Consider the following 57,671-nt stretch of genomic DNA (forward strand, 5'->3'; position numbering starts at 1 on the left):
CCTTCGATTGACGAAACGCCGTTATCGACCGTCATGATCATCTCGGCACCGAGAGCGATCGCTTGTTCAACCACTTCAGGACTTAAACCGTAACCATCTTCAAAACGATTGGGTACTAAATAGTCGACGTTACGGCACCCGAGCATTCGAAGCGCCAAAACCGAAAGCGCTGAGCTCGTCGCACCATCGGCATCAAAATCACCAACGATAATAATCCGTTTCTGTTGTTCTACTGCATGAAACAGCAGCTCTACTGCTTGCTCAATGCCATAGAGCTTTTGATAGGAATGTAAGCCACGAGCACTTTTTTCCAATTGAGCCAAATCCGTCACCCCTCGACTCAAATAGAGACGACGTAGCAGCTCTGGAATGGAATCGGGTAGCAGTGACAGTTCTGGCTCTGGTCTTCTTTGAATTTCAATCATACTTCTACATCGCCTCTCGTCACCGAGAGGCTAAAATCCATTAACGATTATTGCTGTTGCAAGCGAGCTAACAACTGTTGTGGTGGAATGTAACCACCAATCATTTCACCGTTAGGCAAGAAAATCGCTGGAGTGCCATTCACCCCCAATTCTCTTCCTAATTGATAGTGGTCGGCGACTTTTTGCTTACACTGCTCAATATCGCCTTCCGCTTCTGGAAGTTTGTGATCACGTTTCGCCACATTCATCGCTTCTGCTGGATCTTTAGCGCACCAAATAGAGGCCATCTGTGTTGCCACTTGACCGACAGGTCCTTGACGAGGGAAAGCCAGATAACGCACGGTAATCCCCGCATCGTTGTACTCTTTCATCTGACTGTGCAGTTTCGCACAGTAACCACACGTGATATCAGTAAAGACCGTGATGGCGTATTTTTCGTTTTTCGCTTTGTACTCAATCATATCGTTACGGTATTGAGCAATTTTCTTCGCATTCAGCGGTGCTTGGCGTTTAGCCAATACATCCACGTATTGACCATTTTTGTCCATGCCGTAAAGCGTACCAGCGATAAACTGTTTACCATCTGGCGTAGCGAATACCACGCCACCATTGGTATGAACTTCAAGTAAGCCAGCAATATCCGACGCTACCACATCGGTCACTTGTAGACCCAATTGACCAAAACGCGTTTTGAATAAATCAAGATCCACCGCAGGAGCTTTGGCTTCAGTCGTGCTTGGTGATGAAGCAGCTACTGCTGCTGTCGTACCACCAACCAACGCCAATATAGGTAAGGTCAAAAGCAGTATTTTTCGCAATAATTTCATTAAAATCACCTTGTTATTAAGCCCTTGGATGGTGCTCATGATGGAGTTGTTTCAGTCGCTCAGTGGCAACATGAGTATAAATTTGTGTTGTAGACAAGTCACTATGACCTAATAACATCTGGACCACACGCAAATCTGCACCGTAATTTAATAAGTGCGTTGCAAAAGCGTGACGTAACACGTGTGGTGAAAGCTTATCCACATCAATGCCCGCAATAACAGCATAATGTTTGATTCGATGCCAAAAAGTTTGTCTGGTCATCTGCTGGGCACGCCGACTGGGGAAAACCACATCAGAGGTACTTTCACCAAGGAGTTCAGCGCGTCCAGTGTGGATAAAGGTATCAATCCAGTCCACCGCATTTTCTCCCATTGGCACAAGACGCTCTTTGCCCCCTTTACCAATAACACGAACAACGCCTTGGCGTAAGCTAATGTTTTCCATGGTAAGTGATACCAGTTCAGTAACACGAAGCCCAGTTGCATATAAAAGTTCGAGCATCGCTTTATCGCGAAGTTCAATCGGATCGTTGGTGTCCGGCGCTTCAAGTAAGGCATCTACTTGCTCTTCACTTAAATCTTTCGGTAACCGCTTGGGCAGTTTAGGACTCACTAACAACGCACTAGGATCGTCAGCGCGAACTTTCTCTCGATGTAAATATTGGAAAAGACGGCGGATAGCAGAGAGCATTCTTGCTCGAGAGGTCTGTTTGTAATCGCAATCCACCAGCCAAGATTGAAACTCTTGCAGCCCTGAAAAACTAATAAAATCTAAACGATAGTTACGTTCTTGCATCCAATTAAGCAGCTTAGTTAAATCATTACGATAAGATGCCAATGTATTTTCTGATAATCCCCTTTCCATCCACATTGCATCTAAAAACTGCTCTACCATTCCTTGGTCGGGAGAAAAAACCTCTGTCACATGTGCCTCGATACCGTTAGGTTATATATGAAGTAAATACCATAAATCGTGAATACACCCAAGCAAGAGCCGAATAAAGCACTGCTGAGAGCCAAGTGTGCCACGTTTTCATAGGCAAACCACCCAAAGTCTGCCTCCCTTTTATTGGATAAGGAATGCAACTGAAGACAATTTATGGTTAGAATTCACCACTCAGCTCGATTAATGAAGAAAAAATGATGAAGATAGGTTTGTTTTATGGCTCAACGACGTGTTACACCGAAATGGCCGCTGAAAAAATGCGCGCTATTTTGGGTGAAGAGCTAGTGGATATCTATAACGTCAAAGAAACTCCCCTCACCCAAATGAATGACTACGATTTTCTGATCCTCGGCATTTCAACTTGGGATTTTGGTGAAATCCAAGAAGATTGGAGCGCTATTTGGGATCAATTGAGCAACGTAGACTTAAATGGCAAATATGTCGCTCTCTTTGGTTTAGGCGATCAAGAAGGCTATGGCGAGTGGTTCCTTGATGCCATGGGGCTGCTACATGATGAAGTCTGTAAAGTCGGCGCTCACATTCTGGGCCATTGGCCAAATCAAGGCTACGATTTTGAAGCGTCTAAAGCGCTACTGCCTTCAGGCACTCATTTCGTAGGTCTAGCATTAGATGAAGATTCTCAGTATGAAGAGAGTGACGAACGTATCGCCACTTGGATTGAACAGATTCTAACGGAATATCACGACGCCCTTTAATAACGATGCTTCATCCCGGATTGCATAAGGCCACGACGAAATCTAGGCCAATCAAAAACTAATCCGGGATCCGTTTTACGCAGTGGTGCAATGTATTGATGGCCGGTAATGCGTGGCAATGTCATCTGTGGATAGGTTGCCATCAAGGCTAATGTTACTTCGGTTAGCGCGACATACTGAGCTTCGGTATAAGCGACAAAATCCGTTCCTTCCAATTCAATCCCGATCGAATAATCGTTGCAGCGCTCTCTTCCCGCAAAAGAAGATTTCCCTGCATGCCAAGCTCTGGCATGAAACGGCACAAACTGCACGACTTCCCCATCACGCCGAATAAGACAATGAGCCGACACGCCCATTTGATGGATGACCTTAAAAAAAGGATGCTCATCTGGGTTTAATTGGCCTTGGAAAAACTGCTCAATGTACGGCCCGCCAAACTTTCCTGGCGGCAAACTAATATTGTGCACAACAAGCAATGAAATATCCGTCGCATCGCTACGCTCATCAAAAAATGGTGAAGGGACATGCCTTGCATTCGTAAGCCAACCGTCTTTTATCATCTTGAACATCTTCCTTTTTTCCTCTGCTATGATTCTACTGCGTCATTGAACAAAATAAAGACTGTATTTGCTGTACAGTGACGGTATGATTCATCACCTCTATCAATCGAAGACTGATTATCCATGAAAGAAACCCATAACAGCCAGCAGCGACTAGAGTATTTAAAACAACACCTTACCCAAGATATTACGCGTGCAGTCCGTGACACTTTAGCCGAAGACTTAGGTGGCTGTGTTGATGCAACTCGTGATATCACCGCCAGCCTAATTCCCGAAGATACGCAGGGACAAGCTAAGATCATCACTCGTGAAGAGGGGATTTTTTGCGGTCGCTTATGGGCTGATGAAGTATTTAATCAATTGGGCCAAGAGGTCACGATTGAATGGCATGTCAACGATGGCGATGTTCTTGTCCCGAATCAAACACTTTGTACATTAAAGGGCCCCGCACGCACATTACTTACCGGGGAACGCAATGCGATGAACTTCATCCAAACGCTCTCTGGCTGTGCAACAACTACCGCTCGTTATGTTAAAGAGCTGGAAGGAACCGATTGCCGTTTATTAGATACGCGTAAAACCATCCCAGGTTTACGTAGTGCTTTGAAATATGCGGTTGCCTGTGGCGGTGGATATAACCATCGTATCGGCGTGTTTGATGCCTACCTCATCAAAGAAAATCACATCATGGCCTGCGGTGGAATAACCAAAGCGGTTGCAATAGCAAAACAGCTTAACCCAGGCAAACCTGTTGAGGTCGAAACCGAAACCTTAGCCGAACTGCAAGAAGCGATCGATGCGGGCGCTGATATCATCATGCTCGATAACTTTGATCTAGAGATGATGCGCAAAGCTGTCGAGATCAATGCGGGACGCGCAGCTTTAGAAAACTCGGGCAATATTACGTTAGAAAATCTGCGTATTTATGCTCAGACTGGCGTTGATTATATTTCAGTCGGTGCATTAACTAAGCACATTCGCGCTTTGGATCTCTCCATGCGTTTTGTGTAACTCGCTTGGCTTCGTTAGGGCGAAATTGACGCCCTAACTGCTATGCCTATTTGCGTCGTCACTCGCAAAACATATTGTCATATACGACCTTTTCCCAAGGGGTTTCTTTAACCCTCTCGCAACACGCCTTTTCTCTACTAGGCAATTATCTATACCCTTTTTAGCTTATCTGCTCCAAAGCAATCTGGAGTATGTATATGTTGCCCAGTCGAAATCGACGATTAAACCGCGGCTTTAGTCTTATCGAACTGATGATCGTGGTGGCGATCATTGCGGTCGTATCCGCGATTGCCGTTCCTTCCTACCGGGATTATGTGGCGAAAAGTCAGCTCACTGCTGGCATTGCCGTACTAAAAGGATTAACCGCGCCAGCGGAACTGTATGTACAGCAAAATGGGGCGCTCAATAGCAACTCTGATCTCGCCATGTTGGGCATCAAAGCGGATAGCTCTCGGCTGGGTACGCTTTCCATCGAACATGAAAGCTTGGTGTTTCGTTTCCATTCACCAGATGGTGCGATTGCCATTCTCTCCCGTGATGAAACGACAGGTTGGCAATGTCATATGACCTTACCGCATGAGATGGACAACAGCCTAAAACCGGTGAGTTGCCTATGAATACCCCACTTTTTACACTGTTAGCTCAAGCGCAATTACTCTCGCCAGAACAAGTGATATCGCTAGAAAAGCGCTGCAAAACTCAAAGACTCAATCCAATCGATGCGCTTATCAGCTCTCGGATTATCACCGATGACCAGCTTTGCACAGAGCTAAGTGAGCGACTTACATTGCCAAGGGTTCATTTAGAACAATATGACTGGCTAAGTCACAATCAAGCCTCTCCGTTAAAATCGCTGTTATTGCACTACCACGCAATTCCTATTCAAACCACGCCGACACAAATCACCATCGCCGTATCCGATCCAACTCAGTCACAACTAGAACACGAGTTTCAATTTGCTTCTGGGCGCAGAGTTGTCATGGTATTAGTGCCACATGAAGAGATCACTCAAGCTTTAGCAACACTTTTTGGCAGCATTAAAGAACCCCCTAAACGCTATAGCCTCGATGCTCCTTGGGCAGAGGAATCAGAGAACAGTGAACAAGAGGAGCTTAACAATGCAGCGTCTCCGATTGCCACGCATTTACATCAGTTGATTCGCAGCGCTTACGATCACAAGGCCTCAGATATTCACTTTGAACCTTACAAAGAGCATTACCGAATTCGCTTTCGCTGTGACGGCATTCTGAAGGAAGAGCAGCGTTTGCCTGCACATTCTCAACGGCGTTTTTCAGCAAGACTCAAGATCATGGCGCAGTTAGATATTGCAGAACGTCGTTTACCGCAAGATGGTCGCATTCATTACCCTCTTACCGCAGATACTTGGCTCGATATTCGTCTCTCTTCCATTCCCACCCAGTGGGGCGAGAAAATGGTATTACGCCTACTGAATACACAAGTAAAACATGCTTGTTTAGCCGATTTAGGTCTTTCAAAAGAGCAACAAACATTATTTCAGCAGGCATTACACCGTCCGCAAGGGCTAATTTTAGTCACAGGTCCTACGGGCAGCGGTAAAACCCAAACCTTATATACCGCCCTGCAGTTGTTAGATAAAGAGACTTTGAATATCTCAACCGCCGAAGATCCAATTGAGATCGCTTTGGACGGAATCAATCAAATAGCCATTAATAGCAAGATTGGTCTCGACTTTGCCCACGTTCTGCGCGCCCTACTTCGCCAAGATCCTGATGTGATGATGATTGGCGAAATTCGTGATTTAGAAACCGCACTCATTGCCGTCAAAGCCGCTCAGACCGGTCATTTAGTGCTGTCGACCTTACACACGAACTCTGCAGCGGAAACGATACTGCGCTTACAACAAATGGGCATCGAACCTTATCATCTTGAGGCGTCATTAAGCTTAATTATTGCTCAACGGTTGGTGCGCAAACTGTGTGGTCACTGTAAGCACCTTAGCCTTGCATCGCCACAAGCCCAACAGTTATTGCAGTTAGCTCCTGAGCACACTCTTTATCAAGCGCACACGCCAGGTTGCTTACATTGTCACAACGGTTTTGCTGGTCGAATCGGGGTATTTGAACTTCTACCAGTTTCAGCCCAACTGAAACATCATCAGCAAAATAACACCGCTATTGATTCGCTGGCTAACGCGGCAAAACAGCTTATCTTGGCTGGAGAAACCACATTGGCAGAATGTTTACGAGTGGTTCCTGATCTCTTTATCCCGTTAGAGAATCATTCATGAGTTCAGCCCCTCTTATTTGTTATTGCTGGACCGGACAGGATAGCAATGGCTCTCCATGTCAGGGGAAATATCTTGCACGAAGTGAGCAAGAAGTTATCACTTATCTCAAACAACGTAGTATTCAGATTACATCGATTCATAGTCGTAAGATTGGCTTAGTCGTTAAATGGAAACATCGCGTGACGACTAAAGATATTCATCTTTTCACGCGCCAATTGGCAACACTACTCAGTAGCGGCGTCCCATTAGCAGAATCGATTTGCTTAATTCGTTTACATCATCAAAAAGCCGAAATGCGCTCATTATTGGCTGAGATCCAACACACTATTATTGCTGGCACACCACTCTCCACCGCTTTAAAACGGTCCAGTCACTTTTTTGATTCACTCTATATCAGCTTAGTGAAATCGGCCGAGCAGCATGGGCAACTCGCTGAGGTCTTCGCTAAACTCAGCCAGTACATGGAACAGAAAGAACAATTGCGACAAAAAATGCTCAAAGCGATGATCTATCCCATTATGGTGCTATTGGTCGCGATCATCGTCTGCTACATCATGCTGGTGTTGGTCATTCCTCAATTTGCTGACCTTTTCCATAGTTTTGGCGCGAAACTGCCTTGGTTAACTCAGCAGGTTATTTCACTCTCAAATTGGTTAAGTCACTCAAGCCTTTACCTACTGTTAGTGATCATTCTGGGGGCGATAAGTTTTCGCATTAGCCAAGCTAAGTGGCCAAGAATCAACTACTATTTAGCCAAGGTCGCACTTTCATTACCCATACTAGGGCGAGTATTGTTGCGCAGTGAGCTAGCAAGATTCTGCTCAACGACAGCGACCAGTTTACGAGCCGGCGTTCCCATTCTTACTGGTTTACAGATGGCGATGGACAGTGTGAGTAATCGTTATTTACTGAGTCTATTTCCCGATGTCATCACTAGGATCTCGAGTGGGGAAACATTGCACCAATCATTACGACGCCATCCTTGTTTTCCTGAAACTTTGATCCAATTAACCATGATTGGTGAAGAGAGTGGCAAGCTAGAAGAGATGTTGTTTCGAGTGGCACTGATCTACGAACAAGACGTTACACAGCGGCTCGAAACGTTGGAAAAATTGATGGAACCCGTCCTAATACTGTTACTCGGCTTGGTGATTGGCGGTTTAGTGATCGCTATGTATCTTCCTATCTTTAATTTAGCTAGCATCTTGAGTTAGTATGGCCTCACGGTTGAGGAGGGCTAGAGCTTAAGCTCATAGAGACTCTTCATTACTATCATGATTCATTACTAACGGCTAACTGCGGCTTTCAGAGGAAGTTCTCTTCACGCATGGACATATTCATTTATTACCCTTGGCTCTTCACTCTGTTTGCCACCCTCTTTGGCTTAATTATTGGTAGCTTTCTGAATGTCGTTATTCACCGCCTACCCAAGATGATGGAACAAGAGTGGCGCCAAGAGTGTGCAGAAAGTTTCCCTGAGTACCATATTGAACCGCCTAAGCAGACACTTTCTCTTAGCAAACCCCGTTCTCGCTGCCCAAAGTGCCATACGCAAATTCGCGCTATCGATAACATTCCAGTGCTAAGTTGGTTGCTACTTAAAGGACGCTGCCATCACTGCCATGAACCGATTTCCGCCCGTTACCCTTGTGTCGAAATCATTACCGCACTCGCGTGTTATCTGTTAGCCGACCGGTTCGGTTACAGCCCTTATACCTTAGGACTGATGTTTTTTACCTTTGTCTTAATCGCGGCCACGTTTATCGACTTTGATACTTTGCTTTTGCCGGATCAATTAACCCTGCCTTTACTTTGGGCGGGATTAGCTATGGCATTATTGGGCCTGACTTCGGTATCGCTCACCGATGCCGTGATCGGCGCTATGGCCGGATATTTGGTGCTTTGGTCTCTCTACTGGGCATTTAAGTTGCTCACAGGCAAAGAAGGGATGGGTTACGGTGACTTTAAACTGTTAGCTGCATTAGGTGCTTGGCTAGGTTGGCAACAATTGCCGATCATCATTCTCCTTTCCTCCTTAGTGGGACTGTGCTTTGGTTTAGTGCAACTAAAACTCCAAAAGCAAGGGCTAGAAACTGCGTTTCCGTTTGGACCTTATCTTGCTATTGCCGGATGGATTAGCCTTCTTTGGGGTAACTCGATCATTACTTGGTATTTGCGTTCATTTTTAGGTTGGTAACATGTCTTTGATTGTTGGATTAACAGGTGGTATTGCCAGTGGTAAAACCACTGTCGCAAATCTATTTCATCACCATTTTGCCATTGATCTGGTCGATGCCGATATTGTCGCTCGCCAAGTTGTTGAACCAGAGTCGGCTGGTCTAAACGCGATCATGGAACATTTCGGTTCTGATATCGTCACTAATGACGGCGTGCTTAATCGCCCTAAATTGCGAGAGATCATCTTTCATGATGAGCAACAAAAGCAGTGGCTCAATCAGCTTTTGCATCCCATGATTCGCCAAGAAATGCAGCGACAACTGGCACAAGTCACTTCTCCATATGGTTTATTGGTCGTGCCTTTACTCGTGGAAAATCAGTTGCAATCGATGGCGGATCGTATTTTAGTGATCGATGTATCTGAACCGATCCAAATTGAACGTACCATGATGCGAGATCAAGTGAGTGAAAAACAGGCTCGCGCGATTTTGGCGTCGCAAGCAACTCGAGAGCAGCGTTTAGCCATTGCTGATGATGTCATAAGAAATGACGACAAAAACCAAGAACTTTTGCCGCAAATTGCAGAATTGCACCAAAAGTACCTAGCATTAAGCAGGGAAAATCGGTGAGAATAGGGCCAAAGAAACATAGGCTAGCTAGATGACTACACATAAGTTCGAACATCCGCTCAATGAAAAAACGCGTATTTATCTTCGTGTAGAGGCATTACTCAACCAGATGCTTCAAGCATCGCAGTTCCGTGACGCGATCCAGCACCAGCTGTTTTTCCGATCATTGTTTGATCTGTTGGAAATTTTTGAGCAAATTCAGTTAAAAAGTGAATTGGCTAAAGATATCGAAAAACAGAGACAAACCTACCGAAGCTGGCTGAACGTGGATGGCGTTGATCAAGAGACTCTACTTCAGTTACTCCGCGATGTTGATGGGGTCCACCGCACTCTGATGAATGCGGAACGATTTGGACAATCGCTTAAGGAAGATCGTTTCTTAAGTGCGATTCGCCAACGCTTTAACTTGCCTGGTGGATCTTGCTGTTTTGATCTTCCAGCACTGCATTACTGGCTTCACCAAAGCTTTGAACAAAAAGTGAATGATGCCAGTGAATGGATGAGCACCTTAAAACCCTTATCAGATGCTTTGAATCTTTGGTTGAAACTGACCAGAGAAACGGGTTATTTCAAAGATAAATTGGCACAAGCCGGCTTCTATCAAGGTGATGCTGTTGATGCCAATATCATTCGTCTTGCGATCCCTATGGAGTTCGGTGTTTACCCGATGATATCTGGGCATAAAAACCGCTTTGCCATCAAGTTCATCGACTTCAAATCGGGTCAAGCGAGCACACAAGACATTACCTTCCAGTTAGCCGTTTGCAGCTAATTGATTGAAGCGAATCAGCAATAAAAAGTAATAGGAAATTTCATGTCGAATAAACCTACTGTGGTGAAATGCCCACAATGTGGTTCACCTGTTGAATGGAGCGATAAAAGCCCTTTCCGTCCATTTTGTAGTAAAAAATGCCAAATGATCGATTTTGGCGAATGGGCAAATGAAGAAAAAACCATTCCTGGCGCACCTGATCTTTCTGATGCTGAAGGTTGGTCAGAAGAATCTTAATCTTTATTGTCACTATTTGTCCTCTGCCATCGTCTAAACTATCAACGATAACTCGCAGAGGACAATTATGCAGACCACATCCCCTTTAGACGACTCTCCAGAGAGTAATCCACTCAATCACTTTTCAGGACTTGAATTCGAGCAACTGCGAATTCAGATGCTGAAGTTCGCTATTCTGCAAATCCAAAACGAAGCTCTTGCAGAAGAAGCCGTGCAAGAAGCCATGCTGGCTGCCTATCAATATCGAGAAAAATTTTCACGCCAAGCCGCTCTTAAAACTTGGGTGTTTGCCATATTGAAAAATAAGCTGATCGATCTACTGCGTAAGGAAAAACGTTTCACAGCCGCGGAAGATCTGGCTGATGGTTCTGGCTTACACGGTGATGCACTGCTCGAAAAACTGTTTGATGAACGTGGTCACTGGCACAAACATGAACGACCGATAGAATGGCATGATCCAGAGAATCAAGCCGAGAATCAGCACTTTTGGCGCATATTTGATACCTGCTTACGCATGATGCCTGAAAAATACAGCAGACTTTTTATGATGCGTGAGTTTTTGGAACTCGATAGTGAAGAGATTTGCAGTAACGAAAACATCAGTGGCAACTACTTAAATGTCACCCTATATCGTGCGCGTTTACGCTTGCGTGAATGTTTAGAAATTCGTTGGTTTGAACAGGAGCAGCCCTCATGATGAACTGTAAACAAGCAACTCGCCTGCTTTCAGAAAGCCAAGATCGATCATTAACCACCAAAGAGAAAATGACGCTTAAACTGCACATCACCCTTTGCAGTGCTTGCCGTCGCTTTGGTCAGCAAATGCATCAAATTCGAGCTCTTTCAAAAGCTTATTCCAATCCTGAATCCACAGACAACGACCAGCAGAAAAAAAAGTAACTTTTTTTTCTTTGCACTGTAATTCCTCACTCATTCGGTACGACTAATGAAGGTAAACCAAACTAACCAATGAGTGAGGAAACACCCATGAAACACAACACAACTACTTTAGCTCTTGCTTTAACGTCAGCCCTTGCACTATCAGCCGTCACCTTACCCGCACAAGCCGCCGCCAAGGAAAAATGCTACGGCGTTGCTTTAGCCGGACAAAATGATTGCTCAGCTGGCCCAGGAACATCCTGTGCGGGTACAGCCAAAATGGATTACCAAGGTAACGCTTGGAAGTTAGTCAAAAAAGGCAGCTGTATGAAGATGGAATCTCCAACCTCAAATACAGGTTTTGGCCAACTAAAAGCATTTTAATCCATACAGGGGCAAGAAGATGACCACACTAGATTTGAGTAAACATCGCCGTCAGTTTCCCAAACAAAGTGGGGTGAGCTTCAAGCCCCAATATTTCTCTGCCCTGATTGAGCAAAAACCGCAGATAGGCTTTGTGGAAATACATGCCGAAAATTACCTTTCTGCAGGAGGACCACTTCGCCATTATTTACAACAAGTTCGCCAAGATTACCCAGTGACTGTTCATGGTGTCGGATTATCTATCGGTGGAGAAGCACCTATCAACAGGGAACATCTTGAGCGGGTTGCCAATTTAGTGGAGCGCATCGAACCGCTGGTTTTCTCTGAACATTTAGCCTGGTCGAACTATGACGATGCTTTTCTTAATGATTTACTCCCCATTCCTTACACTAACGCGCATTTAGAACGGACTTGTCGCCATATAGATCAGATCCAAGAGCGCCTTGGTCGGGTATTACTTATGGAAAATCCATCTACTTACGTAACGTTCACTCAGCAAGATTACAGCGAAACTGAATTTATAAGTGAAATGGTGCGCCGCACTGGCTGTGACTTGTTACTCGATATCAACAATGTCGCGGTGAGTTGTTTTAATCATCACTCAGATCCCGCAACCTATCTAGCCCATTTTCCATTGCACGCCGTTAGCCAAATTCATCTAGCAGGGTATCACCTCGATATTCAACCAGAACTCACACTACGAATTGATAGTCATGACACTCCAATCCAAGCGGACGTATGGCAGCTCTATCAACAAACGCTCTCATTAACCGGTGACATCGGCACTTTGATTGAGTGGGATAGTCAACTTCCTCCTCTGGATGAGTTGCTTTCACAGGCCTATCACGCCGACCGGTATCGTCAGCTACATCAAGAGAAGCAAAAACATGTACTCGCTCTTTAAACAATCGGTTTGTGATCGTCATTATGAGCTTCTTTATCCACTGCTATCAGGAAACACCCAACAAGAAAAACAGCAACGGATCAATGTGTATCGCAACAATGTGCATCGTTCATTGCTAGAAGCACTCAATGCTATTTTTCCCAAATGTGCTCAGTTAATGGGAGAAGATATTTTTCATACGGTTGCTTTAGCATTTATCAAAGAGTCGCTACCACAAAGTCCGATATTACGTGAATATGGCGGCCAATTTCCTGCATTTATCGATCAAGTGGAATTGCCAGATAATCTTAGCTACATACCCTTACTTGCCGCATTGGAGTACGAGTTGTTGCAGCTGACACACGCAGCAGAGGAGCCGGTTTTTAGCTCGCAGCAACTGAATGCACTACTTAGTCAGTCGCAATCCATCATGGAGCACCGATGGCAATTAAGTTCAACGGTTAAATTGTGGCACTGCCCAATTGCGATAGGCGCGCTTTACCACACACTAGAGCAAGACATCAACACACCGATTCACGAACCTAATTGGCGCAAAGAAGAGTATTTGGTATTGCACAAACAAGAGTGGTTTGGATGCTGCAGTGTTGTCAGTGAAAATACCTTTTCACTGCTGCGCGAGATCAAACAGGGACATTCACTGGCACAGGCTAGTCAACAGCTTGAGGCTAACCAGCTAGAACAGGCTCTTAGAGAATTTCTCTCTTTACCCATTATTCGACAAATTGGAGATACCGCATGCTAAAACTTAAGGAGCGTTCAATAGAGACGGTTGTACTACTGATGTCTCGCCTTGCTTTAGCCTCTGTATTCTGGCTTTCTGGACAAACCAAGGTTGAAGGTTTTGCGCTAAATATCCTTTCCGGGCAATGGCAATTGGGGATTCCGCATCTAAAAGACACTACGTTATTTCTCTTTGAATATGAGTATGCCCTGCCAATCATCAACGCAACGTTGGCTGCTTACCTCGCCACTGTTGCCGAGCACCTTTTGCCGATAATGCTGTTGTTAGGTGTTTTAACACGCTGGGCGGCTTTAGGCATTGCCATCATGACCTTAACCATCCAACTCTTTGTTTATCCTAGTGCTTACGCAACGCATCTAACTTGGCTAAGTTTGGCAGGACTATTAATGTGGAAAGGCAGTGGTACGTTTTCCATCGACCACTATTGGCGAAAAAGAAAAAGCTAGATACAAAAAAAGTGGAGCGCATCGCTCCACTTTCTCTTTACACAGTGAACGGTTAAACCGTTACTCTTCTTCCGAAGCCGTCGTGTCAGACTCACCAATTTCAATCGAGGAGACACGTTGTAAACCGCGAGGTAACAAGCCACCACGGCGACCACGCTCACCACGATAGTTATCGAGGTCAGCCGGTTTCAAGCCCAGTTTACGTTTGCCTGCATACAAGGTAATGGAAGCGCCTTGAGGGATAACAACCAAGTGCGAGACCACTTCTTCACGAGATTTGGCTTTTGCAGCAGGAATGTTGATGATCTTGTTCCCTTTACCTTTGCTAAGCTGAGGCAAATCTTTAATTGGGAACAGCAACATACGACCTTGGTCAGTAATTGCTAAAATTTCATCTTCATCAATGCGTTGAATTGGCTGAGGTGTCAAGATTTCCGCATTATCAGGCAAGTTGACTAACGCTTTACCACTACGGTTCTTCGACAGCAAATCAGTGCCTTTACATACGAAGCCATAACCCGCATCAGAACCCACTAGCCATAACTGCTCTTCTTCACCCATTACAACTTGGCGAATTGAAGTCCCTTCAGCCAAATTCAAGCGACCCGTGATCGGTTCACCTTGGCCGCGCGCCGATGGCAGAGTATGTGATTCCAGTGAGTAGCTGCGACCATCACTCGCAAGGAAAATCGCTTGCTGGTTACTCTTACCACACGCATGCGCCAAATATTGGTCACCCGCTTTATAGCTTAAGCCCATGTAATCCACATCATGCCCTTTAGCATGACGCACCCAACCTTTGTCGGAGATGATCACTGTAATAGCTTCATTAGGTAGCAAATCACGTTCAGTCAACGCTTTTGCTTCTTCACGTTCAACCAGAGGAGAACGGCGATCATCGCCATACTTCTCAGCATCTTCTTTAAGCTCTTTTTTCAGCAGCGTATTCATGCGGCGCTCAGAACCTAGCAATTGCTCCAGTTTCTCACGCTCTTTTTCCAACTCATCTTGTTCGCCACGAATTTTCATCTCTTCCAATTTGGCCAAGTGACGTAACTTGGTATCCAAAATGGCGTCAGCTTGAATATCACTGATCCCAAAGCGTGCCATCAGCACTTCTTTCGGCTCATCTTCATGACGGATGATTTCGATGACTTCATCGATGTTTAAGAAGGCAATTAACAAACCTTGCAAAATATGCAATCTTGCCAATACCTTATCTAAACGATGTTGCAAACGTGCACGAACAGTATTGCGACGGTACACCAACCACTCAGAAAGAATTTGTACTAAGCCTTTCACTTGTGGACGACCATCTAAGCCGATCATGTTGAGGTTCACACGGAAGCTTTTTTCAAGATCCGTTGAGGCAAACAGATGACTCATCACCAAATCGCAATCCACTCGGTTTGAACGTGGCACAATCACGATACGAGTTGGGTTTTCATGATCAGACTCATCACGTAAGTCTTCGATCATTGGTAGTTTTTTCGCGCGCATCTGGTTGGCAATCTGCTCAAGCAACTTGGCACCAGACACTTGATGTGGCAATGCGGTAATCACGATGTCCGCATCTTCTTTATGCCAAACAGCACGCATTTTCACGCTACCACGACCAGACGTATAGATCTTTTTCAGCTCAGCCTTAGGCGTAATGATTTCCGCTTCTGTCGGGAAATCAGGCCCTTTAACAAACGTCATTAGATCACGTAATTCAGCCGCTGGGTTATCGATCAAATGGATCGCCGCTTCAGCCACTTCTCGTACGTTATGTGGCGGAATATCCGTCGCCATACCTACCGCGATACCCGTTACCCCGTTAAGAAGAATATGAGGTAGACGCGCAGGCAGCATCTTCGGCTCTTTCATTGTGCCGTCAAAGTTCGGCTGCCATTCAACAGTGCCTTGCCCCAACTCACTCAACAATACTTCCGAAAATTTCGATAATTTCGCTTCGGTATAACGCATCGCCGCAAACGATTTTGGATCGTCTGGCGCACCCCAGTTCCCTTGACCATCAACCAATGGGTAACGGTAAGAGAATGGCTGAGCCATCAGTACCATCGCTTCATAACAAGCAGAATCACCATGTGGGTGATACTTACCTAATACGTCACCGACGGTACGCGCCGATTTTTTATATTTTGCTGAAGCAGATAGCCCCAGCTCAGACATCGCATAAATAATACGGCGTTGTACGGGTTTTAAACCATCGCCGATATAAGGCAATGCACGATCCATGATGACGTACATTGAGTAGTTTAAATACGCGTCTTCAGTAAAACGGCGTAGAGGTAACTGCTCTACACCTTCAAAACTCATCTCTGTTGACATTCACTACACCTCAACTTCCGCCAAATCACCATTACTTTGCAGCCACGCACGACGGTCATCTGCTCGTTTTTTACCTAGCAGCATATCCATCATCTCTTCGGTAGCTTGCTCATCATCGATCGTTAACTGCACCAAACGGCGCGTATTAGGATCCATGGTGGTTTCACGCAGCTGAATTGGGTTCATTTCACCCAACCCTTTGAATCGTTGGACGTTAATTTTTGCTTTCTTGGTGCTGAGACGATCCATGATGCTGTTTTTCTCTTGCTCATCCAGCGCATAATGAACCTCTTTACCGCAGTCGATACGGTACAAAGGTGGCATGGCGACATAAACATGCCCTTCAGCAACCAACTTATTAAAGTGGCGAGTAAACAGCGCACAAAGCAATGTTGCGATGTGTAGACCGTCAGAGTCCGCATCGGCCAAGATACAGACTTTACCGTAGCGTAAACCGTCGAGATTGTCGGTGTCTGGGTCAATACCCAGCGCAACAGAAATGTCGTGAACTTCTTGCGAGCCAAGCACCTGATCGCCAGCCACTTCCCAAGTATTCAGAATCTTACCGCGCAGCGGCATGATGGCCTGAAACTCACGGTCGCGAGCCTGCTTAGCACTACCGCCCGCTGAGTCACCTTCCACAAGGAAGAGTTCAGTGCGGCTTAAATCTTGTTGTGAACAGTCGGTCAATTTACCCGGTAGCGCAGGACCAGAAGCGACCTTCTTACGCACCACTTTTTTACTGGCACGCATACGTTTATGAGCGTTCGCAATACACGATTCAGCCAATAATTCCGCCAGTTGTGGACGTTCGTTAAGCCACAAACTAAAGGCATCTTTCACAACATTAGAGACAAAGCCCGACATTTGACGTGAAGACAAACGCTCTTTGGTCTGTCCGGCAAACTGTGGATCTTGCATCTTAACCGATAGCACATACGCACAACGGTCAAAAACGTCTTCACCCGTCAGCTTCACACCACGCGGCAATAGGTTACGGAATTCACAGAACTCGCGCATTGCATCCAACAAGCCTTGGCGCAAACCGTTAACGTGCGTACCGCCTTGTGAGGTCGGAATCAAGTTAACGTAGCTTTCAGTGATTAAATCACCACCTTCTGGTAGCCACAGTAATGCCCAATCCGCCACTTCGGTTTCTGAACCAAAATGACCAGTGAAAGGTTCTTCTGGCATTAAAGTAAAACCTTTAACGCCTTCTGCTAGATAGTCTTTAAGGCCATCTTCGTAATACCAGCGATACTCTTTGTCGTTCACTTTGTCGGTAAAGGTAATCTCTAAACCAGGACATAGAACGGCTTTCGCACGCAAGTTACTGATAAGACGGCTTACAGAGAAATTAGGTGAATCGAAATATTTCGCTTCAGGCCAGAAATGGACACTAGTACCACTATTGCGGCGACCGCAGGTGCCAGTCACAGTTAAATCTGAAACTTTATCACCGTGTTCAAATGCAATTTCATACACCTGACCTTCACGGCGCACAGTGACTTCAACACGATTAGATAAGGCGTTTACTACGGAGATACCTACCCCGTGCAAACCACCGGAAAACTGATAGTTTTTATTAGAAAACTTACCACCAGCATGCAATTTACAAAGGATAAGCTCCACCCCAGAGACTTTTTCAATTGGGTGAATATCCACTGGCATTCCTCGGCCGTCATCAATGACTTCGAGAGATTGATCAGCATGGAGAATGACCTGTACCTTAGTTGCATAACCGGCCAACGCTTCATCGACACTGTTGTCGATGACTTCTTGCCCTAAGTGGTTAGGACGCGTGGTATCCGTATACATCCCAGGTCGGCGACGTACTGGCTCTAAACCATTAAGAACCTCAATGGCTCCAGCATTATATTGTTCTGTCATAATACGGAATGCTTTTATCGATAAATTATGAGTAACTTTACCACCCTATATTCAGAGCAGTAATCATTTTTACTTTGCGACACGCTTTAGCAGCACGTCACAGTTACTGTGAAATAGCTCAGTAAAATGATGAAAGTCTAAGGGAGACATAGTCTGGATAAGACCTAATGATGTCAAGAGGCATCATTAAGCGATGATTAATTTTATGACGTTTCCCGCAACGGCATCCTATAGATTTAAGAACTGGACGATTTTTTCAGGGTAACGCTCAAAATTGACAAAGCTATGATCACCACCTTGCTCAACAGTTTGAACTGCATCACTATACTTAGTAATCGCTTGTTGGTAATCCAACACTTCATCGTTAGTTTGACTCAAGATCCACACACGATTTGGCTCAGGCAAGCGCAGACAATCTAACGCTTTGAGTTCATACATGTGACGTTCTTTTAGTTCGTACCGTTCGTGGGTGTAAGGGTTTTCTTGTAACCCTAGATAATCAACTAAAAGTTCATAGGGTTTGACCGCAGGGTTCACTAACACCGCAGGCACACCATACTTTTGATGCAACCAAGCAGAGAAATACCCCCCTAACGAGCTGCCCACCAAACCTATTTGATAGTTGGCTTGATACTCATCCATTAGCGCCTCAAGATAAAGAGCCGCCTCTTGTGGATAGTTGGGCAGTTTAGGCACCACTACTTTGATGTCTGGTCGATGCTCTTCACAATAACGGAGCATCACTTGCGCCTTATGTGACAGTGGCGAACTGTTGAAGCCATGGATGTACATCAGCATAGATGGCTTAGACATAATTAGTACCCATTTGCATTGTAGTCCGGCAGATAACGACCATTAGCAAGGCGTTTCACTTGTGTATCAATATGGCCATCGGGTTGCAGTTCCAATTCGCGCCAGCCCGGAGAACGGCGATCGACGGAAAACTCATTCGATTTAGGCTTAAACTGCACACAAGTTGACGGAGTCGCTAAAACCCTAACGCCTTGACACATCACATCCAACTCTTGATGAATATGACCACATAGCACTGCTTTAACGCGTGGATGCTTAGCCACTACCAACCAAAAATCTTCACTGCCTTTCAACGTGTGTTGATCTAACCATTCGCTGTCGACTAATACGGGATGATGATGCAATACAACCAATGCCCAACGATCTGAATGGGCAGTCAACGAGCTGTCGAGTAAAGCCAACTGCTCTGGGCTAAGGCGGCCATGAGGCACTCCCTCAACCTGAGAATCCAACATAATCACTAACCAATGATCGCCAACCAAGATTTCATGTTGAGAATGAATCTGTGCTGATGGGAGTTGGTTACCCATATGCGGTTTAAAATCATGGTTACCCGGCAACCAAAAACACGGTTTAACCAAAGGAGCAATACCTTGAGTAAAACGCTGATAGGATTCCTGACTGTGATCTTGAGAAATGTCTCCGGTCGCGAGAATCGCATCAAATTTGACTCGCTTATCCTGAACATCCTTTACCACTGCGGCAAAACTATCCGCCGTATTTACTCCCAGCAGACCACCGTCATCTGGTGCAAACAGATGAGTATCGGTTATCTGCAACAGCTTGACGCTGCCTGAGCTATCTATACTGGACGACACGTTCAAAATCGATAAACCTGCTAATTATTGAGGACTGATGTTGATAGGCGAACGGCTAATACCATGTCTCAAACAGAAGGTAAGCCAATCGCCTAAAAACCGGTTGATTTGTGCCTTTTCGTCTTTCTGCACCATATTCTCGTTTGGATAATCATAACGAGCTTGCACGCGAGCGAGTTGATCCGTCGCAAACACTTCAGCAACTCGAGCATCGTGATATAGCCTGACAGACATTGTTGGCAAAGGAAACACCGCAATTTGATCACTTTGACAAATATCGACCAAGGTCGTGTATTTTGTGACTTCAGAAACCTCCAACTGATAGGTCATGTGCGCTGCTTGATAACAACGCACCTCGCCCACTTCAGGTTGAGTAGGTAACAAAGCATTGAGCTTGGCATAGTTGGTTTCATAAACGCGCATCAGCTCTTTTAAGTCAACGTGATATGGTTTGTGCAAGATTATTTCTGCCATTGCTTTCGTAAGGTTTGATAATTTAGCTCCAACCATTGCAGCGCAATAATCGATGCTCCGTTCTCAATTCGGCCATTTTTGACCAACTGATATGCTTCTTCACGACTCACTACATGAACTTTAATGTCCTCTCCTTCATAGTCTAAACCATGAACGCCTTTTGCAAGAGAGGAGTCCACTTCACCCACGTAGACTTCGAGTTTTTCTGAGCAACCACCTGAAGACGGATAGTAAGAGGTGATTTTTTCCAAGCGACCGACTTCAACGCCGGCTTCTTCCATCGCTTCACGACGCACGACTTCTTCTGGGCTCTCATCGCGATCAAAGATACCAGCGACGATTTCTAATTGCCAAGGATGAGCATGCTCTAAAGCACCGACACGAATCTGTTCGATGATTACGACTTTATCTAGTTGAGGATCATAAGGAAGCATCGCTGCAGCGCTTCCTCGTTCAAACATCTCGCGGACAATAGGTTGGCTCCAACCGCCTTTAAACACACGGTGTTTAAAGGAATATTTAACCATGCGGAAAAATCCTTTAAATACCGTTTCCTTCGAGATGATTTCGAGATCTTGAGAGGAAAACTCCTCTTTAATCGGCCCTTTATCTTGCATTCTAATCCCCTCCCAGTGAATCCTATAGTTTACTCATGGAACAAACTTCCCACCAAGGACATGGCTCAACTTTTTATACAATTTTTAAATTTTTATTTAGATAGTCAAAGTAAATAATTACTGTACACTTGCATAGCAAAAACAAATGTAGAAAACTTTAGCATCAATTATTGCTAATTTACGTTAAACTCTTCCGACTAAGATTTTCAATACAATGGCAGGAATAGGACCAATGAAAAAACTGCTCCCTATTTTGATTAGTGCAGCGCTTGGAGGCCTAAGTGCTTCCGCATGGGCAGACAATCTTGCTCAAATCTATGAATTAGCAAAGAAGAATGATCCACAACTTCTTGGTGTAGAAGCGCAACGTGACAACGCTTTTGAGGCGATTAACTCAAGCCGTAGCTCACTTTTACCGCAAATTAATTTGACCGCGGGCTACAACGTTAACCACAGTGATGAAGATGTTCGTAACAGCAAAGCGCTGACTGCCGGTGTTAATTTCAGCCAAGAACTGTACAAACGTTCTAGTTGGCTATCTCTTGGTGTTGCAGAAAAACGCGCTCGTGAAGCCGACGCACAATACGCTGCAGCACAACAATCGCTCATTTTACGAGTTTCTTCTGCGTACTTCGAAGTACTGCGTGCTCAAGACAGCCTTGCATTTGTTCGTGCAGAAAAAGCCTCTGTAGGTCGCCAATTAGATCAAACCAAACAACGTTTTGAAGTCGGTCTATCCGCGATTACTGACGTACATGACGCTCAAGCTCAATTCGATGCGGTTCTTGCTGACGAAGTTTTGGCACAAAACACATTGACCAACAGCTACGAAGCTCTACGCGAAATTACAGGTCAAGAAGCCACTCACCTGAGCATTTTGGATACGGATCGTTTCTCAACCAGCGAACCGAATGAGACCATCAATCAGTTGGTAAAAGATGCGGAAGAGAAAAACCTTTCTCTACTAGCAAGCCGTATTGCTAAAGATATCGCGAAAGACAATATCTCGATTGCGAAATCCAATAACCTCCCATCACTCACTCTGGATGGCGGTTATAACTACAATCGTGAATACGATTCAGATTACGCGTATTACGACACCTACGCAGGTCACAACACCAAAGACCTGAATGTTGGTATCAACCTTTCGATCCCACTGTACACTGGTGGTAACTTAACGTCGTTGAACAAACAAGCTGAGTTCTCATTCGTTAAAGCGAGCCAAGATCTTGAAGCGCAATACCGCAGTGTAGTAAAAGATGTTCGCGCCTATAACAACAACATCAATGCATCAATTGGTGCAATTCGCGCGTATCAACAATCTTTGGTCTCTGCAAAATCAGCATTAAAAGCAACAGAAGCAGGTTTTGAAGTCGGCACTCGTACCATCGTTGACGTGCTTGACTCGACTCGTCGTCTTTACGACGCGAACAAGAATCTAGCTGACGCACGTTACGATTACATTCTGAACGTACTGCAATTGCGTCAAGCAACCGGTACTTTGACAGAGCAAGATGTTTTAGACATCAACGCAGGTCTGAAAAAATCAGATAACTAAACATTGCGTTAGCAAACGGGTTTAGAAAAAAAACGCCAGCATTGTATGCTGGCGTTTTTATTGAAGAATTTTAAAAACCAATATAAGAGAACAATAAAAGTGTGGCGAAATTAACCACGCCCACCTTTAATCGCTTCGATGATTTCCGTGGTTGAACAACCATCTTCAAAGTTCAATACGCGCACTTCACCACCCGCTGCGATCACTTCTTTCCCACCAGCAATATCTTCTGGTTTGTAGTCACCGCCTTTGACAAGCAAGGATGGTAAAACCGCAGAGATTAGGCGTTGAGGGGTGTCTTCACTAAATGGTACTACCCAGTCAACTGCACCCAATCCAGCCAACACGGCCATACGACGATCCGTTGAATTAACAGGACGGCCAGGGCCTTTGAGACGTTTAACTGAATCATCTGTGTTGACAGCAACGATAAGGCGGTCACCCAATTCAGCAGCATTATTCAAGTAAGAGACGTGTCCTGCATGCAGAATGTCAAAGCAGCCATTGGTCATTACCACTTTCTCACCACGGGCTTTAGCACGTTTCACCGCTTCAATTAACTTAGCTTCGGTGATCACACCAAATTCGGTATCACGGCTACCGTGTACCGCTTCGGCAAGTTCAATTGTTGAAACCGTTGATGTCCCCAGTTTTCCAACGACAACACCTGCAGCAGCATTGGCTAGCGCACAAGCTTCATCAAGAGGTTTGCCAGCCGAAACAGAGGCAGCCAACACAGAGATGACTGTGTCTCCGGCACCTGTTACGTCGTACACTTCTTTCGCTTGAGTTGGTAAATGGAAAGGCTCTTGGCCACGACGCAGTAGCGTCATGCCATGTTCGCTGCGAGTCACTAACAAGGCTTGAAGATCAAATTTTTCAATAAGCTCAAGACCTTTAGTTACCAACTCATCGTCTGATTTGACTTTGCCAACCACTTGCTCAAACTCAGACATGTTTGGCGTCAGCATAGTCGCACCACGGTAACGCTCAAAATCAGTGCCTTTTGGATCGATAAAGACCGGAACATTCGCCGCACGTGCTTTTTGGATAAATTGCTGTACGTGTTCCAGAGCACCTTTCGCATAGTCAGACAAAATCACCGCTTTCACTTTCGGTAACGCACTTTCCATGCGAGACAGAATGAGATTGGCATCGGTGTTTTCAAACTTATCTTCAAAATCTAAGCGAATCAGTTGCTGACCACGACTTAACACACGCAGTTTGGTGATGGTTGGATAGCCAGACAAAGCAACGAAATCGCAACTCACATTGAGAGAAGACAATTTGTTTTCTAACACTTGCGCTGGTTCATCTTGACCAGTCAAACCAATAATGTGTGCATAGCCACCCAATGAAGCAATGTTCATCGCGACGTTGGCTGCACCACCAGGACGCTCTTCATTTTGTTCTACTTTTACGACTGGGACTGGCGCTTCCGGAGAAATGCGTCCGGTTGGGCCATACCAGTAACGATCAAGCATGACGTCACCAATGATCAACACACCTGCGTCACTGTAGTCAGGTAGAATGGGCTTCATTATGGATCTCCAATATTCAATATGCCGCGAAGTTTACCATAGCCTTCGCGACGACTAAAACTCTCTCAGCTCAGCCATTGTTGCCAAATGCTGCGCACTTTTTCTCTTTCTGACACGAATTTGTCTTCTGCAACGTCCGCAGAAAGATTTAATAAATTGCGATGATGAATCTGATCACGCATCGAGGTGTAGGCATGCGTTAATGCCGCAGCACTTTCTGTCGATAGGACATTCTGCTGAGCTAAAGATTCAAAAATACGTACGTTGTCCGACCATGTGGTTAATAACGGCTCTTGATGACTAAAGCGCAGCACCAGATATTGAGCAAGAAATTCAATGTCGGTGATACCACCTTCATCTTGCTTCAACATAAAACGTCCTGGTTTCTTGCTCGATAGATGCACACGCATCTTTTCGCGCATCTCCACCACCTCTTGGCGCAACGTCTCATCTTGGCGTGGCAAGGAGAGAATATCATGGCGCACTTGCTTAAAGCCTGCCTGCAATGGCGTATCACCAAAGATCATCCGAGCTCGCACTAAGGCTTGATGCTCCCAAGTCCACGCTTCTTTTACTTGGTATTCTTGAAACGCATCAAGTGGGCTTACGAGTAAACCAGAAGCGCCAGAAGGTCGTAAACGAGTATCCACTTCATAAAGAATGCCCGAAGCGGTACGAGTCGAGAAAATGTGAATGATACGCTGCACTAAGCGTAAATAGAATTGGCGTCCATCAATCTCTTTACTGCCGTCGGTGTAAACACTGACAGGACAATCGTGTAAGAAAACCAAATCAAGATCAGAACTATACCCTAGCTCCCAGCCACCCACTTTGCCGTAGCCAACAACAGCGAAACCTACCCCCTCTCTCTCTTTTAGATGAGTTGGCACGCCATACTTCTCTTTAACTTGTCCCCAAGCTTGATGAACCACAGCTTCGACAATGGCTTCCGCCAAAAATGTTAAGTGGTCGCTGACTTTCATCACAGGCAGCACACCAGCAATATCCGCAGCAGCAATTTTTAAAATGCAGATCTGCTTGAATTGGCGCAGACCTTCCATCTGCTGCTCCATATCATCTTCAGGTATACGCGCTAAGAAATCATGGAGCTCACGGCGATATTCCGTCAGTTCAATTGGATGATAAAGCTGATGAGGATCGATAAGCTCATCAAGTAGCACTGGATAACGAGCCAGTTGCTCCGAGATCATTGGGCTGGCAGTACACAGTTTTACAAGCTGTCCTAACGCGGCTTCATGTTCATCAAGCAGTTCGAGATAGGTCGTGCGAGTCACAATGTGATTAAGCAAGTTCAACACACGAGCAAAACCAAACTGCGCATCTGGATGAGCAAAGATGGTGTGAAATACTTTTGGCATGAGGTGATTAAGTACTTCTCGGCCTCGCGGCCCGAGGGTTTTCTTCGCCAGATCATGCTTAAACTGCAACAAGGTTTCGACCAAAGACTCACTCTCAGCCATTTGTAAATCTTGTTGAAAAATCTGGCTAATCACCTCACGGTTATGGGCCATATCCCACAATTCAGAGAAGTGTTCAGCAATGGTTTGACTCTCTTGCTCTTCATCCTCTTCACCTATCAAGGCGATAAAGATGTGATGTACAGAGTCCATGGTTGCCACGATCGTATGATTGAGCGCATCCCAATCGGCAAATCCCATTGCGTAAGAGAGACGCTGTTGATCCAAGCGATTATCTGGCAGAGTCTGAGTTTGCTTATCATTGAGAGCTTGCAGCAAGTTCTCTAAACGACGTAAAAATAGATAACACTTGGTAAGCGTCTGTACCTCATCAGGCTCCAACAAATTCAACTCACCAATGCCCTGCAAAGTTTCCAGCAAACCACGTTTACGTAACAGGGGCTCACGACCGCCACGAATCAGTTGGAATGATTGAGCAATAAACTCAATTTCACGGATACCACCCGCCCCTAACTTGATGTTGTTCGTGAGTCCGCGTCGACGCACTTCACTGCGGATCATCGCTTTCATGCGGCGCAAAGATTGGATGGCGCTAAAATCGATATAACGACGAAATACGAATGGACGTAACATCTGTCGCAACTCTTGATATTGCGGATACATTTCCCGTCCCATCACTCGAGCTTTGACCATGGCATAGCGTTCCCAATCACGTCCCTGCTCTTGGTAATAATCTTCCAGTGCCGCATAGCTCATTACCAATGGGCCACTTTCACCAAAAGGACGTAAACGCATATCGACGCGATAACAGAAGCCATCCACTGTCTGTTGATCTAACAATTTGATCAAACGCTGACCTAAGCGAGTGAAAAATTGCGCGTTAGCGATAGAACGACGCGTACCTTGAGTTTCACCATTTTCTGGATAGGTAAAAATAAGGTCGATGTCTGAGGAGAAGTTAAGCTCGCCACCACCCAATTTTCCCATGCCAATAATCAGCATAGGTTGAGCTTCACCTTGAGCATTCATGGGGGTACCAAGCTCATCACAACAGATACGATATAACCAGCGATAAGCTTCAAAAATGATCGCTTCAGCTAACTCAGAAAGATGCACCAAGCTCTCGGTCACTGACCATTTAGCCAGAAAATCCCGCCAAGCAATAATGGTCATTTCTTGATAGCGGAAATCCCGCAAACAGTGCATCGCTTCCACTTCGGTATGACATGTACTTAACCGCTGAGCCAACTCCGTCCGATAGTGATCTGCACGTTGCTGGACAGATAACAGAGTCGGCAATTGGGCAACTAACTCTGGATGACGCGCCAATGTGGTTGCGACAAAGGGACTTAATCCAACTACAGTTTTGAGCTCTTCTTGCAATGCTGTCGGCCAGCTTGGGATTGCAGCGCATTCACTGAGCATCGATGTCCAGTGCGACTCAGCCACAGTGGCAATTTCCAACGGTAATAACATAAAAGATCCTTATAGAGCCATCAGTTAGCAAAGGTATGCTTGAGAGTATACTCAAGTCAGATAAGAAAACTAACGCGACTCAATGAAAATCGCGTCCAAACAACAAAAAGCAAAAAGCCTGCACATCAAAGAGCAGGCTTCATTTGTTATCACAATGAGATAAGCGCAATTACACGTTAAACGAGGTAATCTTCTTATCTAAGGCTTCCGCGTTGTTTTGCATCATTTCCGATGTTTCAAGGAGCTCTGTGACGACGACGACAGAGGCTTCAACTAACTCGCGAACATTGGTGAGATTGTGACTCATCTCTTCAGCCACAGCACTTTGTTGACTTGCTGCAGAAGCGATTTGGAAGTTCATATCGTTGATTTGTTGAACTTGCTCAACAATGCCATCCAATTCAGAACCGGCATTAGTCACCAATTCCACACCATCAGCAGCTTCAACGACACTTTTTTCCATCAGCTCAACAGCGGAGTTCGCACTCTCTTGCAATTGAGCAATCATATCTTGGATATCTACTGTCGCGTGCTGAGTGCGCTGCGCTAAGTTACGTACTTCATCGGCTACCACGGCAAAGCCTCGCCCAGCTTCACCTGCACGAGCTGCTTCAATAGCTGCGTTTAATGCCAACAGGTTGGTCTGCTCAGAAATTCCACGAATGGTACCGACCACACTGCTGATCGCTTCAACACGCTCTTCAACTTGGCTAACCGCATTAGCAGATTGAGCGATATCTTTCGACAAATCACTCATTTTACCCACTGTGCTTTTCACGAACTGTTGGCCAGAAGACGCTTGATGAGAGGCATTTTCAGTCAGAGCTGAGGCGTTTTGCGCATGCTCAGCGACCGTTTGCACTGTCGATGACATTTCACTCATTGCTGAAGCGAGCTGGTCAATTTCATTGAACTCTTCTTGTGCCGACTCTTTGGTTTCCGACATGCTAAGTGTCATCACCTCAGTCAACGCAGTCAGCTCTTGCGATGCAGCGATTTGAGTTTTCACTAAATCATTTAATTGCAAACGTGCTTTTTCTAGCTCACGAGCCACATCACCGTACTCATCTTTACAATCCATTTGGATCTTTTGTGATAAATCACGGCGAGCCAAATTTTTAATTGAATCGCTCAAATACTGAGTTTGGTGCAACATGACACGTGCAGCAAACAGCAGCAACACGACAAACACCAAGATCATCGCACAGGTTTGCCATGCGACTTGAACTAGGTAGTTCTCGTAGTGATGCTGTGCCACTTGCGCGTTTTGAGTTGCTGCTAACAGTGCTTGATAAAAGGTGTGAGCATCCCAAAGCTGCTTGGCAATAATCAGCACCGTACTGAAGATCATTAACATGATCATTCGAGGAACCAGTCTCACATCCGTGATGATCCGTTCCCATGGCTTAAAGGCCATCGTTGCCATTCGTAATTCTCCGATTTTGTATGATTTTATTATTTTGCTGACAGTTACTAACGAATTATTTTTCGGTTCGTAGGAATTGCTTAGATAGTATCAAAATTGCCAATTAGGTGATGAGACTATTCTCTCTAATTGCTTGGGGAAATGTCTGAAATGTGATCGCTCACTTATCTTACATTAGCGACATACGTTCCATTTATGATACGAAGATAGTACGCAGACTATTTCATAATCAAAATTGCAACAAGAGGTGGATAGTACAACTACTTGATTGAAGCGGAACGGAAAATTAATCAGGACAGAACTAAAAAGGAGAACTGACGTTCTCCTTTTACTTGATCAATACCGATAATCAATCACGCCAATAAGGCGCTGCATCAAAGCCGATCAGACGGGTTTGCTCCATCGCATGCAAAATGGAGTTTTCTTGACGGATGATCCACCGTGTTAGTTGCTCTTTTTCATCACCTTCCAATTGATACACGAGAGTCTCTAGTGGCTTTAACATCAAGAGATCATCGATACCGTGCAACAGATCTGCCCAAGGAAGACGGAAGGATTGGCAGCGCTCTGAATCAAATAACGAAGCAAAGCAGATGCCAGTATAGAGATTGCGAGTTAAGCGATACTGCTGATCGATATACTCTTGCGCTGTTAGATTCTTCTGTAATGGAAAAACATCTAACAATTCTGTCCACGAGCGATCCAATTGTTTAACTGCGAAATCATGAATTGGAAACGCCATTTTTTCACGGGCTTTTTCATCCAAGAAAGGCTGCCAACCGCGAGTCAAAATCCAACGACTTAAATCCAGCAATAGTGCGGTATAACGACCAGAATTGATTAAACGCAGCATCTCTTCGCGATCAGGTAACGCATCGAAACTCTCTTTGAGCTCTGATAGTAGGAACTTACGTGCATCCAGCTTACGTAAAGCATAGCCTTTATCATCCAAAAGCGAGTCAAGACATTCGTAGTCTCGTAGCCAACGTAATTCATCTTCGAGCCATTTGAGCTCCTGACGAATAATGGCGCTAGCCCGACGTGGGATAATACCGCCGTATATCGTTAAGGTTTGACGAATAAAGCAGACTGCTGCGCGCACTTGTTGCAGTGCTGACAGCGCATTTTGTTCAATATAGATCTGCTCATGACGATGCCAATGAGCTAGCGCATGCTCAAGTGACTTCACTAGGCAAGTTTCTACTGTGTCTGAAGCTTGGGTATCTACCATGTTCAGGGAGCGAACTTCATCACCTTTGTACCCATGAGCAAGACGATAACCTCGAGCGGCTTTGCTCAAATTACCCAGACGCATACCGCCATGTTCACTGAGCTGACGAGCTAAAGTAAACAGAGCTTCTGTTTGCCCAGACTTAAGTTCTAACTCAACTTCACAAATAGGATCTGTCGCCTCACCCGCTTCAACAACACCTTGGTCAAAAGCAATTTCCACTTGGCTACCATCAGCCATACCGATTAACCAGGTTTCTCGTTGGAAATTGGTCGAAAACAGAGGAGCAAGTGAGCTTTGAAGTGTGGCGATATCTCGGCCTTCAGGCCAAATATCTTGAGGATGTAAAGAGAGATCGGGGTCATTGCTGTGATGTTCAGCATTGTACTCAGGTCGAGAGTGTAAGCCAGCTACCACTCGACCAGCGGTTTTGACTGTTTGTACATACACATCGTCAAAACGGCGGATACGCAGACCAATATCATGCAAACGCAACCAATTGTCGGAAGTATCAAAATAAGTATTGCCTAAATCACGACAACTATGCTGAAGTACTTTGGTTTCAGCAATTTTGCTCCGCAAAATCTCTGAAAAATCAGGAGAAACAAAAAACTTCAGTTCTATCTCGGTTTCCATAGTTATACCTTTCGCAGCAGATGACGACAGGATATTGCCTAATCGGCACTGGAGCAAGAAAGAAATATCGTGCTTTTGATGATCTAAAACTATTTTAAACGGGCGTCGAATGGGTTAACATGCGCGCCTTTATAGCCAACGCTCAACATTTCGCCATAAAATGGCTTATGTTTATTTTAGGTTATAGCAATTAGGTTGAATGACCATGCCAGTAAATACAATCATGGGGTTATTTGCAAAGTCCCCCATAAAGCCTTTGCAACGACATGTCGTTTGTGTGAACGAATGTTGCTCTCACCTAATCAACTTCTTTGAAGTATGCAACAAAGGAGATTGGGAGAAAGCGGCGGAAGTTCGTGCACAAATTTCTCATCTTGAGAAAGAAGCCGACGTGCTGAAACGAGAAATTCGTCTAAAGCTGCCACGTGGTCTGTTTATGCCAGTCGATCGTACTGACATGCTCGAACTGCTTACCCAGCAAGACAAATTAGCCAACCTTGCCAAAGACATTTCAGGCCGAGTATTCGGTCGTCAACTTATCATTCCTCAGCCACTCCAAGAGAATTTCATCGCTTACGTGAAACGTTGCTTAGATGCAGCAGAACAAGCCGAAAAAGTTATTAACGAGCTTGATGAACTGCTAGAAGCGGGTTTCAAGGGACGTGAAGTCACTCTAGTTGCTGAAATGATCAACCAACTGGATGTAATCGAAGACGATACTGACAACATGCAAATCCGTCTACGCCAACAATTGATGGCGATGGAAGCGGGTTTGAACCCTATTGATGTAATTTTCTTATATAAGATTTTTGAATGGGTTGGTGGTATTGCTGACCAGGCTCTGCGCGTAGGCGCACGTCTGGAAGTCATGCTTTCGCGCTCATAAATATAGAAGTTAACCCAATAACAAAGAGCATTTGAAATACATTTAGCCCAACTAGGCGCATATAACGACGCCAACGGGCTAAACGCGTGTCCAAAAAACATGAATGCTCCGCTTGTTATCAACAACTAGGTATTACGATGGATATCCTTGCGAACTACGGCACTGTCCTGATTTTAATTGCAGCAGCTTTTGGTTTAATGATGGCGATTGGTATTGGTGCCAATGACGTTGCAAATGCTATGGGAACCTCCGTAGGCTCAAAAGCACTAACCGTAAAACAAGCGATCGTTATCGCAATGATTTTTGAATTTGCTGGCGCTTACTTAGCTGGCGGTGAAGTAACTGATACTATCCGCAAAGGGGTAATTGAAACCTCTCTATTCACGCAACACCCTGATATTCTTATCTATGGCATGCTTTCTGCTCTATTGGCAGCTGGCACATGGCTCTTGGTTGCATCCTATATGGGATGGCCAGTATCCACCACTCACTCCATCATTGGCGCCATCATCGGTTTCGCTTGCATCTCTGTAGGCACACACGCTGTTGACTGGAGTTCAGTAAAAGGCATCGTAGGCAGTTGGATTGTCACACCTGTCATTGCGGGTATCTTTGCTTACATTATCTTTGCGAGTGCTCAGCGTTTGATTTTCGATACCGAAAATCCACTGTTGAATGCTAAACGTTTCGTTCCTGTGTATATGTTCATTACCACTATGGTCATTGCACTGGTTACCATCAAGAAAGGTTTGACTCACGTAGGTCTGCACCTGACTAACCTAGAAGCTTGGGGTTTGTCTGCTGCCGTATCAGCAATCGTGATGATCGGTGGCTACATCTACATCAACAAACGTTTCTCTAATCGCGATAACAAGCAAGGCTTCAACGGCGTTGAAAGCATCTTCAGTATCCTGATGGTGATCACCGCTTGTGCAATGGCATTTGCGCACGGTTCAAACGACGTAGCTAACGCGATCGGTCCATTGTCAGCTATCGTAGCGACAGTTAACAGCATGGGTGTGATCGGTGCGAAAAGTGAAATCGCATGGTGGATTCTCCCTCTAGGTGGTATCGGTATTGTTATCGGCTTAGCGACACTGGGTCATAAAGTAATGGAAACTGTTGGTACAGGCATTACTGAATTAACTCCAAGTCGTGGTTTTGCAGCTCAGCTAGCAACCGCATCAACGGTAGTTTTGGCATCTGGTACAGGTCTACCAATCTCAACGACTCAAACACTAGTGGGTGCAGTTCTTGGTGTTGGTTTTGCTCGCGGTATCGCAGCACTTAACCTAGGCGTGGTTCGCAACATCGTTGCATCTTGGATTGTGACTCTGCCTGCAGGTGCATTACTTGCAGTGGTATTCTTCTATGCAATTCAAGGCGTTTTTGCCTAATTGATTGAGTCAGTGCTCTGTTAGTGCACTGTTATTATTGACTCAAAACCACATAAAGGGAGGCTTAGCCTCCCTTCTTTGTTGCATGGTTAGCAGAAAATTTTTACTATCAGGTTATCTTTATAGAATCGCGACACAAGCGCAAACCTAAAGCTAAGGGATTTACTGTGAAAAAACTGCTCTGCATGGTCCTATTTTCGATTTTGGCAGCTCCAGCTCTCGCTGAAGATCGCTATATCTCAGATGAACTGTTTACCTACATGCACTCAGGCCCAACCAACCAATACCGGATTATTGGTAGTGTGAATGCCGGGACTAAAGTGACTTTGTTGGAAGAAGACAAAGAAACTGGATTTACTAAAGTTGTCGATGACAAGGGTCGTACTGGTTGGGTAGAAAGCAATCTCGTCACCAAAGAGGTGAGTCGAGCGATTCGTCTACCGCTGTTAGAAAAAGAGTTGGCATCAGTGAAATCAAAATTAGCCACTGCCAATAAAGCAGCTGATGAAGAGAAAGCGGGTTTAGCAGAATCATTGGAAGTTCGTAATAAACAGATTTCTGAATTAGAAAAGAACTACGGTGAGATCAGCAAACAACTTACCGATTCACAATCTGAAGTGCGCCAATTGCGCGCTAAACTGGATACGCAAAAAGAAGATCTTCTGCTTAAATACTTTACCTATGGTGGTGGCGTTGCAGGTTTAGGTCTGATTTTTGGTTTGATTTTGCCGCACATCATTCCTAGCCGTAAACGTAAACCAAACGGTTGGGCATAACGCTTAATGAACAACAAAACGGTCCGTAGCTACGGACCGTTTTTTTATCCTCGCCATTCGTAAAGCGCTGGGATCTCAATCAAATCGCCTTTAAAACGAATGATGGTGCTCTTGGGTTTTATCTCTATCAACACGATATCAGCGCCAACACTATCACCTTGTCGATACTCAACCCCGTTGATCTTCACCCAACGTCGTGTTGGATCGGTAGTATAAACGTGAGTTTGAAAATTCAACGCCGGCAGTATTCCCTGATATTGATCTTCATGGCGTCGAAGGTCCATCGCATCTTCATCTTCTTCTGGCGCTTGCTCGGAACGTTTCTCACTTTTGATCGCCGCCTCCACCTTCGACTTCATAGATAGCGATAGCTTACTTAAATCCAAATTCTTCAGCGCTTGTTCTGCGGCTTGGTCATCCTTACTCTCTCTAACTTCATCCGATGTAGGTTTGGGTACGCTGGTATTAGTAAATGCAGCACTATCATCGTCAATAACCAGTGGTGCTTTTTCCGGCTGAGGAAGTGGCGCAACATAGGTTGACTTGAGTGAAGTAAATTCAGGATAAGGTAATTGATGGTACTGAGCATCAACCTGTTTGATTGGTGCAGGCTCAGCCGACATTAGCCGAATCTGTTCTTTGCGCAGTGCTATAGCATCAAACGAAAGCCAGCCTCCTGTGACAGCCACAGGTATGATCAATAAAAGCAAACACCCTGCTTTGGTGTTCATCCACTGCAAATCAGGCATCGACATGGGTTAGCTCCTTCAGTTGTGGAGCATTTTCTTGGCTCATCATTTCTATTCTTTGTAAGGTTCTTTCCCCTGCGACACCATCCACATTCATGTGTTGCCAACGTTGAAATAGCTCCACTCGATGTTGCAGTTCTTGATCAAATTGATTATTTGAGCGCAGTGGCATCTTTAACAGTACTGCCAGTTTATCTTCAAGCGTTGCGACGTCATTGCCCTGCATCCCTAGCTTTAAGGTACGAGGGAAAAGAGATTGCCAAGCGAGTGCATAATGGCCATGCCAATAGGGTTCGATCCACTGTTTTTCAATCTGAAATTGCTGACCATTAATAAGCAAATCCACCCAATCACCTAACCAATGGGATAACACAACATAACGTGAAGAACCATTGATATCTAACTGCAAAATAACGGGCATCTGTAACTTAGCTATCTCATCCCAACTGCCTTCTCGTCTTTCACATTCAAGCTGTGCTGCCGTATCATCTTGGCACAAAGCATCAGCCACTGATGCTTGATAGCCCCACAAACCAAACAGCGCAGTCACAGCCTGCTCTTGACTCGTTGCCTTATCTAGGGCTGCCATCACTGGAACAGGAAGCTGCTCTTTCTCAATTGGCTTAGCTTGAGGAGGTAAAGGCAACCACGCATCAATTAGGCTTGGCTTGAACTGAGGCCAAGCGACAGCAAGCAAAGCTGACAGAGCGATACCGCAGCCTAAAGAGATCACTCCTGCAGGCATTGCTGAGGCTTTTTTGGCGGGAGCTTGATAGACAGTAGATTGGAAGCTCATGATTTGCGTGGTGGCTTGTTTGATGCACTCAACGGAGAGGGATTGTTGTCCCGCTTGATACGCAGCCTTTAAAGCCGCATCACACACCAGATTAATAAGACGGGGAATGCCGTGCGTTTGCGTCGCCAGCCATTTCACGCCATGTTCAGGGAAAAGATGCGGATCACCACCAGCGCGTTCTAAGCGAAATTGAATGTACTGCTGCACCTCTTGCTTATCTAGGGGCAAAATATGGTAACGCGCCGTGATACGTTGCGCTAACTGACGCAGCTGTGGCATTTGCAGCTTCTCTTGTAATTCAGGCTGTCCCACTAGGAGCACTTTGAGCAATTTGCGTTGTTCGGTTTCCAAATTCGTCAGTAACCGCAGTTGCTCTAACACATCAGGGGCGAGGTGCTGAGCTTCATCGATAACGAGCAAAACCTGATTGCCGCGTGACTCTTGCTCAAGCAAATAATCGCCAAGAGACTTACTCAGTTGCTTTAAAGTCGCATGTTCGGGATAGCTGACCTTAAATTCATCACAAATCGCTTCAAGCAGCTCTCGTTCAGAAAAGGTAGGGTTGAGAATAAAACCGCAACGTGTTGTGTCAGGTAGATTGGCTAACATGGCTTTTGCTACCGTCGTTTTTCCTGTTCCCACTTCCCCCGTCAACATAGCAAAACCGCCACCATCCCCAAGACCGGATTGCAGATAGGTCATCGCCTCTCGATGGCGATGACTAAGGAATAGATAACGGGAGTTTGGCACAATTGAAAACGGCAATTCGTTAAAGCCAAAAAATTCCTGATACATGTGCTCTTCTCTACCAATACAACTAGTCGCAAAGTATCATTGCCGACTATGTTTATCCAAATGTAATAACGATTTTTGAGGTTTTGTGGTGAAAATCTACTTAGTTGGCGGCGCGGTCCGCGATCAATTACTGCAACTTCCAGTTCACGATCGTGACTGGGTGGTGGTTGGCAGTACCCCGCAAGCTATGTTGCAATCAGGCTATCAATCGGTAGGAAAAGATTTTCCTGTTTTTCTTCACCCACAAACCAAAGAAGAATACGCCCTCGCCCGTACCGAACGCAAAACCGGTGTCGGTTACACTGGCTTTGATTGTTATTTCGCTCAAGATGTGACTCTTGAAGAAGATTTAATGCGCCGCGATCTCACCATCAATGCGATTGCCCAAGACCAAGACGGCAATCTCTATGACCCTTACCATGGTGCTCAAGACATTCTAGACCGCAAGCTAAGGCATGTTTCACAAGCCTTCGTTGAAGACCCGCTGCGCGTGCTAAGGGTGGCGCGTTTTGCAGCCAAACTCCACCACTTGGGTTTTACAGTAGCAACCGAAACGCTGGAATTAATGCGCAAAATCGCCCAGTCTGGCGAGCTTAACCACCTCACTCCAGAACGAGTGTGGCAAGAATGGCATAAATCTCTGACAACACCTTACCCAGAGAAGTTTCTTGAAGTACTGCATGAATGTGGTGCTCTGGCTATTGTGCTCCCAGAAATCGACGCACTATTTGGTGTTCCACAACCCGCACAATGGCATCCTGAGATCGATACCGGCATTCATACATTAATGGTCAGTGAACAAGCCGCTAAGCTTAGCCAAGAGGCTCAGGTACGATTTGCTGCGCAAGTGCATGACCTAGGTAAAGGCGTCACACCACCAGCAGAGTGGCCAAGCCACAAGATGCATTGTCATACTGGTCTTGCCGTTATTCGTCAACTTTGTGAACGTATCCGTGTCCCAAACGAGTTTCGCGATTTGGCGCTCAGCGTCTGTCAACAGCACACCAATATTCACAATGCGTTGCAGCTCAAACCCAGCACGCTGGTAAAAATCTTCAATGAGATGAATGTTTGGCGACGTCCAGAGCGCCTTGAACAAATTCTTATCTGCTGTGAAGCGGATCATCGCGGCAGACTTGGCTTAGAGCAGATTGCTTACCCACAAGCACACTACGTCAAACAGGCCTACCAAGTTGCGCTCCAGATTCAACCACAGCCTATTATTGCCGATGGATTTACCGGTAAAGGAATTAGTGAAGAGCAACATAAGCGCCGTATCGAAGTGGTTAAACAGTTTAAGCAGCAATATCAAAGTAACGTTATTAACTGACTCTAATACGAGCAAATTCAATCTGTCGCGTTGATAAAAATTGGACAATAAAAAACGCCTCCCAATGGGAGGCGTTTTATTAGCTATTCGCTAAGAACAAACTTAAAAATTAAGCTTGGCCTTTGATCTCTTTACGACCGTTGAATGGTGCACGTTCGCCTAGAGCTTCTTCGATACGGATCAATTGGTTGTATTTAGCAACACGGTCAGAACGGCTCATAGAACCAGTTTTGATTTGACCTGCAGCAGTACCAACAGCTAGGTCAGCGATAGTTGCATCTTCAGTTTCACCTGAACGGTGAGAGATAACTGCAGTGTAACCAGCGTCTTTAGCCATCTTGATAGCTGCTAGAGTTTCAGTTAGAGAACCGATTTGGTTGAACTTGATCAGGATAGAGTTAACGATACCTTTCTCAATACCTTCTTTCAAAATCTTAGTGTTAGTTACGAATAGATCGTCACCAACAAGTTGGATTTTGTTGCCAAGAAGTTCAGTTTGGTGTTTGAAACCTTCCCAGTCAGATTCGTCTAGACCATCTTCGATAGAAACGATTGGGTATTCTTCAGTTAGACCAGCTAGGTAGTGGTTAAATTCTTCAGAAGTGAAGATTTTGCCTTCGCCTTTAAGGTTGTAGTTACCAGCTTCTTTGTCGTAGAACTCAGATGCAGCACAGTCCATAGCAAGAGTGATGTCTTTGCCTAGAACGTAACCAGCAGCAGCTACAGCGTCTTTGATTGCAGCTAGAGCAGCAGCGTTTGATTCTAGGTTAGGAGCGAAACCACCTTCGTCACCAACAGCAGTGTTCATGCCTTTAGCTTTAAGAACTTTAGCTAGGTTGTGGAACACTTCAGAACCCATGCGGATTGCTTCTTTGATTGATTTAGCGCCAACAGGTTGAATCATGAATTCTTGGATATCAACGTTGTTGTCTGCGTGCTCACCACCGTTAAGGATGTTCATCATTGGTAGAGGCATAGAGAAAACGCCAGGAGTGCCGTTTAGTTCAGCGATGTGTTCGTAAAGAGGCATACCTTTAGCTGCAGCAGCTGCTTTAGCGTTAGCTAGAGAAACAGCTAGAATAGCGTTAGCACCGAATTTAGATTTGTTTTCAGTACCGTCAAGGTCGATCATGATTTGGTCGATTGCAGCTTGGTCTTTTGCATCTTTACCAACTAGAGCTTCAGCGATTGGGCCGTTAACAGCTGAAAGAGCTTTAAGAACGCCTTTACCTAGGAAACGAGATTTGTCGCCATCACGTAGCTCAAGAGCTTCGCGAGAACCAGTAGAAGCACCAGATGGTGCAGCAGCCATACCTACGAAACCGCCTTCTAGGTGTACTTCAGCTTCAACAGTTGGGTTACCGCGTGAGTCGATGATTTCACGACCTAGAACTTTAACGATCTTAGACATTAATGTTTCCTCTCATTGAATTTAAATGTCAAAACTAAAGAGGTACCCGACACGCCGGATACCTCCGTATCCTTTTATTTCAATTCACCACGCTGAAATTGACCCGCTGCTTTCACAAAACCAGAGAACAGAGGGTGTCCATCGCGAGGAGTTGAAGTGAATTCTGGGTGGAACTGCGCTGCAACAAACCATGGGTGTGCAGGGTTCTCGATCACTTCAACCAGTTTCTTATCTGCAGATAGACCAGAAACTTTCAAGCCCGCTTTTTCAAGCTGTGGACGTAATACGTTGTTCACTTCGTAACGGTGACGGTGACGTTCATGAATTGTTGGGTTGCCATACAAATCACGAACTTTAGAGCCATCTTGAAGGTGACATAGCTGAGAACCTAGGCGCATAGTACCACCAAGATCCGATTTTTCGCTACGCTCTTCTAAATTGCCTTCTTCGTCTACCCATTCGGTAATCAATCCTACCACAGGGTATTGAGTTGCTTTGTTAAATTCTGTTGAATGAGCACCAGGCATGCCAGCTACGTTACGTGCGTATTCAATCAACGCTACCTGCATACCTAGACAAATGCCAAGGTATGGGATGTTGTTTTCACGTGCATATTGTGCAGCAAGGATTTTACCTTCGATACCACGGTCACCGAAACCACCAGGAACTAAGATTGCATCAAGACCTTCAAGAAGTTCAACACCTTTTGTTTCTACATCTTGAGAATCAATATATTTAATGTGCACACTTAGACGGTTTTTCAGGCCAGCGTGTTTCAAAGCTTCGTTTACTGATTTGTAAGCGTCTGGTAGTTCAACGTACTTACCAACCATACCGATAGTCACTTCACCGGTTGGGTTCGCTTCTTCATAAATCACTTGTTCCCATTCAGACAGGTCAGCTTCTGGAGCATTGATGCCAAAACGAGTACAAACAAGATCATCAAGACCTTGAGATTTGATCAGTTGAGGAATTTTGTAGATTGAATCTACGTCTTTCATCGAGATAACCGCTTTCTCTGCTACGTTACAGAACAACGCAATTTTCTTACGTTCGTTAGCAGGAATCATACGATCGCTACGGCAGATCAGTACGTCAGGTTGAATACCAACAGACAGTAGCTCTTTAACAGAGTGTTGAGTTGGTTTGGTTTTTACTTCACCAGCAGCGGCTAGGTAAGGAACCAAAGTCAAGTGCATGAACATAGTGTGTTCACGACCCACTTCAATCGCTAGCTGACGAATAGCTTCGATGAATGGTTGAGATTCGATATCACCAACAGTACCGCCGATTTCTACAAGTACTACGTCGTAGCCTTCAGCACCCGCAACTACGCGGTCTTTGATTGAGTTAGTGATGTGTGGAACAACTTGGATAGTTGCACCTAGGTAGTCGCCACGACGCTCTTTACGTAGAACGTCAGCGTAAACACGACCCGCAGTGAAGTTGTTACGCTTAGTCATCTTAGTACGGATGAAACGTTCATAGTGACCAAGGTCTAGGTCTGTCTCTGCGCCATCATCCGTAACGAACACTTCACCATGTTGAGTCGGGCTCATTGTGCCTGGGTCAACGTTGATGTATGGGTCAAGCTTCATGATAGTCACTTTAAGACCACGAGCTTCTAGAATCGCTGCTAATGATGCTGCTGCAATACCTTTACCTAGAGAGGATACAACCCCGCCAGTAACAAAAATATAATTTGTCGTCATGTTTAACCTGAAATTGGTTGAATGAGGGAAATGGATTTCTTCTGGACGGGAAATAAATATACCAGAACCCATTGATCGCCACAACGTGAAATCTATCACACTCAGTTTTTTATTTTTTGCTTCAAATCAAACTGTATTAACGCAATAAAAATCACATCACACAGATTGAAGCAAATTTGTTCCAAAACAAATAATTACTCGCACGCGAACAATTACTTTGTTTCGCTCGCTTTGACTTGCTCCCAGAATCCATCCAATTCATTGAGAGAACACGCTTGCAACGTTTTGTTATGCGCTCTGACATGCTGTTCTACACCATGAAAACGACGGACGAATTTCTGATTCGCTTTGCCGAGGGCGATTTCAGGATCCTTGCCTAAATGTCGCACCAAATTGACTGTAGCAAATAAAAGATCACCAAGTTCCTCTTCTACCCTTTGCTCGTTGACATCCACTTGCACCGCTTCATCAACTACCTCGTCAATTTCTTCTCTTACCTTGTCCACTACTGGCCCTAACGTATCCCAATCAAATCCATACTGACTGCATTTTTTCTGGATTTTATTGGCCCGCGATAACGCCGGCAATGAAGCCGGAATACTGTCTAAAATGCTCTCTTCCACAACACCTAAGTGCTGTTTCTCTGCCTTTTTCTGTGCAGCCCAATTCGCGTTCAACTCTTCTGCCGTGGTGAAATTGGCATCACCAAACACATGCGGATGGCGGCGGACTAGCTTTTCATTGACACCTGAGACCACCTCATCAAAATCAAAAAGCCCCTGTTCTTGGGCTAATTGACTGTAAAAGATCACTTGGAACAGTAAGTCCCCCAACTCCTCTTTGAGGTTGGTCCAATCTTGCTTATGGATGGCATCAACAACTTCGTAAGTCTCTTCAATCGTATGAGGAATGATAGACGAGAATGTCTGCTTCTTGTCCCAAGGACAGCCATTTTCTGGATCTCGCAGTTGTTGCATGATCTGTTTAAGTTGCTCGATAGGTTGAGTCATTACTGTCTCCAAAAAATAAACGAGGTTGTCACTGTGAGTTTCAACCTCGTTTCAATGCTATTGAGATGCGCCACACTGGCGACGCCTTATCCTAATCGTTTTACTTGAATCACATCTTTGGTCGCTTCAATACGCTTAATTACGCGCTCTAAAACTTCAGCACTGCTTAATTCAAGCTCAAAATCCATCACTGTCATTTGGCGCTTAAAGTCACTGCGGCTCTTCATGCTGGTGACTTTAACTTTTTCATTCGCCAACAAGGTGGTCACATCTTTGAGTAACCCGCTACGCTCCATGGCTTCGACACGCAATGTCAGCAAATAGGAACCCACAAAACCTCGTCCCCAAACGGTTTGAATAATCCGCTCTGGCGCGTGATGACGCAATTCAGCTAACTGTTCACAATCACTACGATGCACAGAGATACCGCGACCTTGGGTGATATAACCGCAAATTTCATCACCAGGAATCGGCTGACAACAACGCGCGAGGTGCGTCATTAGGTTATCAACCCCTTCCACAACGACTGCATCTTTAAATGGTGTCGTAGGATGACTTGCTTTGCTCTCACCTTGCAATTTTTCCAAGGCAAGTTTGTCTTCTTCTTCCGCCGTTGGCTTATTAACTAATGCATTGATGTGGTTAACAATTTGGTTAATACGCAAATCGCCACTACCCACCCCGACATACAACTCATCACTAGAGTTAACGTTAAAGCGTTTCAATGCATATTGCTCGGCGTCTTTCAACGTCGCACCAATTTTAGCTAGCTCGGTTTCTAAGATCTCACGCCCTGCTTCGAGGTTTTTCTCACGACTTTGTTTGCGGAACCAAGCGTTAATTTTCGCCCGAGCACGCCCTGAGTGAACAAAGCCTAATGCAGGGTTTAACCAGTCACGTGAAGGGTTAGGCTCACGTGAGGTGATGATTTCCACTTGGTCGCCCATCTGCAGTTTATGGGTAAATGGTACGATGCGTCCGCCCACTTTGGCACCGATACAACGATGCCCCACTTCTGAGTGAATGTGGTAAGCAAAATCCAATGGCGTTGAACCCATTGGCAGATCCACCACATCACCGCGTGGTGTAAAGGCGTAAACCCGATCATCAAACACTTGGCTACGCAACTCATCCAGCATTTCGCCAGAATCGGACATCTCTTCTTGCCAATCGAGCAGTTTACGTAGCCATGTAATCTTCTCATCGTAACCACTGCGACCTGCGCTAGCGCCCTCTTTGTATTTCCAGTGAGCGGCAACACCAAGCTCAGACTCTTCATGCATCTGCTTGGTGCGAATTTGAATCTCTATTGTTTTGCCTTCTGGCCCCAGAATCACCGTATGAATCGATTGGTAACCATTCGGTTTGGGGTTAGCCACATAATCGTCAAATTCGCTAGGTAAATGCTTATATTTGGTGTGAACAATACCTAAAGCTGCATAACAGTCTTGCAGCTTATCAGCAATAATACGCACTGCGCGCACATCAAATAGCTCATCAAATGCCAGATTTTTCTTCTGCATTTTGCGCCAAATACTGTAGATGTGCTTCGGACGTCCACTCACCTCAGCTTTGATATTGGAAATTTTCATCTCTTGACGTAAATCGTCAACAAAATCGCGGATGTACTGCTCACGAACGATACGACGCTCAGACAGCTGCTTAGCGATTTGCTTATAAGTATCAGGCTGTTGATAACGGAAAGCGTAATCTTCGATTTCCCATTTCAGCTGACCAATACCCAAACGGTTCGCCAATGGTGCGTAGATGTTGGCACACTCTTTCGCTGCCGCTCGACGCACTTCATCAGGCTGATTTTTCACTTCACGTAAGTTACAGATACGTTCGGCCAATTTGATGACAACGCAACGAAAATCGTCCACCATCGCTAGCAACATGCGACGCACGTTATCCACTTGAGCAGACGCTTCTGTGCCATGCAAAGTAATGTTCAACTGACCAATCGCCGCCATCTCTTCAACGCCGCGGATCAGCTTAACAGTCTCTTTGCCGTAAACTTCTTCTAACTCTTCAAAATCCAAAATACCGCTGGTTGCAATCGGCAACAGCAAAGCAGAAACGAGGGTCGCTTTATCCATCGAGAGCGTGATCAAAATTTCGATCATTTCTCGCCCACGCCACAGCAACATCGCCGCTTGAGAATTTCCTTCAAGCAACTCTTCACACTGGCGGTAAACTTCCGTCAGTTTTGCTGCCACTTTGGGCTCTTGTTGTAAGCTAGCAATCCACGTCGCCAACTCAAACTGTTGATCGGGATTTAAGTGTGCGCTCCGTACCGCAACCATCGATATCGTCCTAAGTTCTGTTTACTGTTCAGCTGGTGAGACACAGCCAATAAAAGTGAAGTTCATTGTTCCTAACGTTTTTTTACAAATAACGCCATGGATTCCAAATGACTGGTATGTGGGAACATGTCTAACATACCTAAACGTGCTAATTCGTAACCTTGATTTAACAAACTCTGGCTGTCACGAGCAAGCGTAGCAGGATTACACGAGACATACACCACTTTGCGTGCAGAAAATGCCCCTAGTTGCTCAATAATGCCAGCCGCTCCAGCTCGTGCCGGATCAAGCAAAATTTTATCGAATTTCTGACCTGCCCATGTTTGACTGGTCATGTCTTCTTCTAAGTTAGCTTGGTAAAAGGCAACGTTTTTCAACTGGTTAATTTGGGCGTTATCGGTCGCTTTCAAGACCATGTCATCAATACCTTCCACGCCAACCACTTCTTTGGCCAATTTAGCCAGCGGTAAACTGAAGTTGCCCAAACCACAAAAGAGGTCTAACACGCGATCGCTTTCCTCAACCTCTAACCAAGCAAGCGCTTGTTGAACCATTTTCTCGTTCACATTGCGGTTAACCTGAATAAAGTTCGTTGGCAAAAATGGGATGGTGACGCCATTCTCATCATAATAAGGATCGTCGCCTATCACCTTAACTAACTGATTATTTTCTGGCATGAGATATAACGTTAGCCCGTTATTCTGCGCATAAGCCACGAGTGCCGCATGGTCTTTTTCAGCTAATGGTGCGAGATGGCGTAATACCATCACTGGCGTATTGGCTCCACGCACTAACTCAAGGTGACCTAATGTTTCTGGGCGTTGAAAACCGGTCAATAGTGATTGAAGCGGAGCTAAATGGCGATTCAATTCCGTGTCCAGCACTGGGCAATCCGTTACATTAACGATGTTTTTACTCGCCCGTTGACGAAAACCGAAATCAAGATGCTGTGCCTTTTTATCCCACATCAAACTCAAGCGTGCGCGGCGGCGATAGCCTTTATCATCACCTAGCACAGGTTCAGAAAGCGTTAAGGTCTCGCCAGAAAACTTGCGCATCAATTGGGACAACGCTTGCTGCTTATGTGTTACTTGCGCATCACGCTGCAGATGCTGCAAATCACAACCACCACAGACCTGATAATGCGGACAAAAAGCGTCGACACGCTCTGAACTAGGCTCAAGCACTTTTATTAAATTGGCGCGTGCGAATTTGCTCTTGGTTTCCGTGAGCTGCATTAGCACTTGCTCACCAGCCAATGCACCTTCAATAAACACTGGCTTTTTGTTGAGAAACGCGATCCCCGCACCTTGGTGGTCAAGCTTTTCTACCTTGATCGCTTGATGCTTTGTATCGATTGATGTTTTCTTTTTCGGTTGGAAAAAACGCGCCATGCTTACACTGCCTAAATCATTGTTATTTTTGCCGGGTTATCACTATTCTGGCTCGGGATGATTGTCGAACACAGAGGAGTTGATTAAGCTAAACACTTATCGGATAACTTGAGCACTTCGAATGCCGGTTATTTTCCCATATCCACACCATAATGTTTAGACAATAATGATTCGATCCCGATATGGTTTGCGCGCACGCGTTATCACACTGACCCTCGCCCCTACGTTAATCATAGGGTTACTGCTCAGCGCCCTGTTCTCTTTTAACCGTTATCACGACTTAGAAACCCAAGTGATCAACGCTGGCGCCAGCATTATTGAACCTCTCGCCATTGCCAGTGAAGATGCTCTGCGTAGTGATAGCCGCGAATCAGCTCGACGTATCATCAGCTACGCTCATCGTAAAAATTCTAAGTTTGTCCGCAGTATTGCGATCTTCGATGCCAAAAACGAACTGTTTGTCACCTCAAACTTCCATCCGAACTTTGAAGAAATGATGTATCCCAAAGACAAACCGATACCGTCCCTAAGTAGTTCGCAACTCGATGAAAACACACTGATACTTCGCACGCCGATTTTAGCGGAAAGCCGTTTGTTGGAAGGTAATTGGAATGAGCCTAATGCGCCAATCTTGGGCTATATCGCTATCGAACTGGATCTGACCTCATTAAGACTACAGCAATACCAAGAGATTTTTTCTGCTTGTTTGGTCTTGGTGATGGGTCTGATTCTGTCTGGAATTTTTGCCTTCCGCTTGATGCATGATGTCACTAAACCTATCAGTCACATGAAAGATGTGGTCGATCGAATTCGTCGCGGTCACTTGGACGTGCGTATCGAAGGCACCATGCACGGTGAATTGGATGACCTTAAAAAAGGCATCAACGCGATGGCCATGTCGCTGTCGGAATATCACGTCGAAATGCAGCACAGTATCGACCAAGCTACGTCGGATTTACGAGAAACGTTAGAGCAATTGGAAATCCAGAACGTCGAATTGGATATCGCGAAAAAACGCGCCCAAGAAGCGGCAAGAGTGAAATCGGAATTCTTGGCTAATATGTCGCACGAGTTACGTACGCCGCTTAATGGGGTCATCGGCTTTACTCGTCAAATGCTCAAAACTCAGTTAACCAACAGCCAACAGGATTACCTGCAAACCATTGAAAAATCGGCGAACAACTTACTTAACATCATCAACGACATTTTGGATTTCTCCAAACTCGAGGCTGGCAAACTCGCACTAGAAAACATTCCATTTGAGTTCCAAGATACCCTCGAAGAGGTGATCAACTTACAAGCCACCAGCGCTCACGAAAAAGGGCTAGAGATCACCTTAAAAGTCGACTCAAAAATCCCGTCAGGGTTAGTTGGCGACCCGTTGCGTATTCAGCAAATCTTGACCAACTTGATGGGTAACTCCATCAAGTTTACCGAGCACGGCAACATCGATATCAGCGTAGAAATGCGCTCTCAACGCGAAGACACCATAGAATTGCAATTTATGGTGCGCGATACCGGGATAGGCATCTCGGAACGCCAACAAGCGCAGCTATTCCAAGCCTTTAGTCAAGCCGATGCCAGCATTTCTCGCCGTTATGGCGGTACCGGTTTGGGCTTGGTTATTACTCAAAAACTGGTTAGCCAAATGGGGGGCGAAATCAGCTTAACCAGTCGCTTACACCAAGGTTCAACCTTCTGGTTCACTATCCGCGTGCATTCAACCGATATGCCAATGAGCGATAGTTTGCTTGAAACCGCCGCTCTTACTGATAAGCAGTTATTGCTGATTGAACCTAACATGCAAGCGGCTTCTATCATTCAACAGACCTTGGCAAATGTCGGCCTGAAAGTCACTTACCGCTCCGGTATGCCAGCAGAGTCAGCACACTACGATTATGTGTTGCTTAACCTTTCGCCAAATAAAGAAGTGGACATTATCGAGCTTGAAAATTGGATTCACTCTGCTTTACAAATGTCGCCAAACCTTATCATCGGCACACCAAGTACCGAGCTTGCTCTGGCTGATCAGCTCATGCAGCGCTTCCCTGTTCAATGCATTACCAAGCCGATCGCCCGTAAAAAACTACTGCAAACCCTACTCAGTCATCAACCGCAACAAGTTGAGGTGATTGAGTTACCACCAACGCCTCACCAAGATAAATTGCCTTTAACCGTCATGGCGGTGGATGACAACCCTGCGAACTTAAAACTGATCACTGCCCTACTACAAGAACGAGTGGAGTCTGTCATCAGTTGTAAAAATGGCTTAGATGCTGTCAAAGAAGCGCAGATCCGCCGCTTCGACATTATCTTGATGGATATTCAGATGCCGCATATGGATGGCGTTACGGCGTGTAAGGAGATTAAAAAGACCGATCTTAATGCGCGCACACCAGTTGTAGCCGTCACGGCTCATGCAATGAGTGGCGAACGCGATCGCCTTCTTAATGCGGGTATGGATGACTACTTAACCAAGCCAATAGAAGAGCACATTCTCCAGCAGGTCCTAGTTCATTGGAACCCCAACACCAGCACGGATGAAGTGCAAAAATTGGAACTGCCAGCACCGCAAGAGCCAGAATCCATCGAGTTAGCGACGATTAGCACTGCAGTTACCTCAGATCATGTGATTGATTGGTCAAGTGCGCTGCGTCAAGCGGCTAATAAGCCCGACCTTGCCCATGAAATGCTGCAAATGCTGATTGATTACATCCCGCAGGTCAATCAAGTGGTGGAACAAGCCCTTGCCGATGACCAATTCCTAACTGAGGATCTGTTGCACCACGTACACAAATTGCATGGTAGTTGCTCGTATAGCGGTGTACCACGCTTGAAAAAAGTGTGTGCTACGTTAGAGCAAGCCCTTCGCTCGGGAGCGGCGATTGCCGATGTTGAGCCTGAGCTGTTTGAATTACAAGATGAAATGGAAAAAGTCATTGAAGCAGCGCAGGAACACCTGAACGCTTAAAGGCGGATATCCAAAGAAAGTAAAAGAGGTGGCAATGCCACCTCTTTTACTTTTAATCCATGAACTAGGCTTCGGCTATTACGGTTGCCATGGCGTAATGCTTTTCATCAGAAATCGAAAGATGCCAATGACGGATACCACGCTGCTCAGCCAATTGCTGCGCCACACCGGTCACCACTAACAGTGGCTTACCTAAGGCGTCATGCGTCACCGTAAAATGCTGAAATGACACACCTTGGGCAATTCCTGTTCCCAGCGCTTTCACAGCGGCCTCTTTGGCGGCAAAACGCTTGGCCAAAAATCTGGCAGGCTGTTTATGCTCAGAAAATACCGCTAACTCATCTGCAGTTAATATCCGCTTCGCGAGTGCTTCACCACTGCGACCGAGTACCTTTTCGATACGCTCAATTTCAGCGATGTCGGTGCCTAATCCAATAATCATAACGAACTCTTAACGACGCGCATCCAACATGACCGCTTTCATGTCAGCCACCGCTTTGTCTAACCCATCGAACACAGCGCGACCAATGATAGAGTGGCCGATGTTCAATTCGTAGATCTCAGGAAGAGCAGCAATCGCTGCGACGTTATGGTAAGTCAAGCCATGACCTGCATTGACCGTAATACCCAAATCCGCTGCATAACTCGCCGCTGCTGCGATTTTTTTCAGCTCAGCTTGTTGTTCTTCTTCAGTTTCTGCATCTGAGTAGTGACCAGTATGAAGCTCAATAAAAGGGGCACCACACGCTTTAGCCGCGTCAATTTGCTCACGATCTGCATCAATAAAGAGTGACACGCGAATACCAGCAGCCGTCAGTTTTGCTGTTGCCGCTTTGATTTTTTCCAACTGGCCACGCACATCTAAGCCACCCTCAGTGGTGAGCTCTTCACGCTTTTCAGGTACCAAGCAGACGTACTCTGGTTTCGTTTGCAGAGCAATTTCCACCATTTCATCGGTCACAGCCATCTCAAGGTTCATGCGTGTTTGCAGTGTTTCACGCAGAATACGCACATCGCGATCATTGATATGACGACGGTCTTCACGCAAGTGAATGGTAATACCATCGGCACCAGCGCGTTCTGCGATTTCAGCCGCATGCACTGGATCGGGATACTTAGTACCACGAGCATTACGTAATGTCGCGATATGGTCGATATTCACACCTAATAAAATTGAGCTCATTTTCCTGTACTCCGTGCTCTGGGTAGAATGGCTTGTCTAAACAACTCTCGGCTCTTTAAAGGTCTACCACCGAGATAAGGTTTGAGGGCAATACGCGTAAAGCGCTTCGCTGCCTGTAATTGTTCTTTGGTTGTGAATCGCCGCTCACTAATAGCGATTAATTCGTTTCCAACAAAGGTGAGATTATCCCGTCTCACGGACGCAATAAAGCCTTTTTGTTCGCGATAACGATAGGTCATGTTCGGGTCGACTGGCTCACCAGTACCAGCACAGTGCAAAAAATCCACACCGTAGCCCATGGCAGATAATAACGCGAGCTCAAACCTACGTAAGGGAGGCTCAGGATTATCCCATTGAACTAACTCAGTTAAGGCAAGTAGATAGTCATGAAACAGTTCGGGGTGAGGCACTTCAGGTGCTAACACTCTATCCACCAGCTCATTAACATACATGGCTGAATAGAGGCTGATACCAGTGAGAGGTAAACCAAGGCTGATCGGCTCAGCTTGGCGCAATGTCTTCATTGAGCCTTTTCCGGACCATTTAAGTAACAGCGGTGTAAAAGGTTGCAACGCCCCTTTGAGGTTAGAGCGTTTGCCGCGCGCTCCTTTTGCCATAAGGCTGACTCGACCATATTCTTCACTGAAAACGTCAAGAATGAGGCTCGATTCACTGTAAGGGCGTCGATGCAGAACAAAGCATCGTTGCAGACCGTCAGACATACTATTTCTATTCCAAATTAGACACCGTGACGGCCACAAGAGAAGGTAGCCATAAGATAGCTACCTTTTGAAGAGATGATAGAGAAGCGTTATAGGTCGTCGATGTAACCAAGTGAACGCAGTGCACGTTCATCATCAGCCCAACCGGATTTCACTTTAACCCAAGTCTCTAAATACACTTTACGGCCAAAAAGTTCTTCCATGTCCAAACGTGCTTCGCGACCTATGGTCTTGATCTTCTCACCTTTGGTACCAATCACCATTTTCTTCTGACCAATACGTTCAACCAGAATCAAGGCGTTAATATGGAAACCATCCGTTTCAGGGTTGTAGTCAAAGCGTTCAATTTCCACGGTAACAGAATATGGCAATTCTTCACCAGTAAAGCGCATTAGCTTTTCACGGATGATTTCGGATGCCATAAAACGCTGCGAACGGTCAGTCACATACTCTTCTGGGAAATGGTGTACTGCTTTTGGCAAGTGATCACGCACGTGCTTACGCAATACTTCGATGTTTTTACCCAGCTTGGCTGAAATCGGCACAACATCAACGAAAGGATGGCGTGCAGATAGCTCGTGCATATGCAGCATCACATCGTTTTTGTCTTTGACGTTATCAACTTTGTTCACACAAAGGATGATTGGGAAGTTAGTGTTCACCAACTTATTGAAGACCATCTCATCATCTGCGGTCCAGTGAGTTCCCTCAACCACAAACAGCACAAGGTTCACATCACTTAATGAACTGCTTGCTGCGCGGTTCATTAGGCGGTTGATTGCACGTTTTTCTTCGATGTGAAGTCCAGGGGTATCGACGTAAATCGCTTGGAAATCACCATCAGTCTCAACACCCATAATGCGGTGACGAGTGGTTTGTGGTTTACGTGAGGTAATAGAAATCTTTTGCCCAAGAATGTTATTCAGGAGCGTTGATTTACCCACGTTTGGACGACCAACAATCGCGATAAAACCACAGTGCTGGTTTTCTGGTAGCGAGGTTGGTTGTGGTTTTGACTCAAAAAATGCGTCAATATCAAATTCTTTTTCAGACATTAGTAAGTTGCTCTAACGCGGTTTCCGCAGCCGCTTGCTCTGCCTTGCGACGACTGGTGCCTTTACCAATAACAGGCTCTCCGACGCCCGCCACTTCACACGACACAGTAAACTCCTGGTTGTGTGCTTCACCTTTAATGTTAGTTACAGTATAGACAGGAAGTGGTTTTCTTCTGCCCTGTAAAAACTCTTGCAGGCGAGTTTTTGGATCTTTCTGTGAAACACCCGGCTTGATAGAGTCCAGACGCTCTTGATACCAACTCAAAATAATGCCACGCACTACTTCAATGTCGCTATCTAAATAAATCGCCCCGATAATCGCTTCTACAGCATCGGCCAAGATTGAATCGCGACGGTAACCGCCACTTTTCAACTCGCCTGGACCTAATTTTAAGTAATCTCCTAAGCCAAACTCTCGGCCTAGCTCCGCTAAGGTATTACCACGAACCAAAGTCGCACGCATACGACTCATGTCACCTTCATTAACACGAGGGAAACGATGGTAAAGATCATCAGCGATGACAAAACTTAAAATTGAATCGCCCAGAAACTCAAGACGTTCATTGTGTTTTCCGTTGGCGCTGCGGTGAGTCAGCGCCAAGTTCATTAGCTCAGCCTGCTTGAAGGCATAGCCGAGCCTATTTTCTAATGTACTAATAGGAGAAGTCATACTCTCTCGATGTGTTAATTCTAGATAACTCTAGTCTAGTTAATGCCACCGATGCGGTTAAAACGCACACCAGTTGGTACCCATGTAGGCAGCGCACTATCAGGAGAACGATCAAAAACGAAACTGATCCAAATACCGACCGCTTTACCCACTAAGTTCTGCTCTGGAACGAAGCCCCAGAAACGGCTGTCAGCGCTATTATCTCGGTTATCCCCCATCATAAAATAATGACCTTGTGGAACAACCCATTCGTTAACGCCAGCACGTGGCTCATATTCACTGACTCTATCAGCATGCATCGGATTGATCAAAATATGGTGCTTGACCTCACCTAATTGTTCATCCAACTGCATTAAAGGAGTGTAACCTTGCGCAAACTCACTCTGTTGTAAGTTGGTCAATGGCACAGGTTTGCACTCAGACTCGCCTTTAGCTTGAATACAAATTTGTTTCAAGCTGCTGTAGCGAATCGTATCCCCTGGTAAACCGACAACACGCTTAATGTAGTCAATATTAGGGTTTTTAGGGTAACGAAATACCACAATATCACCACGTTTAGGCTCACCTGTTGGCACAATCGTGTTATGCCACACAGGATCTTTAAGACCATACGCGTATTTTTCCACCACGATAAAATCACCTACTAATAAGGTAGGCATCATCGAACCAGAAGGAATCTGAAACGGTTCAAAAATAAAAGAACGTAAAATCAGCACAAATGCAATCACTGGGAAAATAGAGACTGCATTTTCTACCCACCATGGTTGTGGATCGATTTTTTTGGATAACTCAGGATCGATACCATTGGTTTCCGCTTGTAAGCTGGTCAATTTTTGCTGACGCTTCTTCGCCCAGACAAGTTTCTCTAACACCCAAATCACACCAGTGACTAAGGTAAAAATTACCAAAAAGAGTGAAAATGTATTGGCCATCGAATTCCCTTATCTAAAAATACGAAAGTGAAAGGGCCGAAACCCTTTCACTTGAGATGGTGATCCTAACGCAGAAAAGCAACCAACAAATTACTTCTCACCGACGTGCAGAATCGCTAGGAACGCTTCTTGTGGTAATTCAACGTTACCGATCTGCTTCATGCGTTTTTTACCTTCTTTCTGTTTCTTCAACAGTTTTTTCTTACGGCTAACGTCACCACCATAACATTTTGCCAAAACGTTCTTACGTAATTGTTTTACCGTTGAACGAGCAATAATGTGGTTACCAATCGCCGCTTGAATCGCGATATCAAACATTTGGCGAGGAATGAACTCTTTCATCTTCTCAACCAATAGGCGTCCGCGAGTTTGTGATTGGTCTTTATGAGTGATGATTGCCAGAGCGTCCACTCGGTCGCCGTTAAGCATCACGTCCACACGAACCATGTCTGACGGTTCAAAACGCTGGAAACTGTAATCCAAAGAAGCATAACCACGAGAGGTTGATTTCAAACGGTCGAAGAAGTCCAAAACCACTTCCGCCATTGGAATATCGTAAGTCAACGCTACTTGGTTGCCGTGGTAAACCATCTCTTTTTGCACACCGCGTTTTTCGATACACAAAGTAATCACGTTACCTAGGTATTCCGCGGGCAACAGGATGTTACAACGAGCAATCGGCTCACGAATTTCTTCGATGTCGTTCAACGCAGGTAACTTAGCAGGACTATCTACGAGCATAATCTCTTTGTTAGTCTTAACCACTTCGTACACTACGGTTGGAGCCGTTGTAATAAGGTCTAGATCGTATTCACGTTCCAAACGTTCTTGGATGATCTCCATGTGCAGCATGCCAAGGAAACCACAACGGAAACCAAAGCCCAATGCAGCAGACGTTTCTGGTTCATAGAACAATGATGCATCGTTTAGCGCCAGTTTACCCAACGCATCACGGAAGCTTTCATAGTCATCAGATGAAACAGGGAATAGACCTGCATATACCTGAGGCTTCACTTTCTTAAAGCCTGGTAATGGTTTTTCACAACCGTTTTTCGACAGAGTTAACGTATCGCCAACCGGTGCGCCAAGGATATCTTTGATACCACAAACCACCCAGCCCACTTCACCTGTGTTTAACTCGTCAGTATCCACCTGTTTTGGAGTAAAGATACCCAAACGGTCGACACCCCAAGTTTGACCAGTGCTCATCACCTTGATCTTGTCGTTTTTCTTCAGGCTACCGTGTTTAACACGAACCAAAGAAACCACACCAAGATAGTTATCAAACCATGAGTCGATAATCAAAGCTTGTAAAGGTGCATCTGGATCACCTTCAGGAGCTGGAATAGATTTAACGATTTCTTCTAGAACTTCGTCGACACCCAAACCAGTTTTTGCCGAACAACGCACGGCATCCATTGCATCAATACCAACGATGTCTTCAATTTCTTCAGCAACACGCTCAGGTTCAGCGGCTGGTAAGTCAATTTTGTTTAGGATTGGAACGACTTCCAAATCCATCTCAATAGCGGTGTAACAGTTAGCTAAGGTTTGAGCTTCAACACCTTGGCCAGCGTCAACCACCAGCAATGCCCCTTCACACGCAGCAAGAGAACGAGACACTTCGTATGAGAAGTCCACGTGTCCAGGAGTATCGATAAAGTTTAACTGATAGGTTTCGCCATCTTTCGCTTTGTAATCGAGAGTCACACTCTGAGCTTTGATGGTAATGCCACGCTCACGTTCAAGATCCATAGAATCAAGAACCTGCTCTGCCATTTCACGGTCGCTCAATCCACCACATACTTGGATTAAACGGTCTGATAAAGTCGACTTACCATGGTCGATGTGGGCGATGATCGAAAAGTTACGAATGTGCTTCATAGGTTTGGGATGACTAAACTCGTTACAAATTAGGACAATAGAATGCCGCCCATGGCGGCATTTCATTCAAGTTGGGCGATTCTAACCAATTTCGGTTGGGTTCGCACCTTATTTAAACAATAGGCTCTCCCAGCACTCTAAGCAAAATAACCTCCTGCTGCGAACGTTGTTCAAGGCGTGGAGATAAATATTTTGCCAGTGCGACACCTAATAAGATAAACAGAAAAGAGCTCGCAATCACAATCCCTTCGCCCATATGCAGCACTGGCGCAAGCCATTGATTGGCGATCCAAGCACCAAAGATCATCATGAACAGAGGGACTAAGTACACCAAAGCTGCAGACTGAAGCAGGCTTTTCTCTGGAAAGCCGATTTCAACCACTTGGCCTTGGTGCACTGATTGAGAGGTATTTAAGGTCCAAAATAGCGCTTTGTTACCAATAGCTTTCGATACGATTCCCGTTCCACAACTTTTCGATGAGGAACAACTGCTACAACTGGTTTTCTGCTCGCAGCTTAATTGGATTTCATATCCCTGTGATTGAGGTTTTACCTGCATCACAGTCGCTAAGGCGGTCATCATGGCTATTTTGCTCCTTGCGGATTAAAACGAACAGATTGCGCTACACGCTGCGCCGTTGATGGAGGAATATCTCCCACGACTGAAATCTCATTCGATCCTTCCACATACGTTTGCACGGTGCGACGACCTTGTCTAATAATCTGATTTTTCAACGAATTATTATCGCTTTCAGAAACATAAACAGAGAAACTAAACAGGCCATCGGAGAACATTTGGCTTTCAACAAGACGGTCGGTAATCGCCATTCTATAACGATTAATCTCCATCGCTTTGAAGCCATCTGGCACCCATTGTACCGACCATTGCGCCTGTTTGATATTCCCTTTTGGAATCGATAACACTTCTGGCAACTTAACGTTATTCAAACCAGCCATTAACTGCGCTAACTTATCGTTAATCGAATAGGAAATGGTGCGGTACTGTTCGAGTACTTCACCGTCACGATCAACCAGATCAGCTCGCAATGGTAAATCACTGTGCTCGTCAACCCAAAGTACATACGAATAACGTAGGCCATCTTTAGGAACGATACGCAGGACTTGGCAAGGCGTTCCGGCCTCACGAGCACGACCAATCTTCACGAAGTCATAGTATTTGCTGATGAGATCAACATCACTGTTGAGCATAGGGATCAGCGGCGCCACCATATTGCTCGATTCAATCGTAAAAGGATCGACGCCGGGTTCGATGTAACTCACTTCATCGCCACGGCGAATCACTTCACGAACAGGTCCACTCAGGTAAACCAGATGGGCAAACTGCTGATCTTTTTCTCGCGCATGACGATACAGAATAGGCTCAATACTGTTTTTCTTAATCAGAATATAAGAGAGCTCGTAATTGAGTTGCTGACTCGCTTTGTTCATTTGATGTAACAATGCCTCTGCGGAAGGTTCTTCAGCAAAGGCAACTGTGGCATTCAAACTGAACAGCATCAGCGTACTGATCAGAAATTTCTTCATTCAACTACCGGTTCAATTTGATCATTGTGAGTTGCAGCATTGCCTTCACTGTTCAAACGCAACTGCAACTCATAGTCTTGAAGCAATGCATTCACACGACGATGTTGATCTTGCAGATTGGCTTCATGACTCTGTTTTTCAGCAGATTCACGAGTATAGCTTACAGGCTCAGCCGTTCCAGATAGAGGGATCGTTTGTAAAACTGGAATCTGGTCATCTTGTGACTGTGCACCCGGTGTATGACTACCGTTACCGTATTGTTGAACGCCAAGTATCACAACAAAAGAGACACACGCGGCAACCGCAACTTGTCCCAATTGAGATAACCATGTCGGCATTTGACGACGAGCTTTTGCTGGCTTCGGTTGTTCTTCCATCAAAGGCGTTTGGGCAACCACTCGCAAAGGAGTCGTCACGTTAGCGTTATGCGCTGGTTCATTTTCCAGAGCAAGAGCGACACTTTCAGCAATATTCCACTCAGGTCTTTCTGGAGCATCTCCACGCATAACATCACCAATTAAATGATAATGTTTCCATGCCTCAAGACCTTCTTGATCGTCAACTAATTCTTGAATTAGTACTTTGTCGATCAATTCTCCATCCATGAGAGCTGAAAGTTTTTCTTTGTCAGCCATTCTTTTCACCATAAATAGTTACTAACACTAGCGTTAGAGCAGAGGACTTATTCTCTTTTCTACCGCTTCTCTAGCACGGAAGATACGAGAACGTACAGTACCAACAGGGCAATCCATTACCTGTGCGATTTCCTCGTAACTCAAGCCATCTAGCTCTCGTAACGTCATCGCGGTTTTCAAATCTTCAGGCAATGCATCGATAGCCCCGAACACTGCCTCTTTCAATTCTTTGGACAACGTTAAGTTTTCAGGGTTCGATATTTCTTTTAGGGCATTACCCGTTTCATAAAATTCAGCTTCTTCAGCATCAACATCGCTAGCCGGTGGTCGACGACTTTGGGCAACGATATGATTTTTTGCAGTATTGACAGCAATGCGATATAGCCAAGTGTAAAACGCACTCTCGCCGCGGAAAGTGGGAATCGCTCGATACGCTTTAATAAACGCCTCTTGCGCCACATCTGCCACATCGCCGGAATTGCTCACATACCTAGAAATAAGGTTGCAGACTTTATTCTGGTATCTTAGAACCAGAAGGTTAAAAGCTTGCTTATCTCCGTTCTGAACTCGCTCAATCAATACCTGATCGGTCAGCTGCTCGTTCATTCGAGCGGTTACTCCTATTGTTATATCCCCGTACCTTCACAGATATGGGCATTAATTGTGCAGAATGTTCTATTCGACACCACTGCTTACATGAGCACTATTGTGACTCTACACCTAAGAAAAAGTTCAATTCTCTGTGAAATTTTTACCAATATGAATTGGTAGTGTGACGTAATCTAGGTTTGCGTAAAAACTGCTTAAGATATTGAAGAACTCACTGTAAAAACACAATAGCATTTACTCAACTAATGTATTCCTTTACGAGTGAACCTTCAGGTGACGGTATGATCTCATCAAAATCGAGGAATATCTTAACTATCAACTCTCGTTCAGGAATGGAATGACTATGAACACCAATCGAGAACATCAGTGTGACGTACTGGTCATCGGTAGCGGCGCTGCAGGTCTATCTCTGGCATTACGCGTTGCCAAAAACTGCCGCGTGATCGTCCTCAGTAAAGGGCCACTGAGTGAAGGTTCTACCTATTACGCTCAAGGTGGTATCGCCGCCGTTTTCGATGAGTCTGACAGTATCGATTCACATGTGCAAGATACCTTAATTGCAGGCGCTGGAATTTGCGATGCCAAAACAGTCCGTTTTATCGCTGAGCATGCCAAAGAATGCGTGCAGTGGTTAATCGATGGTGGTGTGCCTTTTGATCGAATCGATGATGCCGATAGCAGTGAACCTCGCTATCACTTAACCCGTGAAGGTGGACACAGCCATC

The 57,671-nt window shown here is 45.3% G+C and carries 54 protein-coding genes (2 of these 54 only partly in view); 22 read left to right on the plus strand and 32 right to left on the minus strand.

Annotated elements, in window-relative coordinates; translation table 11 throughout:
* The 3 genes in view from recJ to xerD are tightly spaced (at most 47 nt apart) and all read right to left on the minus strand, a layout consistent with a single transcriptional unit that may run on beyond the window.
* Positions 1 to 425, minus strand: the 5' portion of a protein-coding gene (recJ, locus tag OCV11_RS14125) for a single-stranded-DNA-specific exonuclease RecJ (RefSeq protein WP_261893614.1). The gene continues 1,315 nt to the left of window position 1, outside the view; only the first 425 of its 1,740 coding nucleotides appear in the window; its start codon is at positions 423 to 425; its stop codon lies beyond the left edge, outside the window.
* Positions 426 to 472: 47 nt separating this feature from the next.
* Positions 473 to 1,252: a bifunctional protein-disulfide isomerase/oxidoreductase DsbC gene (dsbC, locus tag OCV11_RS14130; protein WP_261893615.1), complete on the minus strand. Its 780-nt coding sequence runs from the start codon at positions 1,250 to 1,252 to the stop codon at positions 473 to 475.
* Positions 1,253 to 1,268: 16 nt separating this feature from the next.
* A complete protein-coding gene (gene xerD / locus OCV11_RS14135; RefSeq protein ID WP_261896308.1) occupies positions 1,269 to 2,147 on the minus strand; it encodes a site-specific tyrosine recombinase XerD in 879 nt (292 codons plus the stop codon).
* 248 nt (positions 2,148 to 2,395) lie between these two features.
* On the opposite strand from xerD, the gene fldB reads away from it, so the two are divergent.
* On the plus strand, positions 2,396 to 2,914 hold the full coding sequence (gene fldB, locus OCV11_RS14140) for a flavodoxin FldB (RefSeq protein WP_261896309.1): 519 nt from the start codon (positions 2,396 to 2,398) through the stop codon (positions 2,912 to 2,914).
* Here fldB and ampD read toward each other — a convergent pair.
* Complete coding sequence (gene ampD / locus OCV11_RS14145; RefSeq protein ID WP_261896310.1) at positions 2,911 to 3,474, minus strand: 1,6-anhydro-N-acetylmuramyl-L-alanine amidase AmpD; 564 nt, start codon at positions 3,472 to 3,474, stop codon at positions 2,911 to 2,913. The two genes, fldB and ampD, sit on opposite strands and share 4 nt — an antisense overlap.
* Before the next feature lie 123 nt (positions 3,475 to 3,597).
* Between ampD and nadC the strand changes: the two genes are divergently transcribed.
* The 14 genes from nadC to OCV11_RS14220 all read left to right on the plus strand — a co-directional run bounded on the left by nadC (position 3,598) and on the right by OCV11_RS14220 (position 13,925).
* The gene (gene nadC, locus OCV11_RS14150; protein ID WP_261893616.1) at positions 3,598 to 4,485 is read left to right on the plus strand and encodes a carboxylating nicotinate-nucleotide diphosphorylase; all 888 of its coding nucleotides are present in this window, start codon (positions 3,598 to 3,600) and stop codon (positions 4,483 to 4,485) included.
* Positions 4,486 to 4,682: 197 nt separating this feature from the next.
* The gene (locus OCV11_RS14160; protein WP_315972737.1) at positions 4,683 to 5,102 is read left to right on the plus strand and encodes a pilin; all 420 of its coding nucleotides are present in this window, start codon (positions 4,683 to 4,685) and stop codon (positions 5,100 to 5,102) included.
* Positions 5,099 to 6,754 carry a GspE/PulE family protein gene (locus tag OCV11_RS14165; RefSeq protein WP_261893618.1) on the plus strand — a complete coding sequence of 552 codons (1,656 nt, stop codon included), beginning with the start codon at positions 5,099 to 5,101 and terminating at the stop codon, positions 6,752 to 6,754. The genes OCV11_RS14160 and OCV11_RS14165 overlap by 4 nt, the downstream gene beginning before the upstream one ends.
* Positions 6,751 to 7,968, plus strand: coding sequence for a type II secretion system F family protein (locus OCV11_RS14170; RefSeq protein WP_261893620.1), 1,218 nt, complete (start codon positions 6,751 to 6,753; stop codon positions 7,966 to 7,968). The genes OCV11_RS14165 and OCV11_RS14170 overlap by 4 nt, the downstream gene beginning before the upstream one ends.
* A gap of 113 nt (positions 7,969 to 8,081) precedes the next feature.
* Positions 8,082 to 8,951, plus strand: coding sequence for a prepilin peptidase (locus tag OCV11_RS14175; protein ID WP_261893621.1), 870 nt, complete (start codon positions 8,082 to 8,084; stop codon positions 8,949 to 8,951).
* 1 nt (position 8,952) lies between these two features.
* A complete protein-coding gene (coaE, locus tag OCV11_RS14180; protein WP_261893623.1) occupies positions 8,953 to 9,561 on the plus strand; it encodes a dephospho-CoA kinase in 609 nt (202 codons plus the stop codon).
* A 31-nt stretch (positions 9,562 to 9,592) separates the two neighbouring features.
* The gene (gene zapD, locus OCV11_RS14185; protein ID WP_261893625.1) at positions 9,593 to 10,333 is read left to right on the plus strand and encodes a cell division protein ZapD; all 741 of its coding nucleotides are present in this window, start codon (positions 9,593 to 9,595) and stop codon (positions 10,331 to 10,333) included.
* A gap of 42 nt (positions 10,334 to 10,375) precedes the next feature.
* Positions 10,376 to 10,570 (plus strand): DNA gyrase inhibitor YacG, encoded by a 195-nt coding sequence (gene yacG / locus OCV11_RS14190; protein WP_261893627.1) that lies wholly within the window; start codon positions 10,376 to 10,378, stop codon positions 10,568 to 10,570.
* A 67-nt stretch (positions 10,571 to 10,637) separates the two neighbouring features.
* On the plus strand, positions 10,638 to 11,267 hold the full coding sequence (locus OCV11_RS14195; RefSeq protein ID WP_261893629.1) for a sigma-70 family RNA polymerase sigma factor: 630 nt from the start codon (positions 10,638 to 10,640) through the stop codon (positions 11,265 to 11,267).
* Positions 11,264 to 11,470, plus strand: a complete 207-nt coding sequence (locus tag OCV11_RS14200) for a zf-HC2 domain-containing protein (RefSeq protein WP_261893630.1) — start codon at positions 11,264 to 11,266, stop codon at positions 11,468 to 11,470. Before OCV11_RS14195 ends, OCV11_RS14200 begins: the two co-directional genes overlap by 4 nt.
* Before the next feature lie 87 nt (positions 11,471 to 11,557).
* Complete coding sequence (locus OCV11_RS14205; protein ID WP_261893632.1) at positions 11,558 to 11,833, plus strand: BufA1 family periplasmic bufferin-type metallophore; 276 nt, start codon at positions 11,558 to 11,560, stop codon at positions 11,831 to 11,833.
* Between the two features lie 19 nt (positions 11,834 to 11,852).
* A complete protein-coding gene (bufB, locus tag OCV11_RS14210) occupies positions 11,853 to 12,737 on the plus strand; it encodes an MNIO family bufferin maturase (protein ID WP_261893634.1) in 885 nt (294 codons plus the stop codon).
* On the plus strand, positions 12,721 to 13,479 hold the full coding sequence (locus OCV11_RS14215; protein WP_261893636.1) for an HvfC/BufC N-terminal domain-containing protein: 759 nt from the start codon (positions 12,721 to 12,723) through the stop codon (positions 13,477 to 13,479). The genes bufB and OCV11_RS14215 overlap by 17 nt, the downstream gene beginning before the upstream one ends.
* A complete protein-coding gene (locus OCV11_RS14220; RefSeq protein WP_261893638.1) occupies positions 13,473 to 13,925 on the plus strand; it encodes a DoxX family protein in 453 nt (150 codons plus the stop codon). Before OCV11_RS14215 ends, OCV11_RS14220 begins: the two co-directional genes overlap by 7 nt.
* 60 nt (positions 13,926 to 13,985) lie before the next feature.
* Here the strand turns inward: OCV11_RS14220 and parC are convergent, their stop codons facing one another.
* The 6 genes from parC to nudF all read right to left on the minus strand — a co-directional run bounded on the left by parC (position 13,986) and on the right by nudF (position 20,871).
* Entirely contained in the window at positions 13,986 to 16,259 is a 2,274-nt protein-coding gene (gene parC, locus OCV11_RS14225; RefSeq protein ID WP_261893640.1) for a DNA topoisomerase IV subunit A, read from the minus strand.
* A 3-nt stretch (positions 16,260 to 16,262) separates the two neighbouring features.
* Positions 16,263 to 18,149, minus strand: a complete 1,887-nt coding sequence (gene parE / locus OCV11_RS14230) for a DNA topoisomerase IV subunit B (RefSeq protein ID WP_261893641.1) — start codon at positions 18,147 to 18,149, stop codon at positions 16,263 to 16,265.
* A gap of 228 nt (positions 18,150 to 18,377) precedes the next feature.
* Positions 18,378 to 18,962, minus strand: a complete 585-nt coding sequence (gene yqiA, locus OCV11_RS14235) for an esterase YqiA (protein ID WP_261893642.1) — start codon at positions 18,960 to 18,962, stop codon at positions 18,378 to 18,380.
* A gap of 2 nt (positions 18,963 to 18,964) precedes the next feature.
* Entirely contained in the window at positions 18,965 to 19,786 is an 822-nt protein-coding gene (gene cpdA, locus OCV11_RS14240) for a 3',5'-cyclic-AMP phosphodiesterase (RefSeq protein WP_261893643.1), read from the minus strand.
* A gap of 18 nt (positions 19,787 to 19,804) precedes the next feature.
* Positions 19,805 to 20,254: a DUF1249 family protein gene (locus OCV11_RS14245; RefSeq protein WP_261893644.1), complete on the minus strand. Its 450-nt coding sequence runs from the start codon at positions 20,252 to 20,254 to the stop codon at positions 19,805 to 19,807.
* Positions 20,242 to 20,871 (minus strand): ADP-ribose diphosphatase, encoded by a 630-nt coding sequence (gene nudF, locus OCV11_RS14250; protein ID WP_261893646.1) that lies wholly within the window; start codon positions 20,869 to 20,871, stop codon positions 20,242 to 20,244. The genes OCV11_RS14245 and nudF overlap by 13 nt, the downstream gene beginning before the upstream one ends.
* A 232-nt stretch (positions 20,872 to 21,103) precedes the next feature.
* On the opposite strand from nudF, the gene tolC reads away from it, so the two are divergent.
* A complete protein-coding gene (gene tolC, locus OCV11_RS14255; protein WP_261893648.1) occupies positions 21,104 to 22,429 on the plus strand; it encodes an outer membrane channel protein TolC in 1,326 nt (441 codons plus the stop codon).
* A gap of 110 nt (positions 22,430 to 22,539) precedes the next feature.
* On the opposite strand, the gene hldE is transcribed toward tolC, so the two are convergent.
* The 4 genes from hldE to OCV11_RS14275 form a co-directional block, all read right to left on the minus strand.
* Complete coding sequence (gene hldE, locus OCV11_RS14260; RefSeq protein ID WP_261893650.1) at positions 22,540 to 23,970, minus strand: bifunctional D-glycero-beta-D-manno-heptose-7-phosphate kinase/D-glycero-beta-D-manno-heptose 1-phosphate adenylyltransferase HldE; 1,431 nt, start codon at positions 23,968 to 23,970, stop codon at positions 22,540 to 22,542.
* A gap of 65 nt (positions 23,971 to 24,035) precedes the next feature.
* Positions 24,036 to 26,885, minus strand: coding sequence for a bifunctional [glutamate--ammonia ligase]-adenylyl-L-tyrosine phosphorylase/[glutamate--ammonia-ligase] adenylyltransferase (gene glnE, locus OCV11_RS14265; protein WP_261893651.1), 2,850 nt, complete (start codon positions 26,883 to 26,885; stop codon positions 24,036 to 24,038).
* A 169-nt stretch (positions 26,886 to 27,054) separates the two neighbouring features.
* Positions 27,055 to 28,311, minus strand: coding sequence for a methyl-accepting chemotaxis protein (locus OCV11_RS14270; protein WP_261893652.1), 1,257 nt, complete (start codon positions 28,309 to 28,311; stop codon positions 27,055 to 27,057).
* 349 nt (positions 28,312 to 28,660) lie between these two features.
* A complete protein-coding gene (locus OCV11_RS14275) occupies positions 28,661 to 30,178 on the minus strand; it encodes a CYTH and CHAD domain-containing protein (protein WP_261893653.1) in 1,518 nt (505 codons plus the stop codon).
* Between the two features lie 205 nt (positions 30,179 to 30,383).
* Between OCV11_RS14275 and OCV11_RS14280 the strand changes: the two genes are divergently transcribed.
* The 3 genes from OCV11_RS14280 to OCV11_RS14290 all read left to right on the plus strand — a co-directional run bounded on the left by OCV11_RS14280 (position 30,384) and on the right by OCV11_RS14290 (position 33,237).
* Positions 30,384 to 31,064, plus strand: a complete 681-nt coding sequence (locus OCV11_RS14280; protein WP_261893654.1) for a TIGR00153 family protein — start codon at positions 30,384 to 30,386, stop codon at positions 31,062 to 31,064.
* Positions 31,065 to 31,201: 137 nt separating this feature from the next.
* Positions 31,202 to 32,461: an inorganic phosphate transporter gene (locus tag OCV11_RS14285; RefSeq protein WP_261896312.1), complete on the plus strand. Its 1,260-nt coding sequence runs from the start codon at positions 31,202 to 31,204 to the stop codon at positions 32,459 to 32,461.
* Between the two features lie 167 nt (positions 32,462 to 32,628).
* A complete protein-coding gene (locus OCV11_RS14290) occupies positions 32,629 to 33,237 on the plus strand; it encodes a TIGR04211 family SH3 domain-containing protein (RefSeq protein WP_261893656.1) in 609 nt (202 codons plus the stop codon).
* A 44-nt stretch (positions 33,238 to 33,281) separates the two neighbouring features.
* Here OCV11_RS14290 and OCV11_RS14295 read toward each other — a convergent pair whose 3' ends face one another.
* Entirely contained in the window at positions 33,282 to 33,992 is a 711-nt protein-coding gene (locus tag OCV11_RS14295) for a general secretion pathway protein GspB (RefSeq protein WP_261893657.1), read from the minus strand.
* Positions 33,979 to 35,577 (minus strand): ExeA family protein, encoded by a 1,599-nt coding sequence (locus tag OCV11_RS14300; RefSeq protein ID WP_261893659.1) that lies wholly within the window; start codon positions 35,575 to 35,577, stop codon positions 33,979 to 33,981. The genes OCV11_RS14295 and OCV11_RS14300 overlap by 14 nt, the downstream gene beginning before the upstream one ends.
* Before the next feature lie 88 nt (positions 35,578 to 35,665).
* Between OCV11_RS14300 and OCV11_RS14305 the strand changes: the two genes are divergently transcribed.
* A complete protein-coding gene (locus OCV11_RS14305) occupies positions 35,666 to 36,907 on the plus strand; it encodes a multifunctional CCA addition/repair protein (protein WP_261893660.1) in 1,242 nt (413 codons plus the stop codon).
* 109 nt (positions 36,908 to 37,016) lie between these two features.
* Here the strand turns inward: OCV11_RS14305 and eno are convergent, their stop codons facing one another.
* The 5 genes from eno to rlmD all read right to left on the minus strand — a co-directional run bounded on the left by eno (position 37,017) and on the right by rlmD (position 44,740).
* Complete coding sequence (gene eno / locus OCV11_RS14310; RefSeq protein WP_261893662.1) at positions 37,017 to 38,318, minus strand: phosphopyruvate hydratase; 1,302 nt, start codon at positions 38,316 to 38,318, stop codon at positions 37,017 to 37,019.
* 74 nt (positions 38,319 to 38,392) lie between these two features.
* Positions 38,393 to 40,030 carry a glutamine hydrolyzing CTP synthase gene (pyrG, locus tag OCV11_RS14315; RefSeq protein ID WP_261893663.1) on the minus strand — a complete coding sequence of 546 codons (1,638 nt, stop codon included), beginning with the start codon at positions 40,028 to 40,030 and terminating at the stop codon, positions 38,393 to 38,395.
* A 212-nt stretch (positions 40,031 to 40,242) separates the two neighbouring features.
* A complete protein-coding gene (gene mazG, locus OCV11_RS14320; protein WP_261893664.1) occupies positions 40,243 to 41,040 on the minus strand; it encodes a nucleoside triphosphate pyrophosphohydrolase in 798 nt (265 codons plus the stop codon).
* Positions 41,041 to 41,126: 86 nt separating this feature from the next.
* The gene (gene relA, locus OCV11_RS14325; protein WP_261893666.1) at positions 41,127 to 43,346 is read right to left on the minus strand and encodes a GTP diphosphokinase; all 2,220 of its coding nucleotides are present in this window, start codon (positions 43,344 to 43,346) and stop codon (positions 41,127 to 41,129) included.
* Positions 43,347 to 43,417: 71 nt separating this feature from the next.
* A complete protein-coding gene (gene rlmD, locus OCV11_RS14330; RefSeq protein ID WP_261893668.1) occupies positions 43,418 to 44,740 on the minus strand; it encodes a 23S rRNA (uracil(1939)-C(5))-methyltransferase RlmD in 1,323 nt (440 codons plus the stop codon).
* Positions 44,741 to 44,906: 166 nt separating this feature from the next.
* On the opposite strand from rlmD, the gene barA reads away from it, so the two are divergent.
* On the plus strand, positions 44,907 to 47,711 hold the full coding sequence (barA, locus tag OCV11_RS14335; RefSeq protein WP_261893669.1) for a two-component sensor histidine kinase BarA: 2,805 nt from the start codon (positions 44,907 to 44,909) through the stop codon (positions 47,709 to 47,711).
* Between the two features lie 64 nt (positions 47,712 to 47,775).
* On the opposite strand, the gene acpS is transcribed toward barA, so the two are convergent.
* The 11 genes from acpS to rpoE all read right to left on the minus strand — a co-directional run bounded on the left by acpS (position 47,776) and on the right by rpoE (position 56,943).
* Positions 47,776 to 48,153 (minus strand): holo-ACP synthase, encoded by a 378-nt coding sequence (gene acpS / locus OCV11_RS14340; protein WP_261893670.1) that lies wholly within the window; start codon positions 48,151 to 48,153, stop codon positions 47,776 to 47,778.
* A 9-nt stretch (positions 48,154 to 48,162) separates the two neighbouring features.
* Positions 48,163 to 48,894 (minus strand): pyridoxine 5'-phosphate synthase, encoded by a 732-nt coding sequence (gene pdxJ, locus OCV11_RS14345; RefSeq protein ID WP_261893671.1) that lies wholly within the window; start codon positions 48,892 to 48,894, stop codon positions 48,163 to 48,165.
* Positions 48,891 to 49,616 (minus strand): DNA repair protein RecO, encoded by a 726-nt coding sequence (gene recO, locus OCV11_RS14350; RefSeq protein WP_261893672.1) that lies wholly within the window; start codon positions 49,614 to 49,616, stop codon positions 48,891 to 48,893. The genes pdxJ and recO overlap by 4 nt, the downstream gene beginning before the upstream one ends.
* Positions 49,617 to 49,705: 89 nt before the next feature.
* Complete coding sequence (gene era / locus OCV11_RS14355; RefSeq protein ID WP_261893674.1) at positions 49,706 to 50,671, minus strand: GTPase Era; 966 nt, start codon at positions 50,669 to 50,671, stop codon at positions 49,706 to 49,708.
* Positions 50,664 to 51,341: a ribonuclease III gene (rnc, locus tag OCV11_RS14360; protein WP_261893676.1), complete on the minus strand. Its 678-nt coding sequence runs from the start codon at positions 51,339 to 51,341 to the stop codon at positions 50,664 to 50,666. Before rnc ends, era begins: the two co-directional genes overlap by 8 nt.
* A gap of 35 nt (positions 51,342 to 51,376) precedes the next feature.
* Positions 51,377 to 52,273 carry a signal peptidase I gene (gene lepB / locus OCV11_RS14365; RefSeq protein WP_261893677.1) on the minus strand — a complete coding sequence of 299 codons (897 nt, stop codon included), beginning with the start codon at positions 52,271 to 52,273 and terminating at the stop codon, positions 51,377 to 51,379.
* 90 nt (positions 52,274 to 52,363) lie between these two features.
* Complete coding sequence (gene lepA, locus OCV11_RS14370) at positions 52,364 to 54,157, minus strand: translation elongation factor 4 (RefSeq protein WP_261893679.1); 1,794 nt, start codon at positions 54,155 to 54,157, stop codon at positions 52,364 to 52,366.
* Between the two features lie 112 nt (positions 54,158 to 54,269).
* Positions 54,270 to 54,740: a SoxR reducing system RseC family protein gene (locus OCV11_RS14375; RefSeq protein WP_261893680.1), complete on the minus strand. Its 471-nt coding sequence runs from the start codon at positions 54,738 to 54,740 to the stop codon at positions 54,270 to 54,272.
* Positions 54,741 to 54,742: 2 nt separating this feature from the next.
* Positions 54,743 to 55,702, minus strand: coding sequence for a sigma-E factor regulatory protein RseB (gene rseB, locus OCV11_RS14380; RefSeq protein WP_261893682.1), 960 nt, complete (start codon positions 55,700 to 55,702; stop codon positions 54,743 to 54,745).
* Positions 55,699 to 56,337 carry a sigma-E factor negative regulatory protein gene (locus OCV11_RS14385; RefSeq protein ID WP_261893683.1) on the minus strand — a complete coding sequence of 213 codons (639 nt, stop codon included), beginning with the start codon at positions 56,335 to 56,337 and terminating at the stop codon, positions 55,699 to 55,701. Before OCV11_RS14385 ends, rseB begins: the two co-directional genes overlap by 4 nt.
* A 33-nt stretch (positions 56,338 to 56,370) precedes the next feature.
* Positions 56,371 to 56,943, minus strand: coding sequence for an RNA polymerase sigma factor RpoE (rpoE, locus tag OCV11_RS14390; protein WP_261893685.1), 573 nt, complete (start codon positions 56,941 to 56,943; stop codon positions 56,371 to 56,373).
* A gap of 346 nt (positions 56,944 to 57,289) precedes the next feature.
* On the opposite strand from rpoE, the gene nadB reads away from it, so the two are divergent.
* Positions 57,290 to 57,671 carry the 5' portion of an L-aspartate oxidase gene (gene nadB / locus OCV11_RS14395; protein WP_261893686.1) on the plus strand. The gene runs 1,223 nt beyond the window's last position, so only the first 382 of its 1,605 coding nucleotides appear in the window; its start codon is at positions 57,290 to 57,292; the stop codon falls past the right edge of the window.

The organism is Vibrio porteresiae DSM 19223 (genome assembly GCF_024347055.1).
Taxonomy (GTDB): domain Bacteria; phylum Pseudomonadota; class Gammaproteobacteria; order Enterobacterales; family Vibrionaceae; genus Vibrio; species Vibrio porteresiae.

Coding starts and splice junctions, on each gene's coding strand:
- OCV11_RS14300 (WP_261893659.1), bottom strand. CDS start 35,577: ATGTATCAGGAATTTTTTGGCTTTAACGAATTGCCGTTTTCAATTGTG.
- fldB (WP_261896309.1), top strand. CDS start 2,396: ATGAAGATAGGTTTGTTTTATGGCTCAACGACGTGTTACACCGAAATG.
- pyrG (WP_261893663.1), bottom strand. CDS start 40,030: ATGACGACAAATTATATTTTTGTTACTGGCGGGGTTGTATCCTCTCTA.
- OCV11_RS14175 (WP_261893621.1), top strand. CDS start 8,082: ATGGACATATTCATTTATTACCCTTGGCTCTTCACTCTGTTTGCCACC.
- acpS (WP_261893670.1), bottom strand. CDS start 48,153: ATGATTATTGGATTAGGCACCGACATCGCTGAAATTGAGCGTATCGAA.
- OCV11_RS14205 (WP_261893632.1), top strand. CDS start 11,558: ATGAAACACAACACAACTACTTTAGCTCTTGCTTTAACGTCAGCCCTT.
- OCV11_RS14160 (WP_315972737.1), top strand. CDS start 4,683: ATGTTGCCCAGTCGAAATCGACGATTAAACCGCGGCTTTAGTCTTATC.
- OCV11_RS14385 (WP_261893683.1), bottom strand. CDS start 56,337: ATGGCTGACAAAGAAAAACTTTCAGCTCTCATGGATGGAGAATTGATC.
- zapD (WP_261893625.1), top strand. CDS start 9,593: ATGACTACACATAAGTTCGAACATCCGCTCAATGAAAAAACGCGTATT.
- OCV11_RS14195 (WP_261893629.1), top strand. CDS start 10,638: ATGCAGACCACATCCCCTTTAGACGACTCTCCAGAGAGTAATCCACTC.
- OCV11_RS14280 (WP_261893654.1), top strand. CDS start 30,384: ATGCCAGTAAATACAATCATGGGGTTATTTGCAAAGTCCCCCATAAAG.
- glnE (WP_261893651.1), bottom strand. CDS start 26,885: ATGTTATTACCGTTGGAAATTGCCACTGTGGCTGAGTCGCACTGGACA.
- OCV11_RS14245 (WP_261893644.1), bottom strand. CDS start 20,254: ATGGCAGAAATAATCTTGCACAAACCATATCACGTTGACTTAAAAGAG.
- hldE (WP_261893650.1), bottom strand. CDS start 23,970: ATGAAGCCCATTCTACCTGACTACAGTGACGCAGGTGTGTTGATCATT.
- rseB (WP_261893682.1), bottom strand. CDS start 55,702: ATGAAGAAATTTCTGATCAGTACGCTGATGCTGTTCAGTTTGAATGCC.
- yqiA (WP_261893642.1), bottom strand. CDS start 18,962: ATGTCTAAGCCATCTATGCTGATGTACATCCATGGCTTCAACAGTTCG.
- OCV11_RS14170 (WP_261893620.1), top strand. CDS start 6,751: ATGAGTTCAGCCCCTCTTATTTGTTATTGCTGGACCGGACAGGATAGC.
- recO (WP_261893672.1), bottom strand. CDS start 49,616: ATGTCTGACGGTCTGCAACGATGCTTTGTTCTGCATCGACGCCCTTAC.
- dsbC (WP_261893615.1), bottom strand. CDS start 1,252: ATGAAATTATTGCGAAAAATACTGCTTTTGACCTTACCTATATTGGCG.
- rpoE (WP_261893685.1), bottom strand. CDS start 56,943: ATGAACGAGCAGCTGACCGATCAGGTATTGATTGAGCGAGTTCAGAAC.
- lepA (WP_261893679.1), bottom strand. CDS start 54,157: ATGAAGCACATTCGTAACTTTTCGATCATCGCCCACATCGACCATGGT.
- ampD (WP_261896310.1), bottom strand. CDS start 3,474: ATGATAAAAGACGGTTGGCTTACGAATGCAAGGCATGTCCCTTCACCA.
- eno (WP_261893662.1), bottom strand. CDS start 38,318: ATGTCTAAGATCGTTAAAGTTCTAGGTCGTGAAATCATCGACTCACGC.
- OCV11_RS14215 (WP_261893636.1), top strand. CDS start 12,721: ATGTACTCGCTCTTTAAACAATCGGTTTGTGATCGTCATTATGAGCTT.
- coaE (WP_261893623.1), top strand. CDS start 8,953: ATGTCTTTGATTGTTGGATTAACAGGTGGTATTGCCAGTGGTAAAACC.
- parE (WP_261893641.1), bottom strand. CDS start 18,149: ATGACAGAACAATATAATGCTGGAGCCATTGAGGTTCTTAATGGTTTA.
- OCV11_RS14200 (WP_261893630.1), top strand. CDS start 11,264: ATGATGAACTGTAAACAAGCAACTCGCCTGCTTTCAGAAAGCCAAGAT.
- rlmD (WP_261893668.1), bottom strand. CDS start 44,740: ATGGCGCGTTTTTTCCAACCGAAAAAGAAAACATCAATCGATACAAAG.
- yacG (WP_261893627.1), top strand. CDS start 10,376: ATGTCGAATAAACCTACTGTGGTGAAATGCCCACAATGTGGTTCACCT.
- OCV11_RS14165 (WP_261893618.1), top strand. CDS start 5,099: ATGAATACCCCACTTTTTACACTGTTAGCTCAAGCGCAATTACTCTCG.
- era (WP_261893674.1), bottom strand. CDS start 50,671: ATGTCTGAAAAAGAATTTGATATTGACGCATTTTTTGAGTCAAAACCA.
- relA (WP_261893666.1), bottom strand. CDS start 43,346: ATGGTTGCGGTACGGAGCGCACACTTAAATCCCGATCAACAGTTTGAG.
- nadC (WP_261893616.1), top strand. CDS start 3,598: ATGAAAGAAACCCATAACAGCCAGCAGCGACTAGAGTATTTAAAACAA.
- nudF (WP_261893646.1), bottom strand. CDS start 20,871: ATGCAAGATAAAGGGCCGATTAAAGAGGAGTTTTCCTCTCAAGATCTC.
- rnc (WP_261893676.1), bottom strand. CDS start 51,341: ATGACTTCTCCTATTAGTACATTAGAAAATAGGCTCGGCTATGCCTTC.
- OCV11_RS14275 (WP_261893653.1), bottom strand. CDS start 30,178: ATGGAAACCGAGATAGAACTGAAGTTTTTTGTTTCTCCTGATTTTTCA.
- lepB (WP_261893677.1), bottom strand. CDS start 52,273: ATGGCCAATACATTTTCACTCTTTTTGGTAATTTTTACCTTAGTCACT.
- OCV11_RS14295 (WP_261893657.1), bottom strand. CDS start 33,992: ATGTCGATGCCTGATTTGCAGTGGATGAACACCAAAGCAGGGTGTTTG.
- OCV11_RS14285 (WP_261896312.1), top strand. CDS start 31,202: ATGGATATCCTTGCGAACTACGGCACTGTCCTGATTTTAATTGCAGCA.
- OCV11_RS14375 (WP_261893680.1), bottom strand. CDS start 54,740: ATGATGACCGCCTTAGCGACTGTGATGCAGGTAAAACCTCAATCACAG.
- bufB (WP_261893634.1), top strand. CDS start 11,853: ATGACCACACTAGATTTGAGTAAACATCGCCGTCAGTTTCCCAAACAA.
- parC (WP_261893640.1), bottom strand. CDS start 16,259: ATGTCAACAGAGATGAGTTTTGAAGGTGTAGAGCAGTTACCTCTACGC.
- OCV11_RS14270 (WP_261893652.1), bottom strand. CDS start 28,311: ATGGCAACGATGGCCTTTAAGCCATGGGAACGGATCATCACGGATGTG.
- tolC (WP_261893648.1), top strand. CDS start 21,104: ATGAAAAAACTGCTCCCTATTTTGATTAGTGCAGCGCTTGGAGGCCTA.
- OCV11_RS14220 (WP_261893638.1), top strand. CDS start 13,473: ATGCTAAAACTTAAGGAGCGTTCAATAGAGACGGTTGTACTACTGATG.
- barA (WP_261893669.1), top strand. CDS start 44,907: ATGATTCGATCCCGATATGGTTTGCGCGCACGCGTTATCACACTGACC.
- xerD (WP_261896308.1), bottom strand. CDS start 2,147: ATGGTAGAGCAGTTTTTAGATGCAATGTGGATGGAAAGGGGATTATCA.
- pdxJ (WP_261893671.1), bottom strand. CDS start 48,894: ATGAGCTCAATTTTATTAGGTGTGAATATCGACCATATCGCGACATTA.
- mazG (WP_261893664.1), bottom strand. CDS start 41,040: ATGACTCAACCTATCGAGCAACTTAAACAGATCATGCAACAACTGCGA.